A 56,555-nucleotide genomic window follows, 5' to 3' on the forward strand; every position below is an offset into this window, starting at 1 on the left:
TGGTGTCTTCGATGCGCTTGATGAGGTCAGCGTGGCTGGTCTTCAGGCTTTCGCGCAGGCCCTTCTCGAACGGCAGCACTTGCTTCACGTCGAGGTCGTCGAGGTAGCCGTTGTTCGCGGCGTACAGCGACACGGCCAGTTCCCACACCTGCAGCGGCTGGTACTGCGGCTGCTTCAGCAGTTCCGTCACGCGGCGGCCGCGCTCGAGCTGCTTGCGGGTCGCTTCGTCGAGGTCCGATGCGAACTGCGCGAATGCGGCCAGTTCACGGTACTGCGCGAGGTCGGTACGGATACCGCCCGACAGCTTCTTCACGACCTTCGTCTGAGCGGCGCCACCGACTCGCGACACCGACACGCCGGCGTTGATTGCCGGGCGGATGCCTGCGTTGAACAGGTCGGTTTCCAGGAAGATCTGGCCGTCGGTAATCGAGATCACGTTCGTCGGAACGAACGCGGTCACGTCGCCTGCCTGCGTTTCGATGACCGGCAGTGCCGTCAGCGAACCGCTCTTGCCCTTCACTTCGCCGTTCGTGAACTTCTCGACGTACTCTTCCGACACGCGAGCCGCACGCTCCAGCAGACGCGAGTGCAGATAGAACACGTCGCCCGGGTACGCTTCACGGCCCGGCGGGCGGCGCAGCAGCAGCGAGATCTGACGGTATGCCCAAGCCTGCTTGGTCAAGTCGTCATAAATGATCAGCGCGTCCTGGCCGCGGTCGCGGAAGTATTCGCCCATCGTGCAGCCGGCGTACGGTGCCAGGTACTGCATGGCGGCGGAATCCGATGCCGTGGCGGCGACGACGATCGTGTATTCCATCGCGCCCGTTTCTTCGAGCTTGCGAACCACGTTCATGATCGACGAAGCCTTCTGGCCGATCGCGACGTAGATACAGATCAGGTCCTTGCCCTTCTGGTTGATGATCGCGTCGAGCGCCACCGCGGTCTTGCCGCACTGACGGTCGCCGATGATCAGCTCACGCTGGCCACGGCCGATCGGCACCATCGCGTCGATCGACTTGATGCCCGTCTGCACCGGCTGCGACACCGACTTACGCCAGATCACGCCCGGGGCGATCTTTTCGATCGCATCGGTCAGCTTCGCGTTGACCGGGCCCTTGCCGTCGATCGGGTTGCCGAGCGCATCGACCACGCGGCCGACGAGTTCCGGGCCAACCGGGACTTCGAGAATGCGGCCCGTCGTCTTGACGATGTCGCCTTCCGAGATGTGTTCGTATTCGCCGAGAATCACCGCGCCGACCGAGTCGCGCTCGAGGTTCAGCGCGAGGCCGAACGTGTTGCCCGGAAACTCGAGCATTTCGCCCTGCATCACGTCCGACAGGCCGTGGATACGCACGATACCGTCGGTCACGGAGATCACGGTGCCCTGGTTGCGAACGTCTGCGCTCGCTTCAAGGCCCTGGATCCGGCTCTTGATCAGCTCGCTGATCTCAGAGGGATTGAGTTGCATTATTCGCTCCTGATAGTCAATTCTGTTGCGTGCCGGCGTGGCGCTCAGGCGGTCAAGGCAGCCTGCATCGATGCGAGGCGCGCGCGAACCGAGGTGTCGAGCACTTCGTCGCCGACCGTCACGCGCACGCCGCCGATCAGCGACGAATCGACTTCGACCGTCGGTTTCAGCTTGCGCTTGAACTTGCGTTCGAGGCCCGAGACGAGACTGTCGAGATCCGCGCCGTTCAGCGGGAACGCGCTCACGATCTCGGCGTCGGCGGCACCTTCACGTTCGTTCTTGAGCGCCTCGAACTGCTCGGCAATTTCCGGCAGCAGCGCGATGCGATGATTGTCGACCAGCATCTGCACGAAGTTCTTCGCTTCGGCGCCGGCCGCGAGCGGCGACTTCGCAGCAGCAAGCAGCAACTCGGCTACTTGCGTGCGCGTCACCTTCGGGCTCGACGCGACCGACAGCACTTCCGGCAGACGCGCAACCTGGGCCAGCTCTTGCACGAGCGTGGACCAGGCGGCGATGTCACCGCCCTCGGCCACGCGGAACAGCGCTTCTGCGTAAGGGCGGGCGATGGTTGCAAGTTCGGCCATGATCAGAGCTCGGCTTTCAGTTGATTCAGCAGTTGGGCGTGGGCCGTTTGATCGACTTCGCGCTTCAGGATCTGCTCGGCGCCCTTCACGGCCAGCGTAGCGACTTCGCCACGCAGCGCTTCGCGCGCCTTCACGATTTGCTGTTCTGCTTCCGCCTTCGCCTGGGCGACGATGCGGGCGGCTTCAGCCTGGGCGTTGGCCTTGATTTCCTCGGCGACCGCCTGGGCACGCTTTTCAGCGTCGGCGATGCGCTGCTGGCCGTCATTGCGGGCCTGCGCGAGTTCCTGGTCCACGCGCTTGTGCGCTGCGTCGAGTTCTGCCTTGCCCTTCTCGGCGGCGGCGAGGCCGTCGGCGATCTTCTTCGAACGTTCGTCGAGGGCGTTGATCAACGGCGGCCACACGAACTTCATCGTGAACCACGCGAGGACCAGGAACACGACCATTTGCGCAAACAGAGTTGCGTTGAGATTCACGGTGTTTCCTTATCTGCTATTCCGGAAAAATGAAACGGTAAGGCGCTCATCGAGTTGCATTCGATCAGCGCCCCAAGTCTCCGTTCCGCCCTGCGCCGGCTCACGCCGGACGCATATTTCCGAGGAACCTTAGCCTGCGACGAGCTTCGACAGGAGCGGGTTCGCGAACGCGAACAGCATTGCAACACCCACGCCGATCAGGAATGCCGCGTCGATCAGACCAGCCAGCAGGAACATCTTCGTTTGCAGCGGGTTGATGAGTTCCGGCTGACGTGCGCAGGCTTCGATGTACTTACCACCCATCAGCGCGATACCGATACAGGCGCCGATTGCACCCAGGCCGATGATGATGCCGATACCGATGGCGGTCAGACCCTGGATGTTGGCGATGTAAGCTTGCATGATCACTCCTTTGTGAAAAGACTTGGAACTGAGATTTAAAAAACTAAAACGGAAACTCTTTTTTGCACGCCGCGCTTAGTGCTTGTCGTGCGCCTGGCCGAGATACACCAGCGTCAGCATCATGAAAATGAATGCCTGCAACAGAACAATCAGGATGTGGAAGATTGCCCAGACGCTGCCCGCGATCACGTGGCCAACGAAGCCGAGGAACGTTGCGTCGCCACCGAAGCTCCACATGCTGCCGAGCAGGGCGATCAACAGGAACAACAGCTCACCCGCGTACATGTTGCCGAACAGCCGCATACCGAGGGAGACGGTCTTGGCGAGATATTCGACGATGTTGAGCGCGAGGTTAGGGATCCACAGCAGCGGGTGGGCGCCGAACGGTGCCGACAGCAGCTCATGCACAAAGCCGCCCGCGCCCTTGATCTTGATGCTGTAGTAGATCATCAGGACGAACACGCCGAGCGCGATGCCGAGCGTGCCGTTCAGGTCGGCCGTCGGGACGATGCGATGGTGGGAAATCACGTCCGACAGACCGAGCAGGCCGATCACGCGGCCCGGCAGGTCAACCGGGAGGAAGTCGAGGGAGTTCATCAGCGCGACCCACACGAACACCGTGAGCGCGAGCGGAGCGATGAAGGTACGATTGCCGTGAACGATGGCCTTCGATTGGTCTTCGACCATCTCGACGAGCATCTCGATCGCGCACTGGAAACGGCCCGGCACGCCCGACGTCGCCTTGCGGGCAGCCAGACGCAGCAGGACGATCGTCACGATGCCGCAAACGATCGACCAGAACAGCGTGTCGAGATTCCAGACGTGGATGTCGAAAATCGACGTCTGATGCGAGGTGGAGAAATTCTGCAAGTGGTGCGCAATGTACTCGGACGGATCCGGACCGCGCGTGCCTTCGCTAGCTGCCATATCGTTAATGCCACCCAAATTGTCGAAAATCGTTTTGCCAGTTCCGCAACACGCTATTGCGGGAACGGGCCGGCGCGGTTCGTTGTCGAAACCGCACGCTGCTTGTTCCTTACCGCCAGGCCAGTGCGATCCAGTACGTCTTCAGCACGACGAGGTACGTGACGAGGAACGGCACCCAGTGCACGCCGGCCCAGCCGAACGCCACTGCAGTGAACATCCCGATCGTCAGAGCGAGCTTCAGGGCTTCGCCCATCACCCAGCTCATCACGGTGGCCGAACCACCTGCCTTCAGTCGTGCCACGAATACCGCACTTGGCACCCAGCCGATCGCTCCGCCCAGAAACGCGGATTGCGCAGCGGCGCCCGGCGACTTCGAAAACAGCCACCACGCCAGCGTTGCAACCAGGGACAGAACCACTTGCGCGAATACCACCTTATAGGGGGTCACGCGCGAGGGCTTGCTCACGTTCGGGCCGAACAGCTTTTCGGCTTCTGCCCGCGTGAGCGGAACGATGTTGTTATCTTGCTGCTCGGCGTCCCAGTCATCGTCGGATTCGCGCCGCTCGCCGGCCGCCGAAGCGGTGCGTTGCGTGCGCTGATCATCGTGCCTGTCGTCCGGCGCCTGACCCGCCATCGCAATCTTCCGCAAAATCCTTGAACCCGGCCCCAAGCTTTCTGAAAGCTTTCAGGGGTGCCTAGCTAACAAATCCGGGCGATTGTAAGCGATAGTTGCAAGTGATTCAAGGCTTTAGACGCGACAAAAACCTGCGTAAAACGACGCCTCATCATGTGAAAAAACACGCGATTCGACGACGTACGATGACAGTTGTAAGGTCGCTTTTTTGCGCCGGTATTTCTTGCTCGAAAAAATCCGGCGACGAGGAAATGACAAGGAAACGAGGCCCGATGCGGATGCCGGCGGGACGGCTCGAACGCCATCCGGAATCCACGCCGTGACGCGGCCCCGGGCTCACGCCAAGCACGAAGCGCCGAGCAGGAAAAACCTGTGACCATCCGGCGGCATCGGATGCCCGAAATCGGGGCCGACGCCGACGCGTCGAATCATCCAATCAGTTGTCATGCCACCACAGGCGATCGACTGTGAATTGCCGGACTTATCAACAGCCCCGCAACCAGCGCGAATACTGTGCACCTGCCCCGCCACCCGAATCGCACGGCTGTGCCGCGCGCAGCCGCGTCACTCAACCGTGAACGAGCAGCCACGCGCCGACCGCCGCGCTGGCGAGTGCGAACGGAATCGAGACCAGATGGAACGGCAGCCACATGCGCGGCTCCTTCGCGAGACGCACCGCGATCAGGTTCGCAAGCGAGCCGATCGCGAAACCGAAGCCGCCGACCGATACGCCGAACGCGAGCGCACGCCAGTCGTGCGTGAATTCCGACAGCAGGATCGCGGCCGGTACATTGCTGATGACCTGTGACAACAGCGCGCCGGCCGCGTAGACGCGCAGCGGCGAATCGAGTTGCGCATTCGCAATCGTGTCGTGCACGACGGGCAGCGCAGCCGCGGTACGCAGCACGACGAACATCAGTACGAAGATCAGCAGCAGCAGCCAGTCGATCTTCAGGACTGCGTCGCGTTTGACGGCGAGCAGCACGATGGCGACACCGACGAGACCGGGCAGCGGATGATGCGCATCGGCGAGCAGCACGAACGCGGCGAACAGCACCGCCGCGATCAGCGCGTGCATGCGTTGCACGGGCAGCGCTGTGACATCGCCGGACAAGTCGAGCGGCTTTGCGCGAAACGCGCATGCGGTCAGCACGAGCAGCAGCGCCATCAGCGCGATCGCGAGCGGCCCGAGCGTGACCACGAAGCGGCCGAACGACGCACCGCTCAATTGCCACAGGAAAAGATTCTGGGGATTGCCGAGCGGCGTCGCGACGGACCCCGCGTTGACCGCCAGCGCGACGACGATCACGAGCCGCCGGAACGGCAGTGGCGTCAGCGCACGCAGCGAGACCATCAACGGCACGACGACGAACAGCGCGACGTCGTTGGTGAGCCACATCGACAACAACGCGGCGAACCCTACGAGCAACAACGCGAGCCCGCGTTCGGAATGCACGTGATGCACGATGCGGTGTGCGAGCCACATCAGGCAGCCGGACAACTCGAGCGCCTTGGTCAGCATCAGCAGGCCCGCCAGCGTCGCGACCGTCTGCCAGTCGACGCGACCGGCCAACACGGAAAATGGTTGCGGACGCACCCATTGCAGCACGATCAGGCCAAGTACGAGCACCGACAGCACCGGCTCCTGCGCAAGCCATCCCAGCCACCGGCGCGGCGTCGGCGCGCCCGTCTTCTCCATCGGCACCGCGTTACTCTTCGGTCGCGACGTTGCCGCGCAGCCGCACGAGAATGCCCTCGAGCGCGTCGAGGTTGCCGAAGTCGATCGTGACCTGCCCTCGTCCGCGGCGGCCAAGCTTGATCTTCACCGTCGACGCGAGCAGGTCGGACAACTCCTCCTCGAGACGGCGCGTATCGCGCCCGCCGTCATCCTTCGCGCGCGCCTTCACGGCCGGCGCTTCCTTCGTCGTATGCGTGACGAGCTTCTCGGTCTCCCGCACCGACATGCGCTTGTTGACGACCTGATGGGCGAGCGTGATCTGCGTGGCCGCATCGACGGCGAGCAGCGCGCGTGCGTGCCCCATGTCGAGATCACCGGCCAGCAGCATCGTCTGCACCGGCGAAGCCAGGTTCAGCAGGCGCAGCAGGTTCGACACCGCGCTGCGCGAACGGCCGACCGATTCGGCCGCCTGTTCGTGCGTGAAACCGAACTCGTCGAGCAGGCGCTGGATACCGTGCGCCTCTTCGAGCGGGTTCAGATCCTCGCGCTGGATGTTCTCGATCAGCGCCATCGCCGCGGCGGCCTGGTCGGACACATCCTTCACGAGCACCGGCACTTCATCGAGGCCCGCCAGGCGTGCCGCGCGGAAACGGCGCTCGCCCGCGATGATCTCGTATTTGTCTGACGAAATGGGCCGTACCAGGATCGGCTGCATCACGCCCTGTGCGCGAATGCTCGCCGCGAGCTCCTGCAGGCTGCCTTCGTCCATCCGCGTCCGCGGCTGGTACTTGCCGGCCTGCAGCTTGCCGAGCGCGAGCGTGTTCGGTGCCCCTTCGATCTTCACCGCTTCGGTGATATCGGCACTGCCGCCGAGCAGCGCTTCGAGGCCACGTCCCAAGCCCTTCTTCTTTGGTACCGCGTTCATGTCTTTCTTCCTCGCTTCGCTCATGTCCGGATCACGACACCTCGAACGCGCGAACGCGGTCGATCATCTCGGCACCGAACTGGAGATACGCTTGCGCACCGCGCGAGCTGCGGTCGAACACGACGCCCGGCAGCCCGTAACTCGGCGCTTCCGCCAGGCGCACGTTGCGCGGAATCACCGCGTCGAACACCTTGTCGCCGAAGTGCGCTTTCAGTTGATCGGAGACTTGCTGCTGCAGCGTGATGCGCGGATCGAACATCACACGCAGCAAGCCGATGATCTTCAGGTCGCGGTTCATGTTCGCGTGAACCTGCTTGATCGTGTTGACGAGGTCCGACAACCCCTCCAGTGCAAAGTATTCGCACTGCATGGGGATCACGACGCCATGCGCCGCGCACAAGCCGTTCAGCGTCAGCAGCGACAGCGTCGGCGGGCAATCGATCAGCACGAAATCGTAATCGTCGGCCACGTGTTCAAGCGCGGCCTTCAGCCGGCGCTCGCGGTTGTCGATGCTGATCAGTTCGATCTCGGCACCGGACAGCTCGCGGTTCGCGGGCAGCACGTCGTAGGTGACGCCGTCCGGCCGGATGCGCGCGTCGGTCACCGACACGCCGTCGACCAGCACCTCGTACACGGTCGCTTCGCAAGCAGCCTTGTCGATCCCGCTGCCCATCGTCGCGTTACCCTGAGGGTCGAGATCGATCAGCAGGACTCGTTGCTCCTGCGCTGCAAGGCTTGCGGCGAGATTGACCGATGTCGTCGTCTTGCCGACGCCCCCCTTCTGGTTCGCAACGCAGAAGATCTTTGCCATCGTTGGTGTGTTCCCTTTACCTTCAAACAAACGGCGCGCCATCGCGCGCCGGCCCTTCAATTCGTTTCGTCGACGGCCACTTCGATCAGATGCCGTTCGGCATCGAGCAACGGCACCGCCAGCCGTATCGTCTGCTTCACGCGGCTGCCTTCCGGCAACCGCGCAATCTCGTCGTCCGGATGAACGCCCTTCATTGCCCAGATCGATCCGCCCGGCGCAACCAAGTGTCGAGCAAGTTTAACGAAGTCGGACAGATCCGCGAAAGCGCGGGATACGATCATGTCGAATTTTTCCGGCACTTCGACACCCGGCTGCAGCGATTCGACCCGCCCCGTGACCACCGACAGGTTCGCGAGCTTCAACTCCGCACGCATCTGGGTCTGGAATGCAGACTTCTTCTGCACGATATCGTTCAGCGTGATCTGCCAATCCGGCTCGACGATCGCCAGCACGATACCGGGCAATCCGCCGCCCGAGCCGACGTCGAGCACGCGGGCCGATGCACGGCCACGCAGATGCGGAACGATGGAAAGCGAATCGAGGATGTGCTGGATCAGCATCTGCTTCGGGTCGCGGATCGCGGTCAGGTTGTAGACCGCGTTCCACTTGCCGAGCAGCGCGACATAGTCGAGCAGCTGGTTGCGTTGTGCATCCGTCAGCGTGAGGTCGAGCGCCGTCGTGCCTTCGACGAGCATCTGTTCCAGTACGTCCCGATTAACCGCCGGCGCGCGACGCGCCGTCATTGTTGCGTCGGGACGGCGCCGTCCCCCTGCTCCGCTGCCGCTTCGGCCGTGCCATTACGGCGGCCCAGGCCGCGACGCTTCAGGTGCACCATCAGCAGCGAGATTGCCGCCGGCGTGACACCCGAGATGCGCGACGCCTGCCCGATCGTTTCCGGTCGGAACTCGTTGAGCTTCTGGCTCACCTCGAACGACAGGCCGCGGACTTCGCGGTAATCGATACCGTCGGGCAGGCGCGTGTTCTCGTTCGCATCGTTGCGTTCGATTTCCGATGCCTGGCGCTCGATGTAGCCCTGATACTTGATGCCGATCTCGACCTGCTCCTTGATCTGCTCGAGCAGCACCGGATCGTCGGCCAGCGGCTCGGCGGGGCCGCACTCGCCGCCCTTCAGTCCGCACACACCGTCGTAGCTGATACCCGGACGGCGCAGCAGTTCGGCGAGGCTGTATTCGTGGTCGATCGCCTTGCCGAGGAGCGCGGTCGCCTCTTCCGGCGGCAACGTCTTCGGCGTGACCCACGTCGATTTCAGGCGTTCGGTTTCACGTGAAACAGCGTCGCGCTTCCGGCTGAATGCGTCCCAGCGTGCGTCGTCGACGAGCCCCAGTTCACGGCCGATCTCGGTCAAGCGCATGTCGGCATTGTCTTCACGCAGGCTGAGGCGATACTCGGCGCGGCTCGTGAACATCCGGTACGGTTCGGCCACACCGCGCGTCACGAGATCGTCGACCAGCACGCCAAGGTAGGCCTGGTCACGGCGCGGGCACCATGCGTCCTTCTCCTGCACGTAGCGGCCAGCGTTGAGACCGGCCAGCAGCCCCTGCGCGGCCGCTTCTTCATAGCCCGTCGTCCCGTTGATCTGGCCCGCAAAGAACAGCCCGTTGATCGCCTTCGTTTCGAGCGACGCCTTCAGCGCACGCGGGTCGAAGTAGTCGTACTCGATCGCGTAGCCGGGGCGCAGGATATGCGCGTTCTCGAGGCCGCGCATCGAGTGCACGAGCTCGAGCTGGACGTCGAACGGCAGGCTCGTCGAGATCCCGTTCGGGTAGAACTCGTTGGTCGTCAGCCCTTCCGGTTCCAGGAAGATCTGGTGCGATTCCTTCGAGGCGAACCGGTGAATCTTGTCCTCGATCGACGGGCAATAGCGCGGCCCGACGCCTTCGATCACGCCTGTATACATAGGCGAACGGTCGAGGCCGCCACGAATGATGTCGTGCGTGCGCTCGTTCGTATGCGTGACCCAGCACGGCAGTTGCTGCGGATGCTGCTCCGCACGGCCCAGGAACGAGAAGACGGGGATCGGATCGAGATCGCCCGGCTGCTCATCCAGCTGCGAGAAGTCGATCGAGCGACCATCGATACGCGGCGGCGTACCGGTCTTCAGGCGGCCCTGCGGCAGCTTCAGCTCCTTCAGGCGCGATGACAGCGACACGGCCGCCGGATCGCCCGCACGACCACCCGTATAGTTGTTCAGGCCGACGTGAATCTTGCCGTCGAGGAACGTACCGGCGGTCAGCACGACCGCGCGCGCACGGAAGCGGATGCCGATCTGCGTGACGGCACCCACCACGCGGTCGCCTTCGACCATCAGGTCGTCGACAGCTTGCTGGAACAGCCACAGGTTCGGCTGATTCTCGAGCCGGTGGCGAATCGCGGCCTTGTACAGGATGCGATCGGCCTGCGCACGCGTCGCGCGCACGGCAGGCCCCTTCGACGAATTGAGGATCCGGAACTGAATACCGCTCTCGTCGGTCGCGGCTGCCATTGCGCCGCCCAGCGCATCGACTTCCTTGACCAGATGGCCCTTGCCAATGCCGCCGATCGACGGATTGCAGCTCATCTGCCCAAGCGTTTCGATGTTGTGGGTCAGCAGTAATGTCTTTGCGCCCATGCGGGCGGACGCCAGCGCGGCTTCCGTGCCGGCATGACCGCCACCGACGACGATGACGTCAAATTCTGTGGGAAAAAGCATGGTGGATTCCGTACGCAGGACTGCGCACGAACCTATCTGAGAAATGTATGGGCCGAATTATAGCGGGTTCGCTTTTCACCCGAAGGCCGTCCGAATGGTAGGGTCTGTGCATTTCGGCGATTTTTCTGTGCTCGGCCACGGAATCCGTGGTGCAGAGCCCGCTCCGGCAACGCTTCCGGCCCGCCGGCAGCACATCGTTATGCCTGTGCAAAAATTCGCTTGCCGGGAAATTTCACGTGGAACACACCCGTTCGATGCCTGTGCCCCGCACAGCAACCCGGACGGAACACCCTGTGCGACCGCGCCCACCCTCTCCCTCACAGAATTTCGGACAGTTCGCTCGACACTTATCCCCTGTGACCCGGCACAACATCCCCAGTGGGTGGAACAGGCGACAGCCACCGGCGAACGATGCTCCGGATCGTCGTCCGCGCTGCACAGAGCTTCCGATTGTTTCCCTTGCACTTATCCCCCGGCCGCTAGCCGTCGCGTGTCGGGGTCGCATCTCACCCAAAAACAAAAACGGCGTGTTTCACGTGAAACACGCCGCCCGTTTCCCGCCCACCACACCACCGATCAGGCCGTTTTCTTCACTAGCCCGAGGTACGTCTCGATCACGCGTGGATTCTGCGCAAGTTCGGCCGCCGGCCCTTCCAGCGCAAATTCGCCTGTCTCCAGCACATAGCCGTAATCGGAGATCTGCAGTGCAGCCCGTGCGTTCTGCTCGATCAGCAGCGTCGCCACGCCCGTCCCGCGCAACGCGCTGATGATATGAAAAATCTCCTTCACGATCAGCGGCGCCAGCCCGAGGCTCGGCTCGTCGAGCATCAGCAGATCGGGCTTGCCCATCAGTGCGCGTCCCACCGCAAGCATCTGCCGCTCGCCGCCGGATAGCGTGCCGGCCGCCTGCTTGCGGCGCTCCTTCAGCCGCGGAAACAGGGCGAACACATGATCGAGCTGGTCGAGGAAGTTCGCTTCACCGGCCTGCTTGCGCCGATACGCGCCCAATACGAGGTTGTCTTCGACCGTCATCGTGCTGAACAGCTCACGCTTTTCCGGTACGAGGCACATCCCGCGTGCGACGCGCTGTTCGACCGGCAATGCACCGACGTCGTGACCGCGGTACACGATCGCACCCGATGCATGCCCGGTCACCGGCAGCGCGCCCATGATCGCGTTCAGCAGCGTCGATTTGCCGGCGCCGTTCGGGCCGATCACGCTGACGATCTGCCCCGCGCCAACCTTGATCGCCGCGCCGTGCAGCGCCTCCACCTTCCCGTACCGGACCGCCAGCCCGCGCACTTCGAGAATCGGCATCGTCGTGTCCGTCATCACTCTACCCCGCCCAGATACGCTTCCAGCACCGCCGGATCCTGCTGCACGTCCTGCGGCAATCCTTCCGCGATCCGCGTGCCGAACTCCATCACCACCAAACGGTCGGTGAGATTCATCACGAAATCCATGTCGTGTTCCACGAGCAACACGCTCATGCCTTCCGCCTTCAGCCGTCGCAGCAGATCGGCGAGTTGCTGCTTCTCCTGGTAACGCAGCCCGGCGGCCGGCTCGTCGAGCAGCAGCAGCGTCGGATCGCAGCACAGCGCCCGCGCGATTTCGAGAATCCGCTGCTGCCCCAGCGCAAGGCTGCCCGCTTCGTCGTACATGTGCTTTTCAAGCCCGACGCGGCGGATCTGGCGTGCGGCCTCAGCCAGCAACTGCGCTTCCTCATGTGCATTGAGCCGCGCGACGCTGCGCCACACGCCCGTACGGCCACGCAGGTGCGCACCGATCGCGACGTTCTCGAGCACCGTCATCGCCGGCAACAGCTTCACGTGCTGGAACGTCCGGCCGATGCCACGGCGGACGATCTGGCGCGATGTGAGCCCGTCGATACGCTCGCCACGGAACGTGATCGTGCCGCCCGTCGGCTTCAGCACACCCGTCACGAGGTTGAACGTGGTCGACTTGCCGGCGCCGTTCGGGCCGATCAGCCCGATGATCTGCCCCGCTTTCACGTCGAAGCTGACGTCGTTGACGGCCACGAGCCCGCCGAACTGCTTGCGCGCGTTGTCGACGACGAGCAGCGGCTCGCCGGCCGTCGGCTTCGCGCGCTGCGGCAACGGATCCGCGTGCTCGGGCACATGCGCGCGCGGCCCGCGCGGGAACAGCCTCGCGACGAACGGCCACACGCCCTGGCGCGCGTACTGCAGCAGCAGCACCATCAGCACGCCGAACACGATGATCTCGAAGTTGCCTTCCGAGCCGAGCAGCTTCGGCAGCAGCGTCTGCAGATAGTCCTGCAGCACGGTCAGGATCGCCGCGCCGAGCACCGCGCCCCACACATGCGACACGCCGCCGACCACGGCCATGAACAGGAACTCGATCCCGTGGTTCAGCCCGAACGGCGTCGGGTTCACCGCGCGCTGCAGGTGCGCGTACAGGAAGCCCGATACGGCCGCGAGCACGGCCGCATAGACGAAGATCACGACGCGCATCCACGCGGTGTTCACGCCCATCGCCTCGGCCATCACTCCGCCGCCGCGCAGCGCGCGGATCGCACGGCCCGGGCGGCTGTTCAGCAGGTTCTGCACCGACACGATCGCAGCCAGCACGACGGCCCAGATCAGGAAATACAGGCTGCGCCCGCTTCCAAGCTCGATGCCGAACAGGTTCAGCGCCGGAATCCCGTTGATGCCGTCGTACTTGCCGAGCAGTTCGAGGTTGCCGAACAGGTAGAACAGCGCGAGGCCCCACGCGATCGTGCCGAGCGGCAGGAAGTGGCCGGACAGCCGCATCGTGACCGCGCCGAGCACGAGCGCGACGAGCGCCGTCAGTACGACGCCGACGATCAGCGCGAGCCACGGCGACACGCCGTATCGCGTCGTCAGGAACGCGGTCGCATAGGCGCCGATGCCGACGAACGCGGCCTGCCCGAAGCTCGTCATCCCGCCGACGCCCGTCAGCAGCACGAGCCCGATCGCGACGATCGCGTAGAGGCCGATGTAGTTCAGCAGCGTGATCCAGTATTCGGGCACCTGCAGCGCACCAGGCAGCACCGGCAGCGCGAACAGCACCACGAGAAACACCCAGAAGGTCTTGTTGCGTACCATCGTCTTCATCGTGTCACTCCTCTTCCTCTTCCGCGTGCGGCGTCGCGAAGCTCCGCCACAGCAGCACCGGAATGATCAGCGTGAACACGATCACCTCCTTGTACGCGCTCGCCCAGAACGACGAATACGATTCGAGCACGCCGACGAGCAGCGAGCCGGCGGCCGCGAGCGGATAGCTGACGAGCCCGCCGATGATCGCGCCGACGAAACCCTTCAGGCCGATCAGGAAGCCCGAGTCGTAGTAGATCGTCGTCAGCGGGCCGACGAGGATCCCGGACAGCACGCCGAGCCCCGCCGCGAACGTGAACGCGAGCCGCCCTGCCTCGGTCGTGCCGATGCCGACGAGCCGCGCGCCGAGCCGGTTCACCGACGTCGCGCGCAGCGCCTTGCCGGCGATCGTGCGGCCGAAGTACACGTAGAGCGCACCGATCAGCACGAGTGCCGTCACGACGACCAGGATGCTCTGCACCGACACGGTCATGCTGCCGATCGCGAGCGACGCATCCGAAAACCCGTTGGTGCGCGAACCTTCCGCGCCGAACATCACGAGCCCGAGGCCGACCATCGCGAAGTGGACGGCGACCGACACGATCAGCAGCAGCAGCGTCGTGCCTTCGGCGATCGGCTGGTACACGAGCCGGTAGACGAACGGCCCCATCGGCACGACGATCGCGAGCGTCAGCGCGATCTGCGCGAGCATCGGCAGCGGCTGCGCGGCAAAGCTGCGCGTGATCGCGAACACCGCGAGCGGCAGCAGGACGTAGCGGCTGCCGAGTGTCGCGAGTGTGCGGCCGAGCTGATGGCGACGTTCGCGATGCCGGATCAGGCCGCCGACTTCGAGCAGGAAGCACGCGATGCCCATCACGAACAGCAGCCAGCAGGTGGCGGGAAATTTCTGCGCCTGCAACGCGGCAAGCGTCAGCGCACCGTAGGCGACGAATTCGCCCTGGGGAATGAAGATCACCCGCGTGACGGAAAACACCAGCACGAGCGCCAGCGACAGCAATGCATATATGGCGCCGGTCGTGATGCCGTCTTGCGCGAGGATCGCTGCAATCGAGAGATCCATACGTTTCGTGTATCGAGAATGCTGCGGAGAAACGAAAGACGGAAACGGCCGGGGCGCGCGGACGGCAAGACCGGTGCGCAGGCACCCGGCGACGGGCCCCGGCGGTTCCAGGCGGCATGGGCGCGACCCGTCGGGCCGCGCACCCTGCCGACGGCACGCACGGCGCCGTTCGCGCCGCGCACGCCGGTTTCACGTGATGCTTACTCGGCCTGCAGCTTCCACTTGCCGTCGACGATCTGCACCATCACGCGCGCACGCGTATCGAAGCCGTTGTGATCGGTCGGCGTCATGTTGATCACGCCGTGCGACACGGGCAGGTCCTTCACGCTTTCGAGCGACGCGCGCAGCGCTTCGCGGAACGCCTCGGTGCCCGGCTGGCCCTTCTTCAGCGCTTCCGGAATCGCGCGCTGCAGCAGCAGCCCCGCATCCCACGCATGGCCGCCGAACGTCGCCAGCGAGCCCGCGCCGTAGGCCTTCTCGTACGCGGCCTTGTACCCGAGCGCCGGCTTCTTCACCGGATTCGAATCGGGCAGCTGGTCGGTCACGAGCACCGGGCCGGCCGGCAGGATCTCGCCTTCGCAGTCCTTGCCGCACACACGCAGGAAGTCGTTGTTCGCGACGCCGTGCGTCTGGTACACCTTGCCCTTGTAGCCGCGCTCCTTCAGCGTCTTCGCCGGCAGTGCCGCCGGCGTGCCCGAGCCGGCGATCAGCACCGCATCCGGATTCGAGCCCATCAGCTTCAGCACCTGCCCCATCACCGACGCGTCGGTACGGTTGAAGCGCTCGTTCGACACGACCTTCAGGCCGTTCTTCGCGGCCGCCGCGTTGAACGTGTTGTACCAGCTGTCGCCGTACGCATCGGCGAAGCCGATGAAGCCGACCGTCTTCACGCCGTGCTTCGCCATGTAGCCGGCGATCGCGTCGGCCATCAGCTGGTCGTTCTGCGGCACCTTGAACATCCAGGCGCGCTTCGCATCCATCGGCGAGATGATCTGCGCGCTCGCCGCGAGCGAGATCGTCGGCGTCTTGCCCTGCGACACGGGATCGAGCATCGCGAGCGAGTTCGGCGTGACGGACGAACCGATGATCGCGTCGACGTGATCCTCGTCGATCAGCTTGCGCACGTTCTGCACCGCGCGGCTCGTGTCGGATGCGTCGTCGAGCACGATGTACTGCACGCTCTTGCCCGCGATTTCCTTCGGCAGCAGCGCGATCGTGTTCTTTTCCGGAATCCCGAGCGACGCGGCCGGCCCGGTGGCCGACAGCGTCACGCCGATCTTCACCTGCGCCGACGCCGTGGCGGCCGCGCACACGAGGCCCGCGGCAAGCAGAACTTCCATCCATCGATTCATCTTCATTTATGTCGTCTCCAAACGCTGCTCGAAAAAGCCACGGGTCGCTCGGGCGGCTCCCGGTCTCCAAACAAGTTAATAATTTAACTATCTCGCCTTGCCCCGCCTACACTCGTTTTCCCGTGACACGCCGGCGCCGCCATCGAGCCCCGGCGATACCGCACATGCACGCGCCGCAGCGCGTGCCGAAACGGTCGTTCGACCGCCACGATGCGCGGCGGCAATGTCGTCAGGATGAAGGAAACGGAGAAAAGCGGCGCAGTGCGAAACGCGATCGATGCGGGCGCAACGATCGCCGGAAGGTCGGCCGGCCGGGCCTGATACGGCTCCATGCGCGGGCAATGCAGGATCGGAAAAACGGCCGTTCATGCGAATGCGAACGACGCATCGGATGCGAACGCAACGACCGGACAGACCATCGTGCCGGCAAATTGCATCGGAACGCACATGCCGGCCGCAGGGCGGCTCGTGAAAGCCGGGGCATACCGATGCACGTCCGCCCCCGAACGAGCGGCGCCAGCCGCCCCTCCCGCCCCGATCCTTCGTCCCGCGCTTCTCATCCAACCGCACTCCCTCTTCTGCATTTTGCTTGTAGGAGAACTGCCGACCGTTTTCCCGACCGCACGGTCGGCGAAAGCTGAGTGTAACGGACGCTTTTTGCGCACGCCAACCGGGTAAGCCCGGACGGCATGCGCACGGCTGCGCGCCGGCGGCGATCGACCGGCAGGAACGGATGAAATCGGGGGGACGGGATGACGCGCGAGTGACGCGAGGCAGAACACGGGCGCGCGGAACGCAGCGCGGTTCGCCTGCACCATCGATGGAAATTCGTGCACCAAATGAAAAAGCGCTGTTGGATTCCGTCCAACAGCGCTTTAGGGTCCGGGCACTTTGTGCCTCGATTGTCTCCTCGTTCTCCACCTGCAAATTCGTTTCGCGGTGCATCAGAACTAGGGTGAATCTTAAAGAGGCTTAAGCACCACGGCAACTTAGCATTTACCCCTATGGTGCATCGCCGCACGAAAATGGGGCAGCAGCCAGCCGCGCGGTGCCGCCCCGAGCGCGCTGCGACGCGCTTCACGAGCATGCCGGATGGTGCTTCGCATCAACCGGCGGCGACGTGCGCGGCATGCGCTCAGGAGGCCCTGAGCGGCTTGATCCGCGCGACCATCTCGCCGACGATGCCGCGCCGGAAGGCGAGCACGCACACGATGAAGATCAGCCCCGTGACGATCGTCGCCGATTCGCCGAGCGAATGGAACCACGCGACGCCCGTCGCCGATGCGAGCCCTTCGCCGATGTCGCCGAGCCGGTCTTCGAGCGCGACGATCAGCGCCGCGCCGAGCAGCGGCCCGAACAGCGTGCCCATGCCGCCGACGAGCGTCATCAGCACGACCAGGCCCGACATCGTCCAGTACGCGTCCGACAGCGTCTCGAAGCCGAGCACGAGCACCTTCAGCGAGCCGGCCAGCCCCGCGACGCCCGCAGACAGGATGAACGCGAGCAGCTTGAAACGGTCGGTGTCGTAGCCGAGCGAGATCGCGCGCGCCTCGTTCTCCTTGATCGCGACGAGCACCTGGCCGAACGGCGAATGCACGACACGCACGATGAACGCGCACGCGGCGACGACCACCGCCACCACGACGTAGTACAGCGCGACGTCGTTCGACAGGTCGAGCAGCCCGAACAGGTGACCGCGCGGCACGCCCTGCAACCCGTCTTCGCCGTGCGTGAACGGCGCCTGCAGGTAGATGAAATAGACCATCTGCGCGAACGCGAGCGTGATCATCGCGAAGTAGATGCCCTGCCGGCGGATCGCGAACAGCCCGACGACGAGCCCGAGCAGCGTCGCGGCAACGGTGCCGACGAGCACCCCGAGTTCCGGCGTGAAGCCGAGCGTCTGCATCGAATAACCGGTCGCATAACCGGCGGTCGCGAGGAACATCGCATGGCCGAACGACAGCAGCCCCGTATAGCCGATCAGCAGGTTGAATGCGGCCGCGAACAGCGCGAACGTGAGCACCTTCATCACGAACACCGGGTACGCGCCGATGAACGGCGCGGCGAGCAGGGCGGCAAGCAGCACGCCGTAGAGCACTTTTCTCTGCATCATTTTTCCTTGCCGAAGAGGCCCGCCGGGCGGAACAGCAGCACGATCGCCATGATCACGAACACGACGGTGGCCGACGCTTCGGGGTAGAACACGCGCGTGAAACCCTCGATCACGCCGAGCATCAGGCCCGTGACGATCGAGCCGAGGATCGACCCCATCCCGCCGATCACGACCACCGCGAACACGGTGATGATCATCGGCTGCCCCATCAGCGGCGACACCTGGATCACCGGCGCGGCCAGCACGCCCGCGAACGCCGCGAGCGCGACGCCGAAGCCGTACGTGAGCGTGATCATCATCGGCACGTTCACGCCGAATGCCTCGACGAGCTTCGGGTTCTCGGTGCCCGCGCGCAGGTAGGCGCCCAGGCGCGTCTTCTCGATCACGAACCAGGTCACGAGACACACCGCGAGCGACGCGACGACCACCCACGCACGGTAGTTCGGCAGGAACATGAAGCCGAGGTTGGTGGCGCCGGACAGCTGCGACGGCACGTCGTACGGCTGGCCGGACGAGCCGTAGATCGACCGGAACACGCCTTCGACGACCAGCGTGAGCCCGAACGTGAGCAGCAGCCCGTACAGGTGATCGAGCTTGTATAGCCAGCGCAGCATCGAGCGTTCGATCAGGATCCCGAACGCGCCGACGACCAGCGGCGCGATCACGAGCATCGCCCAGTACGGCAGCCCGAAGTACGACAGGCCCATCCACGCGAGCATCGCGCCCAGCATGAACAGCGCGCCGTGCGCGAAGTTGATCACGTTGAGCAGCCCGAAGATCACCGCGAGCCCGAGGCTCAGGATCGCGTAGAACGAGCCGTTGACGAGCCCGAGCAGCAACTGGCTCAGCATCGCCGGCAACGGAATGCCAAAGATTTCCATCGACTTAGCCGTCAGTATGAGTTTCGTTGCGCGCGCAACCTTATCGGGATACGCACGCGGGCGGCGCAGCGGGGCACATCGCTGCGGCCGCCACCGTGCGGCGCGCAACTCGCGCGCCGCCAAGCCCCACTTACTTCCACAACGCGCAGCGCGATTCCTGCTTGGTCCCGAACGCCTGTTCGCCCGGAATCGTCGCGAGCACCTTGTAGTAATCCCACGGCTCCTTCGATTCAGCAGGCTTCTTCACTTCCATCAGGTACATGTCGTGGATCATGCTGCCGTCCGTGCGGATGTAGCCCTTCGCGTAGAAGTCGTTGATCTTGATCTTCTTCAGCTCGGCCATCACCTTGTCGGAATCGGTCGTGCCGGCAGCCTGGACCGCCTTCAGGTAGGTCGTCACCGACGAGTAGTCGGCCGCCTGCAGGCTCGACGGCATCTTCTTCATCTTGCCGAAGTAGCGTTGCGCCCACTGGCGCGACGCCGCATCGCGGTTCCAGTACCAGCTGTCGGTCAGCACGAGGCCCTGCGTCGTCTCGAGGCCGAGGCTGTGCACGTCGTCGATGAACATCAGCAGCGCGGCGAGCTTCATCGTCTTCGTGATGCCGAACTCCTTCGCGGCCTTGATCGAATTGATCGTGTCGCCGCCCGCGTTCGCGAGGCCGAGGATCTGCGCCTTCGACGCCTGCGCCTGCAGCAGGAACGACGAGAAATCCGACGCGGACAGCGGGTGACGCACCGCGCCGAGCACCTGCCCGCCGTTCGCCTTCACGACATCCGACGTGTTCTTCTCGAGCGCCTTGCCGAACGCGTAGTCGGCGGTCAGGAAGAACCAGCTCTTGCCGCCCTGCTTCACCACCGCCGAACCGGTGCCCTTCGCGAGCGCCATCGTGTCGTATGCGTAGTGGACCGTGTACGGCGTGCACTGCTCGTTCGTCAGCGTGTCGGCGCCCGCGCCGATGTTGATGTAGACCTTCTTCTTCTCGGCCGCGACCTGGTTCATCGACAGCGCGGTGGCGGAGTTCGTGCCGCCGACCAGCAGGTCGAGCCCGCCGCGGTCCATCCATTCGCGCGCCTTCGACGCGGCGATGTCGGCCTTGTTCTGGTGATCGGCATAGACGACCTCGATCGGCTTGCCGAGCACCTTGCCGCCGAAATCGGCGACCGCCATGCGGATCGCCTCGAGGCCGCCCTGCCCGTCGATGTCCGCGTAAAGCCCCGACATGTCGGTGATGAAGCCGATCTTCACGGTATCCGCGGCCTGCGCGGCGCCGGTGGTGAACGCGGCCGCCGCGAGCGCGAGACAGGCGTGTGCGAGGGTCTTCATTTTCATTGACGTCTCCTGTTGTTCTGATGCGTTGTGGTTGTTCGAAGCCGCCACGGCTAGCGGCGAGAGAGACGGGGCGGCGTCACACCCCGAGCAGGTCGTGCAGGGTCGGCATCTTGCTTTCCAGTTCGGCCGCCTGGAAATGTTCGACGATGCTGCCGTGCTCCATCACGTAGAACCGGTCGGCAAGCGGCGCCGCGAAGCGGAAATTCTGTTCGACCATCACGATCGTGTAGCCGCGCGCCTTCAGCGCGACGATCATCCGCGCCAGCGACTGCACGATCACCGGCGCGAGGCCTTCGGAGATCTCGTCGAGCAGCAGCAGGTTCGCGCCGGTGCGCAGGATCCGCGCGACCGCGAGCATCTGCTGCTCGCCGCCGGACAGCCGCGTGCCCTGGCTCTGCCGGCGCGACGCGAGGTTCGGGAACATCGTGTAGATCTCGTCGATCGACATCGCGTGATCGCGCGGCCCGATCGGCGGCGGCAGCATCAGGTTCTCCTCGCACGACAGGCTCGAGAAGATCCCGCGCTCCTCCGGGCAGTAGCCGACACCGAAATGCGCGATGCGGTGTGTCGCGAGGCCGATCGTCTCGTTGCCCGCGACCTTGATCGACCCGCTGCGGCGGCCCGTGAGGCCCATGATCGCGCGCAGCGTCGTCGTGCGGCCCGCGCCGTTGCGGCCAAGCAGCGTGACGACCTCGCCGCGATGCACCGTCAGGTCGACACCGTGCAATATGTGGGATTCCCCGTACCAGGCCTCCAGGCCCGTGATCTCCAGCGCGGGCGTACCGCTTTCGACGCCGCTCAATTCGCGTTCCTCCCGTTCGCTGTGCTTCATGCGTGCGCCCCCGCGAGCGCCGCGTCGGCGCTGCCCATGTAGGCCTCGATGACGAGCGGATTCTTCGACACTTCCGCATACGAGCCTTCGGCCAGCACCTCGCCGCGTTGCAGGACGGTGATCGTGTCGGAGATGCCCGCGATCACGTTCATGTTGTGCTCGACCATCAGGATGGTGCGGCCGCTCGCGACCTTCTTGATCAGTGCGGTCACGCGATCGACGTCCTCGTGGCCCATCCCTTGCGTGGGCTCGTCGAGCAGCATCAGCTCGGGCTCCATCGCGAGCGTGGTCGCGATCTCCAGCGCGCGCTTGCGGCCGTATGCGAGTTCGACGGTCGGCACCTGCGCGAAATCGGTGAGGCCGACCTGCGTGAGCAGATCCATCGCACGGTCGTCGAGCCGCTTGAGCGTGCGTTCGCTGCGCCAGAAATGGAATTCGGTGCCGAGCGCGCGCTGCAGGCCGATGCGCACGTTCTGCAGTGCGGTCAGGTGCGGAAAGACGGCCGAGATCTGGAACGAACGGATGATGCCGCGCCGCGCGACCTGCGCGGGCCGCTCGTCGGTGATGTCGATCCCGTTGAAGACGATCTGGCCGGCCGTCGGCGTCAGGAATTTGGTGAGGAGGTTGAAGCAGGTCGTCTTGCCTGCGCCGTTCGGTCCGATCAACGCATGGATCGCACCGCGACGCACACGCAGGTTCACGCCGTTGACGGCCGTGAAACCCCTGAATTCCTTGGTCAGTCCGCGTGTTTCCAGAATCGTGTCGCCGAGAATCATGTTCCCTTCCATACGAAGTCAGGCGAAGCACCGGGAAGATTCGCGCGAAGCGGCCGCGAAACACGTCAGCGGATGAGCAGGCTGCCCCGGGCGCCGTGTTACGCCTCGAGGGTGGTCTCCCGCGCCGACGCGTATGCACACTGCGCCACATTGTCTCGCCGTTGGTGCAGTGCAATCATCGGGATTTGCACTTATAGGGCTGGCCGCCATGTCGCGCGCGGTTGTGCTCGGTTTTTCGCCACGTTTTTTTGACACGTGCATCATCGACCGTTGCCTCTTCGCACGGCGCGGCAGGCACGCAACAGGAAAGCCGTGCGGCTGCACGGCTTGCATGGATCTTGCCGGTGAAGCGACGCAATCGACACGATCGGCACCGGCAGCTTGTTTCGCATATCGAATCAGCGGGCGTCATCATGACGGCCCGCTGTCGTGCGTGTCAGCGTTCCGTCACGCGGCCGTCGCCGCGGGCTCCGTTCGCACCGGCGTCGCTTCGCGCGCCGCGCGGCGATCGGCACGGATCATGTCGCTCGCGCGCTCGGCGATCATCAGCGTCGGCGAATTGGTATTGCCCGATGTAATGAAGGGCATCACCGACGCATCGACGATCCGCAGCCCGGCGATGCCGCGTACGCGCAGCCGGCTGTCGACGACCGCACGCTCGTCGTCGGCCCGCCCCATCCGGCAGGTGCCGACCGGGTGGAAGATCGTCGTGCCGACGGCGCCCGCCGCGTCGATCAGCTCGGCTTCGCTGCGGTACTGCGTGCCGGGCAGGATTTCCTCGGGCCGATAACGCGCGAGCGCCGGCGCGGACGCGATCCGGCGCGTGAGGCGCAACGCGTTCGCGGCGACGTGGCGATCGTGGTCGGTCGACAGATAGTTCGGCGCGATTGCGGGTGCGACACCCGGATCGGCGCTCGCGACATGCACGCTGCCGCGCGACGTCGGCCGCAGATGGCACACGGACGCCGTAAATGCATTGAAGCTGTGCAGCGGCTCGCCGAAACGTTCGAGCGACAGCGGCTGCACGTGGTATTCGAGATCGGGGCGCGTGAGTGCCGGATCGTCGGGGTCGGATTTCGCGAATGCGCCGAGTTGCGACGGCGCCATCGACATCGGCCCGCGCTGCAGCAACGCATATTCCGCGCCGATCATCAGCTTGCCCCACCAGTGCGCGGACAGCGTGTTGAGCGTGCGCACGCCTTCGACGCGAAACGCCATCCGCAATTGCAGGTGATCCTGCAGGTTTTCGCCGACGCCCGGCAGATCCTGCACGACGTCGATGCCGAGCGCCTGCAGCCGCCGGCCGTCGCCGATGCCCGACAGTTCGAGCAGCTGCGGCGAATTCACGGCGCCGGACGTCAGCAGCACCTCCGAGCGCGCCCGCGCAACGTAATCGGTGCCGCCGCCGCGATATTCGACACCGACCGCGCGCCGCCCGTCGAAAATCACGCGCTGCGCGTGCGCGCCGGTGATCACGGTCAGGTTCGGGCGCGCCATCGCGGGCCGCAGGAACGCCTTCGACGTATTCCAGCGCACGCCGCGCTTCTGGTTCACCTCGAAATAACCGACCCCGGAATTGTCGCCGCGGTTGAAGTCGTCGGTTGCCGGGATGCCCGTCTGCTGCGCGGCCTGCGCGAACGATTCGAGGATCTCCCAGCGCAGCCGCTGCTTTTCGACACGCCAGTAACCGCCCGCGCCGTGTGCGTCGCTCGCGCCCGCATGGTGGTCCTCGCTGCGCTTGAAGATCGGCAGCACGCTGTCCCACGACCAGCCGGCGTCGCCGGTTTCCTGCGCCCAGCTGTCGTAATCCTCGCGCTGGCCGCGCATGTAGATCATCCCGTTGATCGACGAGCAGCCGCCGAGCACGCGGCCGCGCGGATACGACAGCGCCCGGCCGTTGAGCGCCGCTTCGGGTTGGGTCTTGTATAGCCAGTCGGTGCGCGGGTTGCCGATGCAATACAGGTAGCCGACCGGGATGTGGATCCAGTGATAGTCGTCCTTGCCGCCTGCTTCGAGCAGCAGCACGCGGATGTCGGGATCCTCGGTCAGGCGGTTCGCGAGCACGCAGCCCGCGGTGCCCGCACCGACGATCACGTAGTCGAATTCGCCTTCGAGCGTGCGTGGAGTACTCACGGCGTGTCCCCTTCTTCGTTGTTGTGCGCCGCGCGGCGCGGTGCCGCGCGCATTTTCAGCATAGTGCGTCGCGGCCCGCGCTGGCGGCCGCGCGACACGACCGATGAAGCGTACTCCCGCTGCCGGCTGCCGATCCAATGAGTTATGCTGAACTGCGTTATAAGCCGCGCTCATATCACGACGATGGATCTCACCCTGCTCCGTGCGTTCGCGACGGTCGCACGTGAAGGCAACCTGACACGCGCCGCCGTGCAGCTGCACCTGACGCAGCCGGCCGTCAGCCTGCAGATCAAGCATCTGCAGGAAACGCTCGGCGTCACGCTGTTTACGCGCACGTCGCGCGGGCTCGCGCTCACGCGCGACGGCCAGACCCTGCTGCCGCATGCGGAACGCGCGCTCGCCGCGGCCGCCGACGTGCAGCGCGCCGCTGCTGCGCTGCGGCACGAGGTGCGCGGCCGGCTGCGGATCGGCACGATCCTCGATCCGGGCTTCCTGCGGCTCGGCGGCTTCCTGCGCGCGCTCGTCGAAACCCATCCGCAGATCGAAACGGCGCTGCGGCACGGGATGTCGGGGTGGGTCATCGAACAGGTGCGCACGCAGGCGCTCGACGTCGGCTATTACATCGGCCGGCCGGGCGAGGACGATCCGCTCGACGGCGCACTGTTCCACACCGTCACGCTCACGCATTTCGAGTACCGCGTGCTCGCGCCGGCCGGCTGGAAGGAGCGCGTACAGCGCGTGAACGACTGGCGCTCGCTTGCCGCGCTGCCGTGGATCTGGACGCCACCGGCATCCGCGCACCACCGGCTGCTGTCGCGGCGCTTCGCCGACGCCGGTGCGCAGCCGCTCAAGGTTGCCGAGGTCGACCAGGAGCAGTCGATGCTCGATCTCGTCAAATCGGGCATCGGATTGACGCTCGCGCGCGATTCGACCGCGCTGGCCGAAGCGCACGCGCATGCGCTGACGGTCGTCGAACGCGTGACGGTGCCGACCGAGCTCACCTTCGTGACGCTCGCCGAGCGGCGCGACGAACCGGCGATCGCGGCGGCGCTGCGGCTGATCGAAGCGCAGTGGGCGATATGAGCGGCGCTGATGAAAGTGCGCGTGCCGGACGTCGGGCCTCGGGCATCCCGCTGCCGGGCACGACACGCGTCATCGCGCCGCACCCCGCCCCCGCCGTCACGCCACCGTCTCCGCGTTTTTGCTAGATTGTGCGTTCGCACACCGCGAGACCCCGATTGAAGGAGACCCGCATGGCCCGCAACATCGAGATCAAAGCCCGCGCCCGCGAATTCGACCAGCTGCGCGAACAGGCGGCCAAACTCGCGACCGAAGCGCCGCTCTTCTATCGCCAGCAGGATTTCTTCTACGACGTGCCGCGCGGCCGGCTGAAGCTGCGCCGCTTCGAGGACGGCACGCCGGCCGAACTGATCTTCTACCAGCGCGACGACCGCGACGGCCCGAAGGCGTCGTACTACACGCGCAGCCCGGTGACGAACCCCGACGCGATGCACGCGCTGCTCGCCACCGCGCTGACCACGCGCGGGATCGTGACGAAGGAACGGCACGTGTACCTGGCGGGCCGCACGCGCATCCATCTCGACCGCGTCGACGGCCTCGGCGATTTCATCGAACTGGAAGTCGTGCTCGGCCCCGACGACGACGAAGCAGGCGGCGAAGCCGAAGCGCACGACGTGTTCGCGAAGCTCGGCGTGTCGCCGGACGATCTCGTCGCGGTCGCATACGTCGACCTGCTGAACGCCGACACGCAGCACGAAGCGGCCTGATCCGGCCCTGCCCCGGGGCGGCGCCACCCGCGCCGCCTTCGACCCTGCCGCGCCGTCGCCGCCCTGCCGCCGTGTCAGGCCGCGCCGGGCGCCAGGTGCGCGAGCGGCAGCGCGCCGTTGCGCTTGAAGGTCGTCAGCACGATGTTCGAGCGCACGCTGTCGACGCCCGGCACGCGCATCAGCTTCTTCATCACGAACTGCGACAGCGCGTTCAGGTCGGGCGCGACGATCCGCAGCAGGTAGTCCGCGTCGCCCACCACCGCATGGCATTCGAGCACTTCGGGCAGCACGTCGATCTGCTGCTGGAACTGCTCGATGATCGAATCGCCGTGGTGCTTGAGCTTGAGGCTCGTGAACGCGGTGACGCCGAGCCCGAGCTTTTCGGGCCGGAGCATCACGCGGTAGCCTTCGATCACGCCGGCCGCCTCGAGCCGCTGCAGCCGCCGGCCGATCTGCGACGGCGACAGCGGCACCTCCTCGCCGAGCTGCTGATGCGTCGCGCGGCCGAAGCGCTGCAGCACGTCCAGCAGCGCGAGATCGAAGTGATCGAGTTCCAGCATGAGCATTCTCCGCATTGATCCTTGATTTGATGCGCGATTATCGCATCATCGTGCGAATCAACGCCAATATTGCGCCCATTCCGCGCGCAGCCCGCTCTACACTTGCATGGTTCACAACCGCCGCGTGCAGAGCCAGATCATGTCCACCGTCGTCACCGCGAAACTGCAGGAGCAGTTCGATGCGGGCCTCGAAACCCGCGCCGATTTCACCATCGACCAGCCGCTCGCGCGATACGGCCAGGTCGACCACGCGGTGTGGAAGCAGCTCTATGCACGCCAGTCGGCGCTGCTGCGCGGGCGCGCGTGCGACGCGTTCGTCGCGGGGCTCGGGAAGATCGACCTGCCGGCCGATCGCGTGCCGTCGTTCGCCGACGTGAACCGCCAGCTGAAGCCGGCAACGGGCTGGGAGATCGTCGCCGTGCCGGGCCTCGTGCCCGACCGCGTGTTCTTCGAGCATCTCGCGAACCGGCGCTTCCCGGTCACCTGGTGGATGCGCCGCCCCGACCAGCTCGACTACCTGCAGGAACCCGACTGCTTCCACGATCTCTTCGGCCACGTGCCGCTGCTGATCGACCCGGTGTTCGCCGACTACATGCAGGCGTACGGCCGCACCGCGCTCGCGGTCGCCGACGACGAAGCGGCGCTGGCGCGGCTCGCGCGACTCTACTGGTATACGGTGGAATTCGGGTTGATCCGCGATCCGCGCGGCACGAACGGCCTGTCGATCTACGGCGCCGGGATCGTGTCGAGCAAGGGCGAAAGCCTGTACAGCCTCGAAAGCGCGGCGCCGAACCGGCTCGGCTTCGACCTCGAGCGCGTGATGCGCACGAAGTACCGGATCGACACGTTCCAGAAGACCTACTTCGTGATCGACGATTTCGCGCAACTGTTCGCGCTCGCCGACGTCGACGGCCGCGCGCTGGCCGACCGGCTGGCGGCGCTGCCCGAGTTCGCGGCCGGCGCGGTGCTCGATACCGATCGCGTGCTGCATCGCGGCACCGGCGAAGGCTGGCCCGACGACGCCGACGCGTGACCCGCGAACGCGCGCCGATGGTCGCCGGATGGCCGTCCCCGGATGGCCGTCCCACAACTATGAAACAATGACCGGTGCCGGCTTCGTCGCGCGGCGCAGCCGCGCGCGGGCGCCGTTACCGAACGAGAGGTGCAAGATGATCCACAAGCTCACATCAGAAGAACGCAAGACCCGGCTCGAAGGCCTGCCGCTCTGGTCGGCCGTACCGGGCCGCGACGCGATCCAGCGCAGCCTGCGCTTCGCCGATTTCAACGAAGCCTTCGGCTTCATGACGCGCGTCGCGATCAAGGCGCAGGAAATGAACCACCATCCGGAATGGTTCAACGTGTACAACCGCGTCGACATCACGCTGTCGACCCACGACGCCGACGGCCTGACCGAACGCGACATCGAACTGGCGCTTTTCATCGACCTTGCCGGCGCGCACGCGAAACCGGCCGCCTGACACCTTCCCCTACCGCCGCGCGTCCTTTGATGCGCGGCGCGTCAACTTTTCATTTCGATGAACGTTTTCTAGGATGTAGTCAGCGAAAGCCTTCAGCTTTCCAAGCCATCCTTAAGGCGCACGTAAGTCTCGTACGCATTCCGTGCCTTGGGGTCCAAACCTTCCAGTTGCAGCGCGCCTTGGCGCTGTACAATCAGCAGCGCATACGGCTTGGAAAGCGCGCTGGCCTCTTCGCAGAGTTTGAGTTCGTCGCCGCTCGACGGCGAGCGGGCGCGCCAGAAATTGATCGCGGCTTCTAGGTCGTTGATCGAAATATCGGACATGATTGGATTTAATCGTTCGCTGGCCGCCATGCTTGATGTCAGGTGTCGCGGCACCCCTGTGGAAACGGCGTCGTGCTGTCCGCGTGCCTGAACCGCCAACCCATTGTACTTGAGCGAACTTCATGCGACTCCTTCTGATCGAAGACGACCGCCCCATCGCACGCGGTATCCAGAGCAGCCTCGAGCAGGCTGGCTTCACCGTCGACATGGTGCATGACGGCATCTTTGCCGAACAGGCGCTGGCACAGAATCGCCACGAACTCGTGATCCTCGACCTCGGCCTGCCGGGCATCGACGGGATGACGCTGCTCACGCGCTTCCGCCAGACCAACCGCCACACGCCCGTCATCGTGCTGACCGCACGCGACGAGCTGAACGACCGGATCCAGGGCCTGAACTCCGGCGCCGACGACTACATGCTCAAGCCGTTCGAGCCGGCCGAGCTCGAAGCGCGCATCCGCGCGGTGATGCGCCGCAGCGGCCCGCACAGCGACATGCCGCGCCCGGAAGTGTCGCTCGGCGGCGTCCGCCTGTCGGGCGTCGATCGCCGCATCTTCAACGACGACAAGCCGCTCGAACTGTCGCCGCGTGAATTCGCGGTGCTCGAGATGCTGCTGCTGCGCCACGGCCGCGTCGTCAGCAAGGCCCAGCTGCAGGATCACCTCACGCACTTCGGCGGCGATCTCGGCGACACCGCGATCGAAGTCTACGTGCACCGCGTGCGCAAGAAACTCGAGCAGTGCCGCGTCGAAATCGTCACTGTGCGCGGCTTCGGCTACCTGCTGCAGGAAATCCGCCAGACGGCGAGCGTCTGAACGGCGGTGCGGCGCACCGGCCGGCCTGGCCCGCCGGCGCGCCCACCCTGCCCGCATCGCCGCTCGGCGTACGACCGCGCCGCTCCCCGTGAGCGGCGCTTATCCATTTGCCCGTCGAAATGTCACCTGATCCGGCTGTGACCACCAGCCTGCGCCGCTCGCTGCTTCGGCGCCTCGCCGCCCCGTTGTCGATGCTCGCACTGATGAGCGGCCTGATCGCCTACTGGCTCGCGTGGCAATACACGCAGCACGTGATCGACCGCTCGCTCGCCGATCTCGCGACCGCCATTTCCAAACAGATCCAGATCGCCGGCCCCGACGCGCCGTTTACGGTGCCGCCGCTCGCGCAGGCGATGTTCTCCGATCCCGCCGAAGCGCTGATCTACCGGATCAGCGACGGCGAACAGGAACTCGCCGGCGATCCGAAGCTGCCGCTGCGGGGCATCAACGTGCGCCGCATGCATCACGCGTACGTGTTCGAGGCCGAATACGACAATCGCGCGGTACGGGTCGCGCAGGTGCGCGTCGACAACGTCGAAGGCGGCAAGCCGATGGTCGTCGAGGTCGCGCAGCCGGTGCGGCACCGCTACCGGATCGCGGCCGAATTCCTCGTCGCGATCATGATGCCGCTGCTGCTGCTGCTGCTCGCGGGCTGGGGCATCGTGTGGCGCGTCGTCAACCAGCAGCTCGGCCCGCTCACGCATCTGGCCGATTCACTGAACCGGCAGACCCACACGTCGCTGGAACCGGTCGACGAAACCGAGGTGCCGCTGGAAATCCGGCCGCTAACGAGCGCGATGAACGCCCTGCTCGGCCGCCTGAAAACCGCGCTCGACGCGCAGCGCAAGTTCATCGCCGATGCCGCGCACCAGTTGCGCACGCCGCTCACGGCCGTGAAGCTGCATGCGGAGCAAGCGGCCGTTGCACGCGACCCGCACCAGACCTTCGCCGCGGTGCGCGAGCTGCGCGCGGCCGCCGACCGCGCGGTACGACTGTCGAACCAGTTGCTGTCGCTCGCGCGCGCGGAACCGGGCGAACAGGCCGCGCGGTTCGTCGACGTCGACCTCGCGGCGATGGCATTCGAGACGGGCGCCGAATGGGTGCCGCGCGCACTCGCGTCGCACGTCGACCTCGGCTTCCAGCGCACCGACGATCCGGGTGACGACGAGAAGCTGGTCGTGCGCGGCAACCCCGTGCTGTTGCGCGAGGTGATCGCGAACCTGCTCGACAATGCGCTGAAGTACGTGCCGCTCGCGCGGCCGGACGGTGCGCGGATCACGGTGAACGTCGCGCGCGGCGCGCTCGAGGGCGGCCAGCCGGCCGCCGAGATCGTCGTCGAGGACAACGGCCCCGGCGTGCCCGCCAACCAGCAGGCCGACCTGTTCAAGCGCTTCTTCCGCGGCGACGCGCAAAACGGCAACGGCGTCGAGACGGGCGCCGGGCTCGGCCTCGCGATCGTGCACGACATCATCGCGATGCACGGCGGCACCGTATCGTACGAGGATGCGTCGGAAGGCGGCTCGCGCTTCGTGGTGAGGGTGCCGCTGGCTGCACGCACGGACAAGCCGGCCAGCGAAACCCCGGCCACCGCGTCGACGCACTGAGCGATTCGCGTCGGGCGGCCCCTGGCCGGGTCGCACGCCGGATGACGAAGGCGGAAAACCCGGCCGCATGATGCAGCAGCCGGGCGCTGAAACGGCAGCGGCAGCGCACGATGCGCCGCCGCCTGCGTCACTTCCTGTTTTTCTTGTCCTTCGAACGGGACTCGGACTTGCCGTCCTTCTTGTCCTTCTTCTTTTTCTTCTTCTTGCCGCCGTCGTCGGACGTCGCGAGCAGCGTGCCGCGGCACGACGATGCGCCGCAATGGCACGCGTATTCGCGCTTGAGCGACTTCGTCAGCTTCGCATCGATCACGAGGCCGTAGTCGTAGAACAGTTCCTCTTCCGGCCCGATGTCGCGCAGCGCGTGGATGTACACGCGGCCTTTGACTTCCTCGGCTTCGCAGTTCGGTGCGCACGAGTGGTTGATCCAGCGCGCGCTGTTGCCGTCGATCTTGCCGTCGATCACCCCGCCCTCGTCCAGTGCGAAGTAGAACGTATGGTTCGGTTCGCTCGGGTCGTGCGGATGGCGACGCAGCGCTTCCTTCCACGAAATTCGTTCGCCCTTGTATTCCACTACGCGCTCGCCGGCCTTGATCGGCGCCACGGCGAAGACGCCCTTGCCGTGTACTCCCGAGCGGCGCACCGCGATCCTGCGTGAACTCATCGAACGAATCCTTGTGAAAACGACTTGAATGGGGCGGCCGCGATCGTGGCCTGGCGTCGCGCAAAACGAAAACGCGGCACCGGTCGGTGCCGCGTCGGGACATGCGGCGAATCACCCGCATCCTACACGTTCACGATTGCTTCGTTCAACATCACGCGCAATATTGCGCGTGCGATGCTCAACGCTGGCCGAAGGCGACGTCGCCGAACAACGCCTTGTGCTCGCGCGGCTGCGAACGCCAGTACTGCGGCGGCGCCGTCACCTGCGCACCGAGCTCGGCCGCCGCGTGCCACGGCCAGCGCGGGTCGTACAGCATCGCACGCGCCATCGCGACGAAATCGGCATCGCCGGCCTCGATGAGCCGGTTCGCATGCGCAGGCTCGTTGATCAGCCCGACGGCAACCGTCGGCATGCCGACCGCGCGCTTCACCGCCTGCGCGAACGGCACCTGGTAACCGGGCGACAGCGGAATTTTCTGCAGCGGCGACACGCCGCCGGACGACACGTCGATCCAGTCGCAGCCGCGGCGCTTCAGTTCGTGCGCGAACGCGATCGTATCGTCGAGCTCCCAGCCGCCTTCGACCCAGTCGGTGGCCGACACGCGCACGCCGACCGGCCGATCCTCCGGAAACGCCGCGCGCACGATCTCGAAGATCTCGAGCGGAAAGCGCATCCGGTTTTCGAGCGAGCCGCCGTATTCGTCGGTGCGCTGGTTCGCGAGCGGCGACAGGAACTGGTGCAGCAGGTAGCCATGTGCCGCATGCACCTCGATCGCGTCGATGCCGAGCCGGGCGGCACGCTTCGCCGAGGCCGCGAATGCTTCGCGGATCCGGTTCAGGCCGGCGGCATCGAGGGCGAGGGGCGGCGTCTCGCCGTCCTTGTGCGGCACGGCCGACGGTGCATGCGGCAACCAGCCGCCGTCGGCGACCGACACGAGCTGACCGCCCTGCCACGGCACGTTGCTCGACGCCTTGCGCCCCGCATGCGACAACTGCATCGCGACGCGGATCGGCGAATGCTTGCGGATCGCGGCCAGCACGGGCTTCAGCGCGGCTTCGGTCACGTCGTCCCAGAGGCCGAGGTCCCCATGCGTGATGCGCCCGTCGGGTTCCACCGCGGTCGCCTCGATGCAGAGCAGCCCCGCGCCCGACAGCGCGAGATGGCCGAGGTGAATCATGTGCCAGTCGGTCGCTTCACCGCGCTCGGCCGAATACTGGCACATCGGGGAGATCACGATCCGGTTCGGAAGAGTCACGCCGCGCAGCGTGAACGGGGAAAACAGCGCAGTCATGGAGGCCGCTCGCCAGGAAAGGAAAGAGCGAACGAGCGTAGCACGCAGGCCGCAAGCGTGCTGACGGTGCACGCGGCAGTAAGCGGATGGTCAGGTACGGCCCGCGGCGGGTTGCGGGCGACGCGGCAAACAGCGCGCATACGGCGATGCGCCGGCCTGCAACGGACGCGGGCCGGGCAACCGCTTCGCGGCAAACGGCAGTGCCGCTTGCCGCGTCAGAGTCCGACGCCGTCGAGCCACTCCGCGAACATCCGTCGCGCGGCCGCCTCGAGCGCGGGGCCGTGCTGCGCGGTATCGGCGCGCAACTGGCGCGCGTCGATGCCGGGCGTGGCCGCGATTTCGCCGGCGTTGGCGATCAGCCACGGTTCGAAGCGGTCGGTGCGGATTTCCGGATGGCATTGCAGCGCCAGCACGTGCTGGCCCCACGCGAATGCCTGGTGGCGGCAGGCCGGTGTGGACGCGAGATGAATCGCGCCGCCCGGCAGGTCGAACGTGTCGCCATGCCAGTGCAGCATCGACGTCGCCGCGCCATCGAGATGGCGCAGCGGCGATGCGCGGCCGGCATCGGTGAGCGTCAGCGGCGTCCAGCCGAGTTCGTGCTGAGCGGCCGGGTAGACGCGCGCGCCGAGCGCCCGGGCGATGAACTGCGCGCCGAGGCAGATGCCGAGGATCGGCAGCCCGGCGTCGATGCGCGTGCGCACGAGCGCCGCGAGCGGCGCGATCGTCGGATACTGCGCGTCGTCGTACACGCTGAGCGGCCCGCCGAGCACGACGATGAGCGACGGTTCGAGTACGTCGAGCACCTCGAAGCGCGACGACCCGACGTCGACGTAGCGCACCCGCCGACCCCGTTCGCCGAGCACCTGCTCGAAACTCCCGAGATCCTCGAAGTGCACGTGGCGGATCGCCACGACTTCAGCGTTCATCATCGGCCTCCCGGTCGATCGACGGACGTCAGCCGGCGAAAATCTTCCAGGTCTTCTTCTGCGTCGCCGCGTCGGCTTCTTCCTGCACCGAGCAGTCGAGACGCAGATCGCTGTCGGACATCGAGATGTCGAGCGCCGCGCAATGATGCACGGTCTTCTTCGACAGCTTGCCCGGCTGGAAGTGGGCGCACGTCAAGCACATGCGCTGCGGCGGCGTCGCACCGGCCACCTGCAGTTCGCGCAGCGTCTTCAGCAGCGCGCGATACAGTGCGCCCTGCTCGTCCGCGCCGAGCTTGCCGACGGCTTTCGTCAGGAATTCAGGCCATTGCAGCGCCTTCTTCGCGGCCGTGCGGCCACGAGCCGACAGGCGCACGGCCAGTGCGCGGCCGTCGTCCAGCGCGCGGCGCTTCTCGACGAGCCCCTTCGTCTCGAGCGTGCTGACCGCATCGCTCGTGGTCGCCGCGGTCAGCTGCGTCTCGCGCGCGATCTCGCCGAGCCGCATCGGGCCCTTGCGCTGCAGCAGCAGCACGAGAATCTCGCCCTGCGTCGGCGTGAGGCCAGCGCCTTCCGCCCAATCCCATGCCTGGCTTCGCATGGCCGTACTCAACCGCAGCAGGCTGTGGGTCACACGTCCCGAAGCCTGATTCCCGTAAACGCCTTCGCTCATAGTCTTTTCGCTTTGCCGCCGCCCGGTTTGCCGAGCGGCCGTAGTGTGGAGATCGAATGTCTATCTCAAAACAGACACGCTCTTGCGAGTGCGTCAGCACGGCCGTCGCGAGGGCACACGCGGCGGTCGCGTTCGCGGCGACCGGTAAGACACGCATCGTTCCGGTGTCCGCAAAGCCGACATTCTAAGCGAGAGCGGAAAATCGCACAGCTAAGTTATCCCCTTCATTCTGTGGAAAATCACTGGATAACCAAAATTTTTCGTTGTGCCTGCAATGCCGAACGCCCGCGCAGCGGGGTGTCAGGACATTTTCCTGTTCGGATCGGCCATCGGGCCGACCGCAATGATCCACCGGGTTATCCCGCGCACAGATCGTTGACTTTGCAGCGGAATATCGGGTTATCCACAGATTTTCAGGACAACCGGCAACGATTTCGGCATCAATCGAGGCCGCCAGCCATTCAGTGAATCGCGACTCGGTCGACCCCGTAATCTGCAAAACATTTTTTCATTCGCGCCAACGTAAGCACTGCTGGCGGACCGTCTCGTTGAGCGATTTTTCCTGTTTGAAAACGGTTCTCAACCACGAGGCGTCGTTCACGCGCGCCTGGGCCAGTGCGCCGATCTCGTCGAGCGCCGCGCGCGAACCGAGCGCGGCCGCATGCGGCGCGATCCGGTCGAGCGTGTCGAGGATGTCCTCGGCGATGGTACGGCGCTCACCCGTCTGAGGATTCACGCAGGTGCCCTCGAGCCCGAAGCGGCACGCCTCGAAACGGTTGAACGTGTAGACGAGGTAGTCGTCCTCCGACAGCTTCAGCGGCCGGTCGGTCAGCAGGTAGCGTGCGAGCGTCTGGATGTAGCAGGCGATCGCCGCCGCGCGATCGACCGACAGCGGCGTGTCCATCACGCGCACCTCGATCGTCCCGTAGCCGGGTTTCGGGCGGATGTCCCAGTAGAAGTCCTTCATCGAGTTGACGACACCCGTGTTCACCATCTTCGTGAAGTACTCCTCGAAGCTGTCCCAGGTCAGCACGAACGGCGCGCGGCCCGACAGCGGGAACGCGAACACCGAATTCAGGCGGGCCGAATGGAAGCCGGTGTCGACGTTCTGCACAAACGGCGACGACGCGGACAGCGCGATGAAGTGCGGAATGAAGCGCGACATCGAGTGCAGCAGGAACAGCGCACTGTCGGGATCGGGGCAGCCGATGTGCACGTGCTGGCCGAACACGGTGAACTGTTTGGCCAGGTAACCGTACAGTTCGGAGATGTACTGGAAGCGCGGCGCATCGTAGATCTGCCGGTCGCTCCATTGCTGGAACGCATGCGTGCCGCCGCCGGCCAGCCCGACGTTGAGCTGGTCGGCCGCCTTCACGAGCACGTCGCGGATCGCGTGCAGCTCGCTCACCGCCTGCTCGTGCGAATGGCAGATGCCGGTCGACAGCTCGATCATGCTCTCGGTGATTTCCGGCGTGATGTTGCCCGGAAAGGTCTCGCCCTGGATCAGGCGCATCAGGTCGGATGCCGCTTTGGTCAGGTCGTAGTTGTGCGTGTTGACGACCTGGATCTCCAGTTCGACGCCGAACGTGAACGGCTCGGAATTGACGAAGGTTTCGAGTGCCATGGCAGGTTCCGGAATCAGTTGCTGTCGCTGCGCTCACCGACCGCCGACAGGCAGCGGTAGACGATGAACGGGCTGACGAGCTGCAGGATCACGATCGTGCACATCACGATCGCGCGCAGGTGCGGGTCGAAATTCGGATAGAGCTGGTAGGTGTCGTCGACGAGCAGGTACGACAGCGCGGACATCGGCGTGAGCGCGATGCCGAGCGCGATGCCCTGCTTCATCCCGATGCCGCTCGGCTTCGCGAACGCGACGACACCGGCCAGCTTCGCGACGAGCCGCGTGACGATCAGCACGATCGCGAGCAAGCCGCCGAGCGCGATGTCGCCCCACGTGAACGACGTGAGCGTGAGCACGAACAGGACCACCGTCAGCAGCCAGCCGGCCGTGCCGAAATGCTCGGGCCACAGCTGCGGGCGCGCCTCGAGGTTCTTCACGATGATGCCGGCGAGCAGCAGCGTGAGCAGCGTCGACAGCTTCAGTGCCTGGGCCACCGCGATCGCGAGCATCACGAGCCCGAACAGCGCGACGAACGAATGCTCGTCGCGCATCGTCGACGTCATGTGGCGGAACAGGAAATTGCACGAACGCGCGACGAGATACGCGACGATGAACGAACCGGCGAGCAGGTAGAGCGGCTGCAGGATCGTCGCGAAAACGTTGCCGTACGCTTCCTGGTGGAGCCAGCTCGTCACGAGCTTGGTCAGCACGATCGCATAGACGCTGTTGAGCGCGGTGAGCGTGATGAGGCGTTGCGACACCTGCCCTTCCGCGCGCAGTTCGGTCTTCAGCTGGATCACCATCGATGGCGATGTCGCAATCGCGATCGCCGACAGCACGAGCGCGACCATCCCCGATACGCCGAGCGCCAGCATCACGAACAGCACCAGCACGAACGTCAGCGTGGCTTCGGCGAGGCTCGACGCGACGAGCCACGGATTGCGCCGGATCCAGCGCAGGTCGAGACGGCTGCCGAGCTCGAACAGCAGCAGGCCGAGCGCGACGTCGATCAGAAGCCGCGAGGTTTCGTCGGTGCTTGCATCGATCACGCCGAATCCGAACGATCCGGCGACGAGACCGATCACCGCATAACCGGTGATGCGCGGCAGCCGCCATGCGCGGTAGCACAGCTCGCCGCACAGGCCGGCCGCGAACAGCGCGAGCCCGGCCCAGAACACGGCATCCGGCGTAAGCGGCCAGTTGGGCAGGAATGAGAACGCCGACTTCATCGTGGTGACTTCTCCTTTGGAAGCGACCGCCAGCGACACAGGGTCAAGCGTCAGAAATGGATGCGCGCCGGCTGGGTATCGCCCCGAATGTGATTGTTGTGTCGACGACGGCGGGACATGGGATCCGCCTGCTCCGCCACAGGGCGGAAAGTCGCTCAGGTTGCCGATCTGGATTGTCGGCCTGGTGTGTGAACGGACTGCGCAGTCTCGAAGATTCAGATTCGAAATCGTGCCGACCGTTCCATTGAAGCATGTCCGGCGCCTGGCCGGATGAACGCGAAGGAAACCGATTGTGCCACAGCTTTTTCGGTCTGGAACCCATTGATTCGACTCGCGGCGCTGTGCGCCCCCCAGGTCTTTGGTTTCAAAGGTTTACTTGTATATATACGTAGTAGAAGTTAACAAGGCGCGCACAGTTCTGTGGATAACTTCAGTTTACGTCGACGGATCAAGGTGTTGGAGAGTCCATAACCCGTTGCACAGGCTGTTCGTGCACAGAAGTTTCGATTGAGCAACTTTCGGGCCGTTTCACAGCTGTGCCGAGTTGCCCAGTTTACGTCCACTGTGATTGCACACGAAGTGCGCGCGGATTCCGCGCAGTTATCCACAGCATCGAGTGGATAACCTTGCGCGAAAAAATCGGGAAACTGTGATCGGCTCGGGGGCCGGTCAGCCGGCCTGGCTGACGCGGCGCGCGCGCAATGCGCGGATCAGGAAGCGTGCGGGATCGACGGCATCGGCGAGTTCGCGTTCGAGCGGCCACGGCTCGCCTTCGAGTTGCGATGCGATCAGTTCGGCGCCGAGTGCGGCCCATACGAGGCCGCGCGAACCGAAACCGAATGCGCCGTAGAGTCCGGGCATGCGCGGCAGGTCGCGCGCCTGCGCGCCGCTCAGCGCGCGTGCTTTGGCGACGGCTCCCGCTTCGTCCGCGAGCGGGCCGATGAGCGGCAGTCGATCGCCGACAACCCAGCGGAACGCAACGCGGCCGCGCAGCGTGCCGGGATCCGGCACGTCGCCGATCAGGCCCGGCAGCAGACGGCGCACGCGCTCGAGGTTTTCGGCGTGACCGGCCGCGCGCATCGCGGGATCGACGTCGTCGGGCTCGAACGTCGCGCCGATCAGCAGCGTGCCGTCGTCGAGCGGTACCGCGTAACCGTCGCCGATCGCCGGGCACGGCAGCGGTGCCGTGCTGCCGGGGGGCAGCAACGTGAGCTGGCCACGCACCGGTTGCAGCGCGACGTGCTGCAACCCGGCGAGGCGTGCGGCATCGCCGGCATTCGCGAGCACGACGACGGGCGCTTCGGCCAGTGTGCCACCAGCATCGTCGAGCGCATGCCAAGCATCGCCCCGCCGTTCGAGTCGTGCCACGGCGGTGGACGCGAGCAAGCGCACGCGCTCGCCGGCCGCCTCGCACTGGGCCGCGCAAAGGCCGGCCGGCCAGACGGCGCCGCCGTGCGGAAACAACAGGCCGCCGTGCGCGACCGGCAGGTTCAGGTGGGCGCGCGCGGCATCGGCGTCGAGCAGCGATACGTAGTCGGACGGTGCGCCGAACGCATCGAAAGCATCACGCATCCGCGCGAAGTCGTCGGCCGATTCGGCGAGATGAATCATCCCGCGCGTGCTGCGCGCGAATGCATGGCCCGCGCGTTCGAGTGCGCGCCAGCGTGCGATCGCGTGCAGGAAGCCGCCGCGCGTGAGCCGGCTCGCGACGTTGTCGTCGCGCGTCATCAGCGGATGGAACACGCCGGCCGGATTGCCTGACGCCTCGCTCGCGATCCGCTCGTGCCGTTCGATCAGCGTGACCTCCCAGCCGCGCGCGGCGAGACGTTCGACGACCGCGCAGCCCGCCAGGCCCGCGCCGATCACGATCGCGCGGCGTGCCGCAACGGGCAATGCGAGCGGCGGCTCGTGCCGGCGCGCGCGCCAGCGCGGCGCGTATTCGCCGACGAGCATCACGAACTTGCCGGCAAACCCGTCGACCTTGCGATACGTGAAACCCGCGTCGGTGAGCGCCTGTTTCACGACGCCCGAACTCGAATACGTCGCGAAGGTCGCGCCTTCGGCAGCGAGGCGTCCGAGGGCGCGGAACACGTCGGCCGACCACATGTCCGGGTTTTTTGCCGGCGCAAAACCGTCCAGATAAAACGCATCGGCTCGTGCGACGAGTTTCGGCAGCATCTCGCGCGCGTCGCCGAATGCAAGCGTGAGCACGACCCGCCCGTCGTCGAATTCGAGCCGGTGCAAACCCGGCACGAGCGTCGGCCACGCATCGGCAAGCATCGCGGCTTCGGCCGACATGGTTGTGTTCGCAACGATATGGGAAAGCGCCTTGCGCAAGTCGTCGCGCGAGAACGGGTGCTTCTCGACCGACACGAAATGCAGCCGCTCGCAGCGTGCGGGATCCTCGCGCCACGCGGCCCAGGTCGCAAGGAAGTTGGCGCCCGTGCCGAACCCCGTCTCGACGATCGTGAACGTGCGGCGGCCTTGCCAGCGCGCCGGCAGCCGGTTGCCCGCGACGGACACGTAGTTCGCCTGCGCGAGCGCGCCCGCGACGTTGTGATAGATGTCGCCGAACTCGGGCGACACGAGCGTGCCGTCGTCGCGGATGGCGAACGTGGCGGGAACAAGTCGGTCGGTCATGCGAAACAAAAAACGTGGCAGCCAAGCCTGGCAAGGGATTGCGCGGGGCCGTCCGGCCGGCCGTTGGAAAAAGCCAACGGGGCGGCGCATGGGCGGACCGCGCTGCGTACCCTGTCCGGTCGGCGCTGGTCAAAAAATGGGCAGTCCGTGATTCATTCGGCGAAATACCGATGAAAATCTTTGAAACCCTTGTCGTTATTGGGTTTGCGCTGCGCTATCATAGCAACGCCGTACCGCGGGGTGGCCGCCGGCATACCGGAGGGCGCGTCGCGCGGGCCAGGATTCGGCGCTGTGTCGTCGGAGTCTGACTCTCGACGGCACGGTTCGCGCACGTATAATCGGCGCGTTCGCGCTGTTCGTGTCAACCTAACCTGATAAAGGAACCTTAATGAACAAACAGGAACTGATCGACGCCGTCGCCGCCCAAACGGGCGCCAGCAAGGCTCAAACCGGCGAAACGCTGGACACGCTGCTCGAAGTCATCAAGAAGGCCGTGTCGAAGGGTGATGCGGTTCAGCTGATCGGCTTCGGCAGCTTCGGTTCGGGCAAGCGCGCAGCACGTACGGGCCGCAACCCGAAGACGGGCGAAACCATCAAGATCCCGGCAGCCAAGACGGTCAAGTTCACGGCTGGCAAGGCGTTCAAGGACGCCGTCAACAAGCGTTAATCCAGCGCCTGTTCCAAGAAAAACCCGCCTTTCGGCGGGTTTTTTGTTGGGCGCGCGCGGCATTTTCGCCACAGTCCGCGCCACTCTTGCAAGATTTAACGGTTGTTTTTACAACGCGTTACACGTGCACGATCTGCGTGTCGCCGTGATCGTCGTCGTGCGAATCGATATCCCACACCGGGAACGGATCGTCGAACGCGTGCCATCCCGCCGCGCCGAGCGCGAATTCCGCATCGGTCAGCAGGCACGCATCGAGTTTCTCGCGCCACGCATCCGCGTCGAGCGCGATGCCGATCAGCACGAGTTCCTGCCGGCGATCGCCCACTGCGCGATCGTCGAGATCGCCGTGCCATTCGGCGCGGATTTCCGCGAGCAGTTCGTCGTCGTCCGGCCATTCCGCGCGATCCTGCGCCGCCCACCACAGACCCGCCGGGCCATGGCGGCATACGCCGCCCGCCTGCGACAGCGAGCCCGCGATGTCGTTGCGCGTCGCGAGCCAGAAGAAGCCCTTGCTGCGCAGCACGCCCGGCCACTCCTGGTGCAGCAGCGCCCAGAGCCGTGCCGGATGAAACGGCCGGCGCGCACGGTAAACAAAATTGCCGATGCCGAATTCGTCGGCTTCGCCGTGCACGTGCGCATGATGTTCGTCATGGCAGTCCGGGTCGTCGCAATGCGTGTGATCGTGATCGAGCGATGCGAGCCAGCCCGGCGCGTTCGCGGCCTCGTCGAAATCGAAACGGCCCGTGTTCAGCACTTCGTCGAGCGGCACGTTGCCGAACGTCGACACGACCTGGTGCGCGCGCGGGTTGAGGCGCGCGAGGATGTGCTGCAGGCGTGCGAGTTCGTCGGCGCCGACGAGGTCGGCCTTGTTGATCACCAGCACGTCGCAGAATTCGATCTGCTCGATCAGCAGCTCGACGAGCGTGCGATCGTCCTCCTCCGAGGCGGCGATGCCGCGGGTTGCGAGCGCGTCGTCCGAGCCGTAGTCGCGGAGGAAGTTGTACGCGTCGACCACGGTGACGAGCGTGTCGAGCCGCGCGATCGCGGACAGCGACGTGCCGTCGTCGTCGACGAACGTGAAGGTTTCGGCGATCGGCATCGGCTCCGCGATACCGGTCGATTCGATCATGATCGCGTCGAAGCGGCCTTCGGACGCGAGGTTGCGGATCTCGACGAGCAGGTCATCGCGCAGCGTGCAGCAGATGCAGCCGTTCGACATCTCGACGAGGCGTTCCTCGACGTGCGACAGCGCCTGCGCGTCACGCACGAGCGATGCGTCGATGTTGACCGCAGCGAGATCGTTGACGATCACGGCGACTTTCAGGCCCGCGCGGTTCGCGAGGACATGGTTGAGCAGCGTGGTCTTGCCGGCGCCGAGGAAACCGGACAGCACGGTGACGGGCAACGGCTGGTTCATAGCCGGATTCATAGCGATACGCACCAACGGAAAAATTGAACAAGCGGCCGCGGCGCCCTTCCGGGGCGCGATCGTCCCGCGGACGGGCGAAATTGCGGCGTGAGATCCGCATTGTGCATCAAACGCGCGCCGGCCGGCCGGTACGGCGTCAGGCCGCGCCGGGCCGCAGCGTCATTGCACGGGCGGCAACAGCTTCCACTGCGTCAGGATGGCGGCAATCTGCCGCGCGTACTTGTCGCGCAGCGACGGTGTTTCCGAATGATAGGCGCCGACGGCCTGCCACGTGTTGCCGTAGCGGTTCATCTTCTGCTTGAGATGCCACGCGGCGATGTAGACGTTCTTGCACGGCTCCATCAGCGTGTCGCGGCCGATCCCGTAGCGCGACAGCGTCGGCAGGTGGATCGAATTGATCTGCATCAGGCCGTAGTCGACCGAGCCGTTCGTGTTCTCGTTCAGCGCGCCGGGCCGGTTGCGCGACTCCTGCCACGCGATCGCGCGCAGGATCAGCGGATTGACCTGCTGATATTTTGCCGCCTCGTCGAAACAGTCCGCGCGAGCGTTCGCGCTGGCGAAACACGCGCCGGCGGCGATCAACGCAATCGAGGCGAACCGTCTGTTCATGGTGCGGAATCGATAATAAATTGCGCGAAGGTCGGGAAAACCCGTGCCTGTTATTCGTGCGATGAGAAACGCGCCGCCCGTATCATACCGACAGTCCGTCAGCTTGCGACATACAGGAATACGGCAGCCCGGTTATACCGCATTTCCGTGTCGGTTCATCGTGAAACGGGGGCGATGGCCGGGATGCAGAGCATAGCGCCGAACATTACATATTGCATACGGCTCGCAGAATACATGTCGTATGTGAGACAGTCCTCGGGTCAATGTGATATTTCGGACATGAAAAACTGCTAATGTCGCCTCTTTAGGACTTGGATCCCAGCACTACCGCCGGAAGTGGCCTGAGCCGGCATCGACCCATTCATCCATGACAAGAAATCGCTTCGTTATGCGGCGTGTCGCCACGACCCTGATCGTCGCCGGCCTCATCGTTTCGCAGGCCGCCTACGCTCAGGTCACGCTCAACTTCGTGAATGCGGATATCGACCAGGTCGCCAAGGCGATCGGCGCCGCAACCGGCAAGACCATCATCGTCGACCCCCGCGTGAAGGGGCAGCTCAACCTCGTGGCCGAACGGCCGGTGCCGGAAGACCAGGCGCTGAAGACACTGCAGTCCGCGCTGCGGATGCAGGGCTTCGCGCTCGTGCAGGATCACGGCGTGCTGAAGGTCGTGCCCGAGGCCGACGCGAAGCTGCAGGGCGTGCCGACCTACGTCGGCAACGCGCCGCAGGCGCGCGGCGATCAGGTGATCACGCAGGTGTTCGAGCTGCACAACGAATCGGCGAACAACCTGCTGCCCGTGCTGCGGCCGCTGATCTCGCCGAACAACACGGTGACGGCCTACCCGGCGAACAACACGATCGTCGTTACCGACTACGCGGACAACGTGCGGCGCATCGCGCAGATCATCGCCGGCGTCGACAGCGCCGCGGGCGCGCAGGTGCAGGTCGTTCCGCTGCGCAACGCGAACGCGATCGACCTCGCCGCGCAGCTGCAGAAAATGCTCGACCCGGGCGCGATCGGCAACAGCGACGCAACGCTGAAGGTGTCGGTCACGGCCGACCCGCGGACCAACTCGCTGCTGCTGCGCGCATCGAGCGCGTCGCGCCTCGCGGCCGCGAAGCGGCTCGTGCAGCAGCTCGACGCGCCGAGCGGGGTGCCCGGCAACATGCATGTCGTGCCGCTGCGCAATGCCGATGCGGTGAAGCTGGCGAAGACGCTGCGCGGCATGCTCGGCAAGGGGAGCGGCAGCGACAGCGGCTCGTCGGCATCGTCCAACGATGCGAACAGCTTCAACCAGAACGGCGGCTCGTCGTCGAGCGGCAACTTCTCGACCGGCACGTCGGGCACCCCGCCGCTGCCGTCGGGCGGCCTCGGCGGTTCGTCGTCCTCGTCGGGGTACGGCGGTTCGTCGGGCAGCGGCGGCGGTCTCGGCAGCGCCGGCCTGCTCGGCGGCGACAAGGACAAAGGCGACGACAACCAGCCGGGCGGCATGATCCAGGCCGACGCGGCGACCAACTCGCTGATCATCACCGCGTCGGATCCGGTGTACCGGAACCTGCGCTCGGTGATCGACCAGCTCGACGCGCGGCGCGCGCAGGTCTATATCGAAGCGCTGATCGTCGAGCTGAACTCGAATACGTCCGGCAACCTCGGTATCCAGTGGCAGGTCGCGAGCGGCCAGTTTCTCGGCGGCACGAACCTGAACCCCACTGGCGGTCTGGGCAACAGCATCATCAACCTGACGGCGGGCGGCGTGGCCAACGCCGCCGGCGGCATCACCGGCGGCGGGCTGGCCAACAATCTCGGGGCGCTGAGCCAGGGGCTCAACATCGGCTGGCTGCACAACATGTTCGGCGTGCAGGGGCTCGGCGCACTGCTGCAGTATTTCTCGGGCGTGAGCGACGCGAACGTGCTGTCGACGCCGAACCTGATCACGCTCGACAACGAGGAAGCGAAGATCGTCGTCGGCCAGAACGTGCCGATCGCGACCGGTTCGTATTCGAACCTGACGAGCGGCAACACGAACAATGCGTTCAACACCTACGACCGTCGCGACGTCGGCCTGACGCTGCACGTGAAGCCGCAGATCACCGACGGCGGGATCCTCAAGCTGCAGCTCTATACCGAGGATTCGGCGGTGGTTGCCGGCACGACCAGCGCGCAGACCGGCCCGACCTTCACGAAGCGCTCGATCCAGTCGACGATCCTCGCGGACAACGGCGAGATCATCGTGCTCGGCGGCTTGATGCAGGACAACTACCAGGTGTCGAACAGCAAGGTGCCGCTGCTCGGCGACATTCCGTGGATCGGCCAGCTGTTCCGTTCCGAAACGAAGCTGCGCCAGAAAACCAACCTGATGGTATTCCTGCGCCCGGTGATCATTTCCGATCGCAATACCGCGCAGGAAGTCACGGCCAATCGTTACGACTACATCCAGGGCGTGACGGGCGCGTACAAGTCCGACAACAACGTGATGCGCGACAAGGACGATCCGGTCGTCCCGCCGATGCCGATCGGCCCGAGCCAGGGTGGCACGGCCGCGGGCAACCTGTTCGATCTCGACAAGATGCGTCGCCAGCAGGTACAGCGCCAGGTGGTGCCGGTCCCGGCCCAGCCGTTGCCGGAGGCGACGCCCGCGCAGCCGCAGAGCGTGCCGCAGCAGGCGGTGCCGCAACAGCCGCTGACCGCCACGCCGGGAGCCTCGCAGTGAGCGACGTGCTCGCCTCTTCCGCCCACGACGGCGCGCCGGGCGAACGCCAGCCGCCGTCGCCGCTCGCCGCGCGGCTGCTGCCGTACGGCTTCGCGAAGAGCGGCCAGGTGCTGATCGCGCACCAGCTCGACGATACGCTCGAGGTGTGGATCAGCGAACGCACGAGCGATGCCGCGCTCGCGGAGATCGCGCGCAACTTCGGCTCGATCTCCGTGCATCGCGTGCCGGCCGACGAGCTCGCGCAGGCGATCAACCACGCGTACGCGCGCCAGGACGGCAGCGCCGCGCAGGTGGTCGGCGAGGTCGAAGGCGAAGTCGACCTGTCGCGGCTGATGCAGGACATCCCCGAAGTCGAGGATCTGCTCGAATCGGAAGACGACGCGCCGATCATCCGGATGATCAACGCGCTGCTCACGCAAGCGGCGCGCGAACAGGCATCGGACATCCACATCGAGCCGTTCGAGAACGCTTCCGTCGTGCGCTTTCGCGTCGACGGCACGCTGCGTGACGTCGTGCGGCCGAAGAAAGCGCTGCACGGTGCGCTGATCTCGCGGATCAAGATCATGGCGCAGCTCGACATCGCGGAGAAGCGCCTGCCGCAGGACGGCCGCATCACGCTGCGCGTCGGCGGCCGGCCGGTGGACGTGCGCGTGTCGACGCTGCCGACGGGCCACGGCGAGCGTGCGGTGCTGCGTCTGCTGGAAAAGGATGCGCAGCGGCTGAACCTCGAGGCGCTCGGGATGGGCCGCGACACGCTCGTCCAGTTCGACAAGCTGATCGCCCGCCCGCACGGCATCGTGCTCGTCACGGGCCCGACCGGTTCGGGCAAGACGACCACGCTGTATGCGTCGATGTCGCGGCTCGAAACCGCGACGACCAACATCATGACCGTCGAGGACCCGATCGAATACGACCTCGGCGGCATCGGCCAGACGCAGGTGAACGAGCGGATCGGGATGACCTTTGCCCGTGCGCTGCGCTCGATCCTGCGCCAGGATCCGGACGTGATCATGATCGGCGAGATCCGCGACCTCGAAACCGCGCAGATCGCGGTGCAGGCGTCGCTGACGGGCCACCTCGTGCTCGCGACGCTGCACACGAACGATGCGGCATCGGCCGTCACGCGTCTGACCGACATGGGCGTCGAACCCTACCTGCTCGCGTCGTCGCTGCTCGGCGTGCTCGCGCAGCGGCTCGTGCGCCAGCTCTGCCCCGTCTGCAAGGAAGAACGCCAGGAAGAAGGCCGCACCGTGTGGCATCCGGTCGGCTGCGACAAGTGCGGGCATTCGGGCTATGCGGGCCGGCGCGGGGTGTACGAACTGCTGCTGGTCGACGAGTCGATCCGCTCGCTGATCCACCGCAACGCGGCCGACGCGGAGATTCTCGCCGCCGGTCGTGCGGAAGGGATGCGCACGCTGCGCGACGACGCCGAGCGCTGGCTCGCGTCCGGTGCGACGTCGCTCGAGGAAGTGTTGCGCGTGACGGGAGGCGCATAGCGCGATGCCGGCATTCCGTTTCGAAGCAATCGATTCGGCGGGACGCGCGCAGAAGGGCGTCATCGACGCCGACAGCGCGCGTGCCGCGCGCGGCCAGCTGCGTACGCAGGGGCTGACGCCGCTCGTCGTCGAGCCGGCCGCCAGCGCGACGCGCGGGGCGCGGTCGCAGCGGCTCGCGTTCGGCCGCAAGCTGTCGCAGCGCGAACAGGCGATCCTGACGCGCCAGCTCGCGAGCCTGCTGATCGCGGGGCTGCCGCTCGACGAGGCGCTCGGCGTGCTGACCGAGCAGGCCGAGCGCGACTACATCCGCGAACTGATGGCCGCGATCCGCGCGGAAGTGCTCGGCGGCCATTCGCTCGCGAATGCGCTGGGCCAGCATCCGCGCGACTTCCCCGAAATCTATCGCGCGCTCGTCGCGGCCGGCGAGCACACCGGCAAGCTCGGCATCGTGCTGTCGCGCCTCGCCGACTACATCGAGCAAAGCAACGCGCTGAAGCAGAAGATCCTGCTGGCGTTCACGTATCCGGGGATCGTCACGCTGATCGCATTCGGCATCGTCACGTTCCTGCTGAGCTATGTCGTGCCCCAGGTCGTCAACGTGTTCGCGAGCACGAAGCAGCAGCTGCCCGTGCTGACGATCGTGATGATGGCGCTGTCGGATTTCGTGCGGCACTGGTGGTGGGCGATCCTGATCGCAGTCGTGCTCGTCGTGTGGTTCGTGAAGGCGACGCTGTCGCGTGACGGCCCGCGGCTGCGCTTCGACCGCTGGGTGCTGACCGCGCCGCTGGCAGGCAAGCTCGTGCGCGGCTACAACACGGTGCGGTTCGCGAGCACGCTCGGCATCCTCACCGCGGCGGGCGTGCCGATCCTGCGCGCGTTGCAGGCGGCCGGCGAGACGCTGTCGAACCGGGCGATGCGCGCGAACATCGACGACGCGATCGTGCGCGTGCGCGAAGGCTCCGCGCTGTCGCGCGCGCTGAACAACGTGAAGACGTTTCCGCCGGTGCTCGTGCACCTGATCCGTTCCGGCGAAGCGACGGGCGACGTGACGACGATGCTGGATCGCGCGGCCGAAGGCGAAGCGCGCGAGCTCGAGCGCCGCACGATGTTCCTGACGAGCCTGCTCGAGCCGCTCCTGATCCTGGCGATGGGCGGCATCGTGCTCGTGATCGTGCTGGCCGTGATGCTGCCGATCATCGAGCTGAACAACATGGTGCAGTAACGGCCCGACAGTCGATCGGGCCGCTGCCGTTCAGCGCATGTAGATCGCGGGGGACGGCGTGTTCGCCGGCAGCTGGATTTCGGCGCGGGCGCCGTTGCGGTCGACGACGATCGAGCGGGGGCGGACTTCGGCGAGCTTCGCGCCGGGCGTGACCTCCGCACCGAGCGACACGGCGCGCGGCGGTTCGCCGCCGACGCCGACGATCGCGGCGGCACCGCGATCGAGCGAGAGGATGCCGAACAGGTGGATGTCCTGCACGGGATTCTTGTCGAGCTGACCGCCGAAGAGCGCCGCGGCGTCCTCGGTACGGATCGGCAGCCGCGCGGCGGCGGCGGGCAGCGGCGCTTCACGGGCTGACAGCGTGACGACCCAGTAAGTGGCCGTCGCGCACAAACCCGCGAAGAGGGCTAGGGAGAGGATCCGGATCGAGAGCGCGTTCATGCGCGCTATTGTACGGATCTATGTGAAATTTGCGTTGGGTGAAAGCCCTCGGCAATGCGCGCCTTACAATGCGTGCTCCGCGCCCGCGGGTCCGGAAGGTTGCCGTCAGGCAATCGTCCGGTGCACCGGGCGCGTCACGCAACCAACGACATTTTTTGGAAAGAGGTAGTCAGTCATGCAAACGTGGATCACTCGCCGCAACGCGGCCGTGCGTCGTCAGCGCGGTTTCACGCTGATCGAGATCATGGTGGTGGTCGCGATCCTCGGGATCCTGGCGGCGCTGATCGTGCCGAAGATCATGAGCCGCCCGGACGAGGCGCGCCGCATCGCCGCGAAACAGGACATCGGCACGATCATGCAGGCGCTCAAGCTGTACCGTCTCGACAACGGCCGCTACCCGACCCAGGATCAGGGCCTGAACGCACTGATCCAGAAGCCGTCCACCGATCCGATCCCGAACAACTGGAAGGACGGCGGTTATCTCGAGCGCCTGCCGAACGATCCGTGGGGCAACGGGTACAAGTACCTGAACCCGGGCGTGCACGGCGAGATCGACGTGTTCAGCTACGGCGCCGACGGCAAGGAAGGCGGCGACGGCAACGATACCGACATCGGTTCGTGGCAATAAGCGCTCACTGACCGGCCCGACGCTTCGTTCCCGTTCTTCATGCTCGCCATTCGCACGACCTCCCGCTGCGGTCGCGACCGCCGTGTGCGTTGCGGCGCGGCTTCGTCCGTGCCGGCGCATGCCGACGGCGGGCCGACGAAGCACGGTGCGCGGCGGCGTCGCACGCGCGGCTTCACGCTGCTCGAAATGCTGGTCGTGCTCGTGATCGCGGGCCTGCTCGTGTCGCTCGCGTCGCTGTCGCTCACGCGCAATCCGCGTACCGACCTGCGCGAGGAAGCGCAGCGCATCGCGCTGCTGTTCGAGACCGCCGGCGACGAGGCGCAGGTGCGTGCCCGGCCGATCGCGTGGCAGCCGACCGCACACGGCTTCCGTTTCGACGTGAGCTCGCCCGACGGCTGGCGCACGCTGCGCGACGACCTGCTGCGCCCGCGTGACTGGGATGGCGGCGTCACGGGCGCCGACATCGACTATCCGGGGTCCGACACGCGCGCGAGCCGCGTCGTGTTCGGCACCGAGAGCATCGACACGCCGGTGCGCGTGACGCTGCATTCGGCCGCCGGCAGCGCGACGATCGTCGGCACCGGCAACGGCCGCTACGAGGTGCAATGACGATGCGTCGTCGCCTGCCCTTCCCCGTTGCTTCATCGCACCGCCATGCCCCAACGGGACTGCATGCGCGGCGCGGTTTCACGATGATCGAGGTGCTGGTCGCGCTTGCGATCATCGCGGTCGCGCTCGCCGCGTCGATCCGCGCGGTCGGGACGATGGCGACCAACGCCTCCGATCTTCATCGCCGGCTGCTCGCCGGCTGGAGCGCCGACAACGCGCTCGCGCAGATGCGGCTCACGCATGCGTGGCCGGAGATCGGCGAGCAGAGTTTCGACTGCTCGCAAGGCAACGTGCAGCTCGTCTGCACGCAGCGCGTGAGCACCACGCCCAACCCGGTGTTCCGGCGCGTCCGGATTTCGGTGAGCACGCCCGGGCAGGCCGGCGTGCTCGCGCAGATGGTGACGGTGGTCGCGAATGAAACCAGCCGTCCGCTCTGACGCGCCGATGCGACGCCCGTTCGCCCGCCCCGCCCGCGGCTTCACGCTGATCGAGCTGATGATCGCGATCGCGATCCTCGCGGTGGTCGCGATCCTCGCGTGGCGCGGGCTCGACCAGATCATGCGCGGTCGCGACAAGGTCGCGGCCGCGATGGAAGACGAACGCGTGTTCGCGCAGATGTTCGACCAGATGCGCATCGACGCGCGGCTCGCCGCGACCGACGACGAAGCCGGCCAGCCGGCGATCGGCGTCGCCGGCAACACGCTGCAGATCGTCCGCGAACTCGAGGTGCCGGGCGTCGCGCCGCGGCTGCAGGTGGTCCGCTACCGGATCGCCGGCGGGCGGGTCGTGCGCTACGCGTCGCCGCCGATCGACGACGCGAACCGGCTGCGCGGCATGCTGAAGGACAGCAGCGTCGAAGGCTGGAGCTGGGTCGCGCTGATGGGCGGCGTCGGCGCGATCGACGCGAAGCTGTACGTGCCGCGCGTGGGCTGGACCACCAACCTGCAGACGGCCGACGACGCGCTCGCGCAGAACAACGATGCGCTCAAGGTGCCGCAGCTCGGCAACGCGCCGCCGACGCGCGCGGTGACGGGGCTGCAGGTCAGCATCGGTGCGACGTCGCTGCGCGTGCCGGTCACGCGCATCTTCCTCGTCGGGGAATGACGATGCGCGCGCGCCCTCCCCGTTCATTGCCTGCCGCCCGTGCTGCCGGTCACGCACGGGCACGCGGCCGCCAGCGCGGCGCGGCGATCATCACCGCGCTGCTCGTCGTCGCGCTGTCGGCGATCCTCGTCTCGGGGATGCTGTGGCGCCAGCAGGTGCAGATCCGCCGCATCGAGAACCAGCGCGAGATCGCGCAGGCGCAGTGGGTCGCGCGCGGCGCGCTCGACTGGACGCGGATGATCCTGCGCTCCGAAGGCGATACGGCGCCCGGCATCACGTACCTCGGCGGCATCTGGGGCGTGCCGATCGCGAAGACGAAACTGTCGGACTTCCTCGGGCGGATCGGCGCGCCCAACGACGCCGGCGGCGAAGACACCTATATCTCCGGCTCGATCGAGGACGCCCAGGCGAAGTTCAACCTGCGCAACCTCGTGGCGTCGCCGGCGCCCGGCGTGCTGCAGTTGAACGTCACGCAGGTCCAGGCGTTCCAGCGCCTGCTGACGACGCTCGGCTACGACGGCGCGTTCGCGAAACGCGTCGCGCTGCAGGTGCGCGCGGGCCTGCTGAATTCGGCGACGCGTTTCCAGATGCCCACGCTGCCGGGAGGCGGCACGGCGCCGCCGGTCACCGCGCCGGTGGCGACCGATCAGCAGGGCGGCGGCGGCTTCACCGACGATCCCGGCATGACGGGCGGCGACCGCGGGCCCGCGCCGCTGATGATGACGGGGGTCGACAGCCTGCTCGACGTCGACGGCGTGACGCCCGAGATGGTCGCGCGGCTGCGCCCGTTCGTCACCGTGCTGCCGACCACGACGCCCGTGAACATGAACACCGCGCCGGCCGAGGTGATCGCGGCGCTGATCCCGGGGATGAGCGTGTCGTCCGCGCAGGCGCTCGTGTCGCGCCGCGAGACCGTGTTTTTCCGCAACGTCGCCGATGTGCAGCTCGCGCTGCGCGGCGCCGGTGCGCCGCCGAACGTGACGCTCGACTCGAGTCTCGTCGACGTCAATTCGAGCTATTTCATCGTGCATGGCCGGATCCAGCACGAACGCGCGGAGGTCGATCGCACCTCGCTCGTGTATCGTGATCCGACCACGCATTCGACACGGGTCGTGCGCATTCGCGACCAGCTATAACGACGCCATTCGGGAGAGGAGCTCTTGTGAGCACGTTGATTGTTTCTTTGCCGCCGCGCGAGCCTGCCGTGCCGTTGCAGGAATGGCAGTGGCCCGAGCTGCCGTTCACGCTCGTCGACAAGGCCGGCCACGTGCAGCGCGCGGGCCGCGCCGCGCTGGCGCTGCTGCCGCGCGCGAATGCGACGGTGCTGATCGTCGCCGCGCGCGACGTGCTGCTGCTGGCCGCGACCGTGCCGCCGCTCAAGGGTCCGAAGCTGCGCCAGGCGCTGCCCAACATCGTCGAGGATCAGCTGATCCAGGATCCGCTCGGCTGTCACATCGCGCTCGATCCGGATGCGCTGCCCGACGGGCGCCGCGTGCTGGCCGTCGTCGATCGCGCGTGGTTCCGCACGATCTGCGAAGCGTTCACGGCGGCCGGCCACCGGCACCTGAGCGCGGTGCCCGCGACACGCTGCCTGCCGGCGCCGCACGCACCGGCCGCGCCGGCCGACGGCGAGGTCGATGTCGTGGCGGTTGCCGCGGACGCCGTCGACACGCCGCCGGCCCGCCCGGCGACGGTGGCCGCGGTGCTCGGCCTCGCGGCGCCGGTCGAACCGGTGCTCGTCGAGGCCGGCGCGCTGCCGGCCGCGGCCGGTGCGCCGCGCCTCGAACTCGCGGTCGCGCGCGGTGCGCTCGGCGAAGGCTTCGCGGCGCCCGCGTCGCGCGCGGCCGGCACGCTGGCCGCGCTCGCGGGCGGCGGCGACGTCGAACTGTACGAACTCGGCGAGCCGGGCGCGGAGCCGCGGCTCGCGTCGGTCGGCCGCGCCGACGGCCCGCTGCTGCCGGGTGCCGCGCCGCTGTCGTTCGACGCGTTCGCGCGGCGCGCGCTGACCGAGAAGTTCGACCTGTGCCAGTTCGAATTCGAATCGCAGCCGTGGCGCTTCGACCGCGCGACGGTGAAGCGCCTGCGCGTGCCGCTCGCACTCGCCGCGGCGACGCTCGGCGTGGCGGTGATCGGGATGAACCTGCACTGGTGGAAGCTGTCGCGCGAGCGCGATGCGCTGTCGGCACAGATCACCGAAACGCTGCTGTCCGCATTCCCGAAGACGACGACGGTGCTCGATCCGCCCGCGCAGATGCAGCGCCAGCTCGACCAGTTGCGCGTGGCGGCCGGCGAGCTGTCGCCGAACGATTTCCTCGCGCTGTCGAGCGGGCTGTCGCGATCGATGGGTGCGCTGCCGCTGAACGGCATCGCGTCGCTCGACTATCACGACCGGCGGCTCGACGTCGGCTTCAAGCCGGAGATCAAGGTCGATCCCGATTTCACGCAGCGCCTCGCGCGGAACGGACTGTCCGGCGAAGTCGACAGCAACACGGGCAAATGGACGATCCGGAGCCGCTCATGAAGACGGAACAACTGAACCAGACGCTGGCCCAGTTCTGGGGCGAGCGCTCGCCGCGCGAAAAAATGCTGCTCGGCTGGGGCGGCGCCGTGCTGGCGGTCGCGATCGCGTATTCGGTGCTGTGGTCGCCCGCGCAGGAAGGCCGCGCGCGGGTCCAGCGCGAGCTGCCGACGATGCGCCGCGAGCTCGCGCAGATGACCGCGCAGGCGAACGAGGCGAAGTCGCTGGCGGCCGCCGCGCAAGGCGTGGCGCCGACCGGCCTCGCGCTGAAGGATGCGCTGACCGCGTCGCTGTCCGATCACGGGATGCAGGGTGCGCAGGTGCAGATCGTCGGCAACGGCGTGCAGATCCAGATGAAGAACGTGTCGTTCCCGGCGTGGACGCAGTGGCTCGACGATGCGCGCCGGCAGTTCAAGGTGCAGGTCGGCGAGGCGCATGCCACTGCACTGAAGGACGACGGCCAGGTCGACCTGACGGCCGTGATGCAACCGTCTACGCAGAAATGACGCAGTGGATGACGCAAGTGGCGGTCGGCCGATGAGGCCGGGGATGAAGCGGCTCGCCACCGCATTGCCGTGGGTACTGGCGGGCGGACTGGCGACGGCGGTGACGCTCGTCGCGCTCGCGCCGGCCGCGTGGATCGCGCCGCAGTTCGCGCGCGCGACCGGCGGGCACGTGAATCTCGTCGATCCGGACGGGTCGCTGTGGCACGGTTCGGGCACGCTGATGCTCGCGCCGGGGGCCGACCAGAGCGCGGCGACGCTGCTGCCGGGCCGGGTCGAGTGGACCACGGGCTTCTGGCCGCTCCTGACCGGGCGCGTGCAGATGCGCATGCGGCAGACCGAGGCGATGCCGGATGCGGTTACGCTCGATGCGACGTGGCGCGGCGCGGTGTTGTCGGCGGGCACGATGGCCGTGCCGGCGTCGCTGCTCGCGGGGCTCGGCACGCCGTTCAACACGCTCGACCTGCAAGGCGACGTGCGGCTCGGCTGGAGCGACTGGCGCCTGATCGGCAACAACGCGTTCGGCCAGCTGACGGTGACGATCGACTCGATGAGTTCGCGCATCTCGCGCGTGAAGCCGCTCGGTTCGTACCGCGCGGTGCTGCAGGCGAAGGGGGCCGGCGCCGATCTCGACCTGTCGACGACGCAGGGCCCGCTGTTTCTCGACGGCCACGGCAACTTCGGGCCCGGCCAGGGATCGTTCCGCGGCACCGCGCATTCGGCGCCCGAGCAGCAGGCGAACCTCGCCGGGCTCCTGAACCTGCTCGGCCACCCGATCGGGAACAACGAGGTTTCGCTGATCTTCGGCGACGCGCAGCGCTGACGCGCGCGTCGCCCTTTCCTTCCTACTTCTGCGCGAGCGGCGCGGTGGCCGCCGGCGCGGCCGCACCGGACGCCGGCACGGGTGCGGGCGCGGCCATGTCGCCGTTCTCGCGCGCCATCTCCGCGACGTTCCACCCGCCGCCGAGCGCCTTCACGAGCCCGACCGACGACACCATCCGCTGCCCGGCGATCGTCGCGAGCTTCTGCTGCGCGGTGAACGCGGTGGTCTGCGCGGTCAGCACGTTCAGGTAGGCGACCGTGCCGGCCTTGTACTGGTTCGTGACGATCGCGAGCGCGTGCTCGGCGCTGTCGACGGCCTGCCGCTGCACGTCGATTTCCTGCGCGAGGATGCGTTGCGACGCGAGGTTGTCCTCGACGTCCTGGAATGCGGTGAGCACCGCGAGGCGGTATGCGGCGACGTCCTGGTCGTAGGTCGCACGCGCGGCGTCGGTCTGCGCGGCGCGCAGCCCTGCGTCGAACAGCGTGGCCGCGAGCTGCGGGCCGACCGTCCAGAAGCGGGCCGGCAGCGCGAACAGCTGCGACCACACCGAGCTCTGGACGCCGCCGGTGGCCGACAGCGTGAGGGTCGGGAAGAACGCCGAGATCGCGACGCCGATCTGCTCGTTCGCGGCCGCCGCACGGCGCTCGGCCGCCGCGATGTCGGGCCGGCGCTCGAGGATCGCGGACGGCACGTCGACCGGCGTGATCGGCGGCTCGGCCGCGAGCGGATTCGGCGGCAGCGAGAAGGTCGACGCCGGTTCGCCGATCAGCGTCGCGATCGCATGCTCGTACTGCGCGCGTGCGACGCCATTGTCGATCGACGCCGCCTGCGCGCTCTGCAGTTGCGTCTGCGCCTGGATCACGTCCGCGCGCGCGGCGACGCCCTGCGCGTACTGGTTCTGCGTGAGCGTCAGCGACCGCTGGTACGACTTCACGGTGTCGTCGAGCAGCTTCTGCAGCGCATCGGACGTGCGCAGCTGGTAATAGGTTTGCGCGAGCAGCGCCTGCTGCGACAGCCGCGCGTTCGCGAGATCGGCCGCGGCGGCCGCTTCGCCGGCGCGCTGCGCGCTGACGGTACGGCTCACCTTGCCCCACAGGTCGGGTTCCCAGCTCGCGTCGAGGCCGACGCTGTAGCTGTTGTTGATCGAACCGGACGAACCGCTGCCGAAACCCGACGACGAACCCGACGATATCGACGTGCGCGGCGTGCGGGCGCGCGAGCCCGACGCGGTCAGCCCGACGGTCGGGAAATACGCGGCACGCGCCTCGGTGACGAGCGCGCGCGCCTGCCGGTAAGCGGCCGCCGATTGCGCGATGGTCTGGTTCGATGCGTTGAGCTTGCCGATCAGCGCATCGAGCTGCGGATCGTTGTAGACCGTCCACCACGGGCCGCGATCGGTGCGGTCGGCGGGTTGCGCGACCTTCCAGCCGGCCGGCGCTTCCTTGTATGCGGCGGGGATCGACGTGTCGGGCCGGTGATAGTCGGGCCCGACGGCGCAGCCGGCGAGCAGCACGGCCGTCGCGACGGCGACGGCGGCGCTCAGCGGGCGAAGGGCGCGCGGGAGGGAGGCGTACGGCATGGTGATATTCCTGTCTGGGCGCGACGTCCGGCGAGCGGCGTCGCGCGATGCGGTCGTCGTGCCGCTGGCGGACAAATGGTAACTGACGGCGGGATAGCTGCGCAGCCCAAAGGGTACGGTGCGCGGCGACAGGAATGTGTTACCGGCGCGAGCGGCCGGTTTACCGGCCATTACGGCTCGCTGGCCGGAAGACGGGCGGGCGATGCCGGCCGTGCGGAGCGCGGCCGGGGTTCGGACGAAACAGTCAGGAAGGCAGGCGGAAGGCGCGCGCCGTCAGTGGCAGCGCGCGGGCAGCGGGAGCGGTTCGGCGGCGGGCCGCCATGTCGACGGCTCCGTCGCGGCCGGCTGGCCCGTGCGGCGCGCACCGTCTTTCGCGTTGCGCTGCCGGCGATGATCGAACCATG

The 56,555-nt window shown here is 66.5% G+C and carries 53 protein-coding genes (2 of these 53 only partly in view); 18 read left to right on the forward strand and 35 right to left on the reverse strand.

The window, feature by feature from the left end; translation table 11 throughout:
• The 21 genes from atpA to ABIC51_RS24940 all read right to left on the reverse strand — a co-directional run.
• Positions 1-1,468, reverse strand: the 5' portion of a protein-coding gene (gene atpA / locus ABIC51_RS24840) for a F0F1 ATP synthase subunit alpha (protein WP_027788710.1). The gene continues 74 nt to the left of window position 1, outside the view; 1,468 of the gene's 1,542 nt are visible here — the first part of the coding sequence; it begins with the start codon at positions 1,466-1,468; its stop codon lies beyond the left edge, outside the window.
• Between the two features lie 44 nt (positions 1,469-1,512).
• Entirely contained in the window at positions 1,513-2,052 is a 540-nt protein-coding gene (locus ABIC51_RS24845) for a F0F1 ATP synthase subunit delta (RefSeq protein WP_006482713.1), read from the reverse strand.
• A 2-nt stretch (positions 2,053-2,054) separates the two neighbouring features.
• Positions 2,055-2,525, reverse strand: coding sequence for a F0F1 ATP synthase subunit B (locus ABIC51_RS24850; protein ID WP_021160443.1), 471 nt, complete (start codon positions 2,523-2,525; stop codon positions 2,055-2,057).
• Positions 2,526-2,654: 129 nt separating this feature from the next.
• Complete coding sequence (gene atpE, locus ABIC51_RS24855; protein ID WP_021160442.1) at positions 2,655-2,927, reverse strand: F0F1 ATP synthase subunit C; 273 nt, start codon at positions 2,925-2,927, stop codon at positions 2,655-2,657.
• 75 nt (positions 2,928-3,002) lie between these two features.
• A complete protein-coding gene (gene atpB, locus ABIC51_RS24860; protein WP_012492242.1) occupies positions 3,003-3,854 on the reverse strand; it encodes a F0F1 ATP synthase subunit A in 852 nt (283 codons plus the stop codon).
• Between the two features lie 109 nt (positions 3,855-3,963).
• Positions 3,964-4,488: an ATP synthase subunit I gene (locus tag ABIC51_RS24865; protein ID WP_021160441.1), complete on the reverse strand. Its 525-nt coding sequence runs from the start codon at positions 4,486-4,488 to the stop codon at positions 3,964-3,966.
• Positions 4,489-5,056: 568 nt separating this feature from the next.
• Positions 5,057-6,187, reverse strand: coding sequence for an SLC13 family permease (locus ABIC51_RS24870; RefSeq protein WP_027788712.1), 1,131 nt, complete (start codon positions 6,185-6,187; stop codon positions 5,057-5,059).
• A gap of 10 nt (positions 6,188-6,197) precedes the next feature.
• Positions 6,198-7,091 (reverse strand): ParB/RepB/Spo0J family partition protein, encoded by an 894-nt coding sequence (locus ABIC51_RS24875; RefSeq protein WP_027788713.1) that lies wholly within the window; start codon positions 7,089-7,091, stop codon positions 6,198-6,200.
• 31 nt (positions 7,092-7,122) lie between these two features.
• Entirely contained in the window at positions 7,123-7,902 is a 780-nt protein-coding gene (locus ABIC51_RS24880; protein ID WP_027788714.1) for a ParA family protein, read from the reverse strand.
• A 56-nt stretch (positions 7,903-7,958) separates the two neighbouring features.
• Positions 7,959-8,645 (reverse strand): 16S rRNA (guanine(527)-N(7))-methyltransferase RsmG, encoded by a 687-nt coding sequence (gene rsmG / locus ABIC51_RS24885; RefSeq protein ID WP_175900398.1) that lies wholly within the window; start codon positions 8,643-8,645, stop codon positions 7,959-7,961.
• Positions 8,642-10,612: a tRNA uridine-5-carboxymethylaminomethyl(34) synthesis enzyme MnmG gene (gene mnmG, locus ABIC51_RS24890; RefSeq protein ID WP_059553961.1), complete on the reverse strand. Its 1,971-nt coding sequence runs from the start codon at positions 10,610-10,612 to the stop codon at positions 8,642-8,644. The genes rsmG and mnmG overlap by 4 nt, the downstream gene beginning before the upstream one ends.
• Before the next feature lie 576 nt (positions 10,613-11,188).
• A complete protein-coding gene (locus ABIC51_RS24895) occupies positions 11,189-11,944 on the reverse strand; it encodes an ABC transporter ATP-binding protein (RefSeq protein WP_027788717.1) in 756 nt (251 codons plus the stop codon).
• Entirely contained in the window at positions 11,944-13,728 is a 1,785-nt protein-coding gene (locus ABIC51_RS24900; RefSeq protein WP_021160434.1) for a branched-chain amino acid ABC transporter ATP-binding protein/permease, read from the reverse strand. Before ABIC51_RS24900 ends, ABIC51_RS24895 begins: the two co-directional genes overlap by 1 nt.
• A gap of 4 nt (positions 13,729-13,732) precedes the next feature.
• Entirely contained in the window at positions 13,733-14,788 is a 1,056-nt protein-coding gene (locus ABIC51_RS24905) for a branched-chain amino acid ABC transporter permease (RefSeq protein WP_027788718.1), read from the reverse strand.
• A 200-nt stretch (positions 14,789-14,988) separates the two neighbouring features.
• Complete coding sequence (locus tag ABIC51_RS24910) at positions 14,989-16,146, reverse strand: ABC transporter substrate-binding protein (RefSeq protein ID WP_021160432.1); 1,158 nt, start codon at positions 16,144-16,146, stop codon at positions 14,989-14,991.
• A 1,129-nt stretch (positions 16,147-17,275) separates the two neighbouring features.
• A complete protein-coding gene (locus ABIC51_RS24915) occupies positions 17,276-18,250 on the reverse strand; it encodes a branched-chain amino acid ABC transporter permease (protein WP_226129324.1) in 975 nt (324 codons plus the stop codon).
• Positions 18,250-19,134 (reverse strand): branched-chain amino acid ABC transporter permease, encoded by an 885-nt coding sequence (locus tag ABIC51_RS24920; RefSeq protein WP_021160429.1) that lies wholly within the window; start codon positions 19,132-19,134, stop codon positions 18,250-18,252. The genes ABIC51_RS24915 and ABIC51_RS24920 overlap by 1 nt, the downstream gene beginning before the upstream one ends.
• Positions 19,135-19,264: 130 nt before the next feature.
• Positions 19,265-20,464 (reverse strand): ABC transporter substrate-binding protein, encoded by a 1,200-nt coding sequence (locus ABIC51_RS24925; protein WP_027788720.1) that lies wholly within the window; start codon positions 20,462-20,464, stop codon positions 19,265-19,267.
• Between the two features lie 76 nt (positions 20,465-20,540).
• Positions 20,541-21,296 carry an ABC transporter ATP-binding protein gene (locus tag ABIC51_RS24930; protein WP_021160427.1) on the reverse strand — a complete coding sequence of 252 codons (756 nt, stop codon included), beginning with the start codon at positions 21,294-21,296 and terminating at the stop codon, positions 20,541-20,543.
• Positions 21,293-22,072: an ABC transporter ATP-binding protein gene (locus tag ABIC51_RS24935; protein ID WP_021160426.1), complete on the reverse strand. Its 780-nt coding sequence runs from the start codon at positions 22,070-22,072 to the stop codon at positions 21,293-21,295. The genes ABIC51_RS24930 and ABIC51_RS24935 overlap by 4 nt, the downstream gene beginning before the upstream one ends.
• Positions 22,073-22,519: 447 nt before the next feature.
• Complete coding sequence (locus ABIC51_RS24940; protein ID WP_059694482.1) at positions 22,520-24,205, reverse strand: GMC family oxidoreductase; 1,686 nt, start codon at positions 24,203-24,205, stop codon at positions 22,520-22,522.
• Between the two features lie 183 nt (positions 24,206-24,388).
• Between ABIC51_RS24940 and ABIC51_RS24945 the strand changes: the two genes are divergently transcribed.
• Together ABIC51_RS24945 and ABIC51_RS24950 are read left to right on the forward strand one after the other, a co-directional pair.
• Positions 24,389-25,288 carry a LysR family transcriptional regulator gene (locus tag ABIC51_RS24945; RefSeq protein WP_354006669.1) on the forward strand — a complete coding sequence of 300 codons (900 nt, stop codon included), beginning with the start codon at positions 24,389-24,391 and terminating at the stop codon, positions 25,286-25,288.
• Between the two features lie 170 nt (positions 25,289-25,458).
• A complete protein-coding gene (locus ABIC51_RS24950; RefSeq protein ID WP_027788723.1) occupies positions 25,459-25,992 on the forward strand; it encodes a class IV adenylate cyclase in 534 nt (177 codons plus the stop codon).
• A 74-nt stretch (positions 25,993-26,066) separates the two neighbouring features.
• On the opposite strand, the gene ABIC51_RS24955 is transcribed toward ABIC51_RS24950, so the two are convergent.
• The gene (locus ABIC51_RS24955; protein ID WP_006408082.1) at positions 26,067-26,552 is read right to left on the reverse strand and encodes an Lrp/AsnC family transcriptional regulator; all 486 of its coding nucleotides are present in this window, start codon (positions 26,550-26,552) and stop codon (positions 26,067-26,069) included.
• Positions 26,553-26,691: 139 nt separating this feature from the next.
• Here ABIC51_RS24955 and phhA point away from each other — a divergent pair, with 139 nt between their 5' ends.
• Both phhA and ABIC51_RS24965 read left to right on the forward strand, forming a co-directional pair.
• The gene (phhA, locus tag ABIC51_RS24960) at positions 26,692-27,585 is read left to right on the forward strand and encodes a phenylalanine 4-monooxygenase (RefSeq protein WP_059676020.1); all 894 of its coding nucleotides are present in this window, start codon (positions 26,692-26,694) and stop codon (positions 27,583-27,585) included.
• Positions 27,586-27,652: 67 nt separating this feature from the next.
• Positions 27,653-28,030: a 4a-hydroxytetrahydrobiopterin dehydratase gene (locus ABIC51_RS24965; protein ID WP_255221837.1), complete on the forward strand. Its 378-nt coding sequence runs from the start codon at positions 27,653-27,655 to the stop codon at positions 28,028-28,030.
• 92 nt (positions 28,031-28,122) lie between these two features.
• Here the strand turns inward: ABIC51_RS24965 and ABIC51_RS24970 are convergent, their stop codons facing one another.
• Positions 28,123-28,353, reverse strand: coding sequence for a DUF3717 domain-containing protein (locus ABIC51_RS24970; protein ID WP_021160419.1), 231 nt, complete (start codon positions 28,351-28,353; stop codon positions 28,123-28,125).
• Between the two features lie 122 nt (positions 28,354-28,475).
• Between ABIC51_RS24970 and ABIC51_RS24975 the strand changes: the two genes are divergently transcribed.
• Complete coding sequence (locus ABIC51_RS24975; protein ID WP_006401494.1) at positions 28,476-29,168, forward strand: response regulator; 693 nt, start codon at positions 28,476-28,478, stop codon at positions 29,166-29,168.
• A 119-nt stretch (positions 29,169-29,287) separates the two neighbouring features.
• The gene (locus tag ABIC51_RS24980; RefSeq protein WP_059694484.1) at positions 29,288-30,772 is read left to right on the forward strand and encodes a sensor histidine kinase; all 1,485 of its coding nucleotides are present in this window, start codon (positions 29,288-29,290) and stop codon (positions 30,770-30,772) included.
• 127 nt (positions 30,773-30,899) lie between these two features.
• On the opposite strand, the gene ABIC51_RS24985 is transcribed toward ABIC51_RS24980, so the two are convergent.
• The 7 genes from ABIC51_RS24985 to mnmC all read right to left on the reverse strand — a co-directional run bounded on the left by ABIC51_RS24985 (position 30,900) and on the right by mnmC (position 39,810).
• Positions 30,900-31,433, reverse strand: coding sequence for an SET domain-containing protein (locus ABIC51_RS24985; RefSeq protein ID WP_027788727.1), 534 nt, complete (start codon positions 31,431-31,433; stop codon positions 30,900-30,902).
• A gap of 178 nt (positions 31,434-31,611) precedes the next feature.
• Positions 31,612-32,724 (reverse strand): NADH:flavin oxidoreductase/NADH oxidase, encoded by a 1,113-nt coding sequence (locus ABIC51_RS24990; RefSeq protein WP_060084401.1) that lies wholly within the window; start codon positions 32,722-32,724, stop codon positions 31,612-31,614.
• A gap of 215 nt (positions 32,725-32,939) precedes the next feature.
• The gene (locus ABIC51_RS24995; RefSeq protein ID WP_027788729.1) at positions 32,940-33,650 is read right to left on the reverse strand and encodes a glutamine amidotransferase; all 711 of its coding nucleotides are present in this window, start codon (positions 33,648-33,650) and stop codon (positions 32,940-32,942) included.
• A gap of 28 nt (positions 33,651-33,678) precedes the next feature.
• The gene (locus tag ABIC51_RS25000) at positions 33,679-34,317 is read right to left on the reverse strand and encodes a MarR family winged helix-turn-helix transcriptional regulator (RefSeq protein WP_027788730.1); all 639 of its coding nucleotides are present in this window, start codon (positions 34,315-34,317) and stop codon (positions 33,679-33,681) included.
• Between the two features lie 508 nt (positions 34,318-34,825).
• Positions 34,826-35,941, reverse strand: coding sequence for a YbdK family carboxylate-amine ligase (locus ABIC51_RS25005; RefSeq protein ID WP_021160413.1), 1,116 nt, complete (start codon positions 35,939-35,941; stop codon positions 34,826-34,828).
• Between the two features lie 14 nt (positions 35,942-35,955).
• Positions 35,956-37,170: a cation:proton antiporter gene (locus ABIC51_RS25010; protein ID WP_027788731.1), complete on the reverse strand. Its 1,215-nt coding sequence runs from the start codon at positions 37,168-37,170 to the stop codon at positions 35,956-35,958.
• Between the two features lie 669 nt (positions 37,171-37,839).
• Positions 37,840-39,810, reverse strand: coding sequence for a bifunctional tRNA (5-methylaminomethyl-2-thiouridine)(34)-methyltransferase MnmC2/FAD-dependent 5-carboxymethylaminomethyl-2-thiouridine(34) oxidoreductase MnmC1 (mnmC, locus tag ABIC51_RS25015; protein ID WP_354006670.1), 1,971 nt, complete (start codon positions 39,808-39,810; stop codon positions 37,840-37,842).
• A 388-nt stretch (positions 39,811-40,198) separates the two neighbouring features.
• Between mnmC and ABIC51_RS25020 the strand changes: the two genes are divergently transcribed.
• On the forward strand, positions 40,199-40,477 hold the full coding sequence (locus ABIC51_RS25020) for an HU family DNA-binding protein (protein WP_006401505.1): 279 nt from the start codon (positions 40,199-40,201) through the stop codon (positions 40,475-40,477).
• A 118-nt stretch (positions 40,478-40,595) separates the two neighbouring features.
• Here the strand turns inward: ABIC51_RS25020 and ABIC51_RS25025 are convergent, their stop codons facing one another.
• Together ABIC51_RS25025 and ABIC51_RS25030 are read right to left on the reverse strand one after the other, a co-directional pair.
• A complete protein-coding gene (locus ABIC51_RS25025) occupies positions 40,596-41,906 on the reverse strand; it encodes a GTP-binding protein (RefSeq protein WP_226161175.1) in 1,311 nt (436 codons plus the stop codon).
• A gap of 159 nt (positions 41,907-42,065) precedes the next feature.
• Positions 42,066-42,515 (reverse strand): lytic transglycosylase domain-containing protein, encoded by a 450-nt coding sequence (locus ABIC51_RS25030; protein WP_226161174.1) that lies wholly within the window; start codon positions 42,513-42,515, stop codon positions 42,066-42,068.
• Positions 42,516-42,882: 367 nt separating this feature from the next.
• On the opposite strand from ABIC51_RS25030, the gene gspD reads away from it, so the two are divergent.
• From gspD to gspF, 3 genes are read left to right on the forward strand one after another with little or no spacing between them, the layout of a single operon-like run.
• Positions 42,883-45,228 carry a type II secretion system secretin GspD gene (gene gspD / locus ABIC51_RS25035; protein ID WP_027788735.1) on the forward strand — a complete coding sequence of 782 codons (2,346 nt, stop codon included), beginning with the start codon at positions 42,883-42,885 and terminating at the stop codon, positions 45,226-45,228.
• Positions 45,225-46,724, forward strand: coding sequence for a type II secretion system ATPase GspE (gspE, locus tag ABIC51_RS25040; RefSeq protein WP_027788736.1), 1,500 nt, complete (start codon positions 45,225-45,227; stop codon positions 46,722-46,724). Before gspD ends, gspE begins: the two co-directional genes overlap by 4 nt.
• A gap of 4 nt (positions 46,725-46,728) precedes the next feature.
• Positions 46,729-47,946 carry a type II secretion system inner membrane protein GspF gene (gspF, locus tag ABIC51_RS25045; RefSeq protein ID WP_021160406.1) on the forward strand — a complete coding sequence of 406 codons (1,218 nt, stop codon included), beginning with the start codon at positions 46,729-46,731 and terminating at the stop codon, positions 47,944-47,946.
• Between the two features lie 30 nt (positions 47,947-47,976).
• On the opposite strand, the gene ABIC51_RS25050 is transcribed toward gspF, so the two are convergent.
• Positions 47,977-48,387, reverse strand: coding sequence for a type II secretion system protein N (locus ABIC51_RS25050; protein ID WP_027788737.1), 411 nt, complete (start codon positions 48,385-48,387; stop codon positions 47,977-47,979).
• Between the two features lie 175 nt (positions 48,388-48,562).
• Between ABIC51_RS25050 and gspG the strand changes: the two genes are divergently transcribed.
• Genes gspG through ABIC51_RS25090 form a run of 8 tightly spaced genes read left to right on the forward strand, consistent with a single transcriptional unit; the run spans position 48,563 to position 54,572 of the window.
• Positions 48,563-49,015 (forward strand): type II secretion system major pseudopilin GspG, encoded by a 453-nt coding sequence (gspG, locus tag ABIC51_RS25055; RefSeq protein WP_027788738.1) that lies wholly within the window; start codon positions 48,563-48,565, stop codon positions 49,013-49,015.
• A gap of 39 nt (positions 49,016-49,054) precedes the next feature.
• Positions 49,055-49,624 carry a GspH/FimT family pseudopilin gene (locus tag ABIC51_RS25060; RefSeq protein WP_060205333.1) on the forward strand — a complete coding sequence of 190 codons (570 nt, stop codon included), beginning with the start codon at positions 49,055-49,057 and terminating at the stop codon, positions 49,622-49,624.
• A gap of 2 nt (positions 49,625-49,626) precedes the next feature.
• Positions 49,627-50,061, forward strand: a complete 435-nt coding sequence (gene gspI / locus ABIC51_RS25065) for a type II secretion system minor pseudopilin GspI (protein WP_027788740.1) — start codon at positions 49,627-49,629, stop codon at positions 50,059-50,061.
• Complete coding sequence (locus tag ABIC51_RS25070) at positions 50,039-50,728, forward strand: PulJ/GspJ family protein (protein ID WP_080982182.1); 690 nt, start codon at positions 50,039-50,041, stop codon at positions 50,726-50,728. Before gspI ends, ABIC51_RS25070 begins: the two co-directional genes overlap by 23 nt.
• A 2-nt stretch (positions 50,729-50,730) precedes the next feature.
• A complete protein-coding gene (gene gspK / locus ABIC51_RS25075; protein ID WP_027788741.1) occupies positions 50,731-51,864 on the forward strand; it encodes a type II secretion system minor pseudopilin GspK in 1,134 nt (377 codons plus the stop codon).
• A 26-nt stretch (positions 51,865-51,890) separates the two neighbouring features.
• Positions 51,891-53,249 carry a type II secretion system protein GspL gene (gspL, locus tag ABIC51_RS25080; RefSeq protein ID WP_175855364.1) on the forward strand — a complete coding sequence of 453 codons (1,359 nt, stop codon included), beginning with the start codon at positions 51,891-51,893 and terminating at the stop codon, positions 53,247-53,249.
• Complete coding sequence (locus ABIC51_RS25085) at positions 53,246-53,752, forward strand: type II secretion system protein M (protein ID WP_175855366.1); 507 nt, start codon at positions 53,246-53,248, stop codon at positions 53,750-53,752. The genes gspL and ABIC51_RS25085 overlap by 4 nt, the downstream gene beginning before the upstream one ends.
• A 31-nt stretch (positions 53,753-53,783) precedes the next feature.
• Positions 53,784-54,572, forward strand: a complete 789-nt coding sequence (locus tag ABIC51_RS25090) for a type II secretion system protein N (RefSeq protein ID WP_027788743.1) — start codon at positions 53,784-53,786, stop codon at positions 54,570-54,572.
• Positions 54,573-54,594: 22 nt separating this feature from the next.
• Here ABIC51_RS25090 and ABIC51_RS25095 read toward each other — a convergent pair whose 3' ends face one another.
• On the reverse strand, positions 54,595-56,151 hold the full coding sequence (locus ABIC51_RS25095; RefSeq protein ID WP_226129322.1) for an efflux transporter outer membrane subunit: 1,557 nt from the start codon (positions 56,149-56,151) through the stop codon (positions 54,595-54,597).
• Positions 56,152-56,424: 273 nt separating this feature from the next.
• A protein-coding gene (locus ABIC51_RS25100; protein WP_048023998.1) for a hypothetical protein crosses the window boundary here: on the reverse strand, positions 56,425-56,555 show its final stretch. Its footprint extends 154 nt past the window's final position; the window shows 131 of its 285 coding nt (coding positions 155-285); the start codon falls outside the window, past its right edge; its stop codon occupies positions 56,425-56,427.

Source organism: Burkholderia sp. 572 (assembly GCF_040545135.1).
GTDB classification, from domain to species: Bacteria; Pseudomonadota; Gammaproteobacteria; order Burkholderiales; family Burkholderiaceae; genus Burkholderia; species Burkholderia cepacia.

Excerpts from the sequence above, each read along its gene's own strand:
- ABIC51_RS24845 (WP_006482713.1), bottom strand. The coding sequence starts at position 2,052 with ATGGCCGAACTTGCAACCATCGCCCGCCCTTACGCAGAAGCGCTGTTC.
- atpE (WP_021160442.1), bottom strand. The coding sequence starts at position 2,927 with ATGCAAGCTTACATCGCCAACATCCAGGGTCTGACCGCCATCGGTATC.
- atpB (WP_012492242.1), bottom strand. The coding sequence starts at position 3,854 with ATGGCAGCTAGCGAAGGCACGCGCGGTCCGGATCCGTCCGAGTACATT.
- ABIC51_RS24865 (WP_021160441.1), bottom strand. The coding sequence starts at position 4,488 with ATGGCGGGTCAGGCGCCGGACGACAGGCACGATGATCAGCGCACGCAA.
- ABIC51_RS24870 (WP_027788712.1), bottom strand. The coding sequence starts at position 6,187 with ATGGAGAAGACGGGCGCGCCGACGCCGCGCCGGTGGCTGGGATGGCTT.
- ABIC51_RS24875 (WP_027788713.1), bottom strand. The coding sequence starts at position 7,091 with ATGAACGCGGTACCAAAGAAGAAGGGCTTGGGACGTGGCCTCGAAGCG.
- ABIC51_RS24880 (WP_027788714.1), bottom strand. The coding sequence starts at position 7,902 with ATGGCAAAGATCTTCTGCGTTGCGAACCAGAAGGGGGGCGTCGGCAAG.
- rsmG (WP_175900398.1), bottom strand. The coding sequence starts at position 8,645 with ATGACGGCGCGTCGCGCGCCGGCGGTTAATCGGGACGTACTGGAACAG.
- mnmG (WP_059553961.1), bottom strand. The coding sequence starts at position 10,612 with ATGCTTTTTCCCACAGAATTTGACGTCATCGTCGTCGGTGGCGGTCAT.
- ABIC51_RS24895 (WP_027788717.1), bottom strand. The coding sequence starts at position 11,944 with ATGACGGACACGACGATGCCGATTCTCGAAGTGCGCGGGCTGGCGGTC.
- ABIC51_RS24900 (WP_021160434.1), bottom strand. The coding sequence starts at position 13,728 with ATGAAGACGATGGTACGCAACAAGACCTTCTGGGTGTTTCTCGTGGTG.
- ABIC51_RS24905 (WP_027788718.1), bottom strand. The coding sequence starts at position 14,788 with ATGGATCTCTCGATTGCAGCGATCCTCGCGCAAGACGGCATCACGACC.
- ABIC51_RS24910 (WP_021160432.1), bottom strand. The coding sequence starts at position 16,146 with ATGAAGATGAATCGATGGATGGAAGTTCTGCTTGCCGCGGGCCTCGTG.
- ABIC51_RS24915 (WP_226129324.1), bottom strand. The coding sequence starts at position 18,250 with ATGCAGAGAAAAGTGCTCTACGGCGTGCTGCTTGCCGCCCTGCTCGCC.
- ABIC51_RS24920 (WP_021160429.1), bottom strand. The coding sequence starts at position 19,134 with ATGGAAATCTTTGGCATTCCGTTGCCGGCGATGCTGAGCCAGTTGCTG.
- ABIC51_RS24925 (WP_027788720.1), bottom strand. The coding sequence starts at position 20,464 with ATGAAAATGAAGACCCTCGCACACGCCTGTCTCGCGCTCGCGGCGGCC.
- ABIC51_RS24930 (WP_021160427.1), bottom strand. The coding sequence starts at position 21,296 with ATGAAGCACAGCGAACGGGAGGAACGCGAATTGAGCGGCGTCGAAAGC.
- ABIC51_RS24935 (WP_021160426.1), bottom strand. The coding sequence starts at position 22,072 with ATGATTCTCGGCGACACGATTCTGGAAACACGCGGACTGACCAAGGAA.
- ABIC51_RS24945 (WP_354006669.1), top strand. The coding sequence starts at position 24,389 with ATGGATCTCACCCTGCTCCGTGCGTTCGCGACGGTCGCACGTGAAGGC.
- ABIC51_RS24950 (WP_027788723.1), top strand. The coding sequence starts at position 25,459 with ATGGCCCGCAACATCGAGATCAAAGCCCGCGCCCGCGAATTCGACCAG.
- ABIC51_RS24955 (WP_006408082.1), bottom strand. The coding sequence starts at position 26,552 with ATGCTGGAACTCGATCACTTCGATCTCGCGCTGCTGGACGTGCTGCAG.
- phhA (WP_059676020.1), top strand. The coding sequence starts at position 26,692 with ATGTCCACCGTCGTCACCGCGAAACTGCAGGAGCAGTTCGATGCGGGC.
- ABIC51_RS24965 (WP_255221837.1), top strand. The coding sequence starts at position 27,653 with ATGACCGGTGCCGGCTTCGTCGCGCGGCGCAGCCGCGCGCGGGCGCCG.
- ABIC51_RS24970 (WP_021160419.1), bottom strand. The coding sequence starts at position 28,353 with ATGTCCGATATTTCGATCAACGACCTAGAAGCCGCGATCAATTTCTGG.
- ABIC51_RS24975 (WP_006401494.1), top strand. The coding sequence starts at position 28,476 with ATGCGACTCCTTCTGATCGAAGACGACCGCCCCATCGCACGCGGTATC.
- ABIC51_RS24980 (WP_059694484.1), top strand. The coding sequence starts at position 29,288 with ATGTCACCTGATCCGGCTGTGACCACCAGCCTGCGCCGCTCGCTGCTT.
- ABIC51_RS24985 (WP_027788727.1), bottom strand. The coding sequence starts at position 31,433 with ATGAGTTCACGCAGGATCGCGGTGCGCCGCTCGGGAGTACACGGCAAG.
- ABIC51_RS24990 (WP_060084401.1), bottom strand. The coding sequence starts at position 32,724 with ATGACTGCGCTGTTTTCCCCGTTCACGCTGCGCGGCGTGACTCTTCCG.
- ABIC51_RS24995 (WP_027788729.1), bottom strand. The coding sequence starts at position 33,650 with ATGAACGCTGAAGTCGTGGCGATCCGCCACGTGCACTTCGAGGATCTC.
- ABIC51_RS25000 (WP_027788730.1), bottom strand. The coding sequence starts at position 34,317 with ATGAGCGAAGGCGTTTACGGGAATCAGGCTTCGGGACGTGTGACCCAC.
- ABIC51_RS25005 (WP_021160413.1), bottom strand. The coding sequence starts at position 35,941 with ATGGCACTCGAAACCTTCGTCAATTCCGAGCCGTTCACGTTCGGCGTC.
- ABIC51_RS25010 (WP_027788731.1), bottom strand. The coding sequence starts at position 37,170 with ATGAAGTCGGCGTTCTCATTCCTGCCCAACTGGCCGCTTACGCCGGAT.
- mnmC (WP_354006670.1), bottom strand. The coding sequence starts at position 39,810 with ATGACCGACCGACTTGTTCCCGCCACGTTCGCCATCCGCGACGACGGC.
- ABIC51_RS25020 (WP_006401505.1), top strand. The coding sequence starts at position 40,199 with ATGAACAAACAGGAACTGATCGACGCCGTCGCCGCCCAAACGGGCGCC.
- ABIC51_RS25025 (WP_226161175.1), bottom strand. The coding sequence starts at position 41,906 with ATGAATCCGGCTATGAACCAGCCGTTGCCCGTCACCGTGCTGTCCGGT.
- ABIC51_RS25030 (WP_226161174.1), bottom strand. The coding sequence starts at position 42,515 with ATGAACAGACGGTTCGCCTCGATTGCGTTGATCGCCGCCGGCGCGTGT.
- gspD (WP_027788735.1), top strand. The coding sequence starts at position 42,883 with ATGACAAGAAATCGCTTCGTTATGCGGCGTGTCGCCACGACCCTGATC.
- gspF (WP_021160406.1), top strand. The coding sequence starts at position 46,729 with ATGCCGGCATTCCGTTTCGAAGCAATCGATTCGGCGGGACGCGCGCAG.
- ABIC51_RS25050 (WP_027788737.1), bottom strand. The coding sequence starts at position 48,387 with ATGAACGCGCTCTCGATCCGGATCCTCTCCCTAGCCCTCTTCGCGGGT.
- gspG (WP_027788738.1), top strand. The coding sequence starts at position 48,563 with ATGCAAACGTGGATCACTCGCCGCAACGCGGCCGTGCGTCGTCAGCGC.
- ABIC51_RS25060 (WP_060205333.1), top strand. The coding sequence starts at position 49,055 with ATGCTCGCCATTCGCACGACCTCCCGCTGCGGTCGCGACCGCCGTGTG.
- gspI (WP_027788740.1), top strand. The coding sequence starts at position 49,627 with ATGCGTCGTCGCCTGCCCTTCCCCGTTGCTTCATCGCACCGCCATGCC.
- ABIC51_RS25070 (WP_080982182.1), top strand. The coding sequence starts at position 50,039 with ATGAAACCAGCCGTCCGCTCTGACGCGCCGATGCGACGCCCGTTCGCC.
- gspK (WP_027788741.1), top strand. The coding sequence starts at position 50,731 with ATGCGCGCGCGCCCTCCCCGTTCATTGCCTGCCGCCCGTGCTGCCGGT.
- ABIC51_RS25085 (WP_175855366.1), top strand. The coding sequence starts at position 53,246 with ATGAAGACGGAACAACTGAACCAGACGCTGGCCCAGTTCTGGGGCGAG.
- ABIC51_RS25090 (WP_027788743.1), top strand. The coding sequence starts at position 53,784 with ATGAGGCCGGGGATGAAGCGGCTCGCCACCGCATTGCCGTGGGTACTG.
- ABIC51_RS25095 (WP_226129322.1), bottom strand. The coding sequence starts at position 56,151 with ATGCCGTACGCCTCCCTCCCGCGCGCCCTTCGCCCGCTGAGCGCCGCC.